This is a genomic window from Lentzea sp. NPDC042327 (assembly GCF_040647275.1).
Lineage (GTDB): Bacteria > Actinomycetota > Actinomycetes > Mycobacteriales > Pseudonocardiaceae > Lentzea.
Genome location: NZ_JBEZBX010000010.1, coordinates 56,319 through 113,989 on the forward strand (window position 1 = coordinate 56,319; position 57,671 = coordinate 113,989).

The following is a 57,671-nucleotide window of genomic DNA, read 5'->3' on the forward strand; positions in this document are numbered from 1 at the left end:
TGAACAGCGCGCGATGTGCTGTTCCTATTTGGTGACCCTGAATCACTGAGGAGAAACCAGCAATGATTCGTCGCTTCGTTCAGCTGGCTGCGATCACCGGTGCGGCCCTGGCGCTCACGACCTCGACCGCCGGTGCCACGCCGGTTGCGGTGCCGACCGCACCGGGGGTCCTGGCCTGCCACAACGCCGACAACCCCACCAAGACGACGGGCTGGGTGCACGGCAGGGGCTCCGGCAGCTGTGCCCAGGGTGTCGACGTCTTCCTCCAGCGGCTCCGCGCGTGGGGCTGGGTCATCGAGGCCAGCGCCCACTACCAGGGTCCCGGCAGCGCGATCGCGTCCTGGAACTGCTCGGGCTCCGGCCACTACACCTACCGCACGCTCGTCCAGTGGCGCGACGGCGCCGGTGTCCCGCAGAGCTCGATCTCGGGTGAGAGCCGCTTCGAGTGCTGATCAGGCCCGGCACGACCGCGCCCCCGAACGGATCACCGTTCGGGGGCGCGGTTCGTCGGGTCCTCAGTCGCCGCGGCGGACCGCTCCGAGGATCTGCTGCTCGGTGGGCGTGGTGTACAGGCGCAGGTGCGCCCACATGTCCTGGCCCATCGCGATGACCTGGTCGTCCTTCAGCTGGGTCAGCTGCTGGAACATCTGCGGGCGCAGGCGCCACATCTGCCCGGCGAGCTGCGCCTGGCCCATCGGGAGGCGCTGCAGCAGCACCAGGTCCGCGTTGTTCGCCGTCGACGAGGCCTGCGGGTGCAGGTACGGCAGCACGTACATCGTGGTCTGCCACGCCGCCCGCGGCGGGAACAGCTCCTGCGGGACGTGGCCGCCGTCGTGGATGACGAGCAGCGGCATGTCCTCGGTCGGGCGGGGCAGGTCGGCCGGCGACAACCGGCGCAGCTGCACCAGCTGGGACGGGCGGCCGTCCGGGCCCTGGCCCGCCGCGCGCACCACCGGCTGCCAGGCCTGCGGGCGGCCGGTCGCGATGATGATCCACGCACCGGTCGCCATGGCCCGCAGCGCGATCTGGCGGGCCAGGTACAGGCCGCCGACGACCACCATGCGGGTCGGGGTCGGGCGCAGCACGGACACCGTGAGCGGCTCGCCCTTGGTGCCCTGGCCGAGCATCATGCCGCCGCGGTCACCGCTCGGGCTGACCAGGTCGAGCATGGACGGCGACACCAGGAACTCCGGTGCCACCGCGCCGCGGCCGCGGGCGTCCAGCAGACGGGTCGACGTGCTCATGCCACACCTCCCAGCGGCAGCGTCGCGGCGAGACCCGCGAGCTGCATGCCCCGCAACGGGGTCAGCGTGATGTCCAGCTTGTCGCTCAGCTTCGTCAGCTGGTCGTCGGCGCGGTCGAGCTCGCTCGGCGTCCTGGCGCTCACCCGCACCAGGCCGCGCAGCGACACCTGACCGTCCTCGCGCGACGGCGAGATGGACATCGCCAGCGTCGACGAGAGAGCGCGCACACCGGTCAGCGCGTTCAGGTTGCCCTTGAGGCCCTTCGCCGGCCAGCCGGTGATCGCGTAGCTCGCGTGGCCGACGCCGCCGGCCGTGACGCCGGACCACTTCTCCCGCAACGACACGGGGGTGGTGCCGCCGACCGCGGCGGTCAGCTCGGCCGAGGAGATCGCCGCGCGCAGCAGCTCGTCGGAGTCGAGCGGGCGGATCGCCACACCGGCGGACTCCAGCGCGTTGCGGACGCGCGACAGGGCGCCGATCAACGCGCGGTGCGCGCCGACGACGCCGCCGCCGCGTTCGCGGATGGCCTCGCCGCAGCGGCGCGGGTCGAGCCGGACCGTGATCCACGTGGTGCGCCTGGCCGCCGCGGGCAGCGGGCCGAGCACCTCCATGTACGAGCTGAGCGCGGGCGACGACGGCGGGAGCGCCGCGCTGCCGGGGTAGCAGTGCCAGAGCACGGTGATCGCGTCCAGCACCACGCCGCGGTCCTCCAGGCACGGCACCAGCGCGCCGAGGGGCAGCGACGGGGCGGAGCCGACGGCGGAGATCAGCGGCGGCGTCGGGTCGACGAGCAGCACCGCCGTCCACACGCCGTCGTGCCACGACAGCGCGAGCGGGCGGCGTTCGTGGTCGACGCCCTTGGCGATCACCAGGTCCGGGATCGCCAGGCGCAGCAGCGCGACGCGCGGGTCCTCGGCGCCGAGCACCTGCATCTCGTCGTCACCGGGCTTGGACTCCTGCTGCGCCTCGCGGTTCGCGGTGCGGCTGTGCGAGCGGAAGCTGTAGCGCAGCCGGACGCCGATCCACTGGGTCAGCCAGCGCCCCCGCGACCGGGTGAAGGCCACTACCAGCGCGATCAGCAGCACGCCGCCCGCGATCGACAGCGAGACGACGTTCAGGTTGCCCGCAGCGTCCTTCACGCCGACGAGGGTCAGCACGAGGAGTGCGATGGCGAGACCGACCTCGATCGTGACTACGTTCGACACGGGCAAGGAGCCCAGGCTGACGCCGGCCGCCCTGCGCCGGACGCGCCCGACGGGACGGGGAGGCGCCGGTGCCTGCTGGCCAGGAGTCCCCGGACCCTGCGGCCGTGCCATCCCGGGGTTCGGCCGGGGCGGATGTGGAGTGGTCACGGACATCCGTTGTGGTCTCTTTCCCCTCGATGGTCGGTGGGCTTGGCGAACCGGCCCACGGAGCAACCTGCGTCCGGCTATCCTGCCGAACCGTACCGCGACTGGGAGAGCAGCGAGCCGAGAATGGCATCAACACCCACCACCAAGTCACAGGTCCAGGCCTACCAATTCGTCCTGCGGCGGATGCAGTCCGCGCTCGTCCGCAGAGACGCCGTGATGCTGCATGACCCCATGCGCAACCACTCCCGCGCGACATCGGTCGGTGTGATCCTCGGCATCGTCGGTCTGCTCGGCTTCCTGGTGTACGGGTTCTTCAAGCCGGCACCGCGCCTGGACAAGGAAACGCAGATCGCCATCAGCAAGGAGACCGGGCAGGTCTACGTCGTCGACAACGCGACGTCGACCCCCGTGCTGGTGCCGATGACGAACCTCGCCTCGGCACGCCTGCTCTGGTACTCGCGGTCGAACCCGGACCAGGCGCAGAGCGGTGGCGGTGACGCCCCTGGCGGCTCGGTCGGCGGCGCCTCCGGTGGTGCCGCGGGCGGGGAGCCCAAGCTCGTCAGCGAGGCCGCGCTGTCCAAGTACCCGCGCGGGCGCCTCACCGGCCTGCCGGACGCGCCGGACGTGCTGCCCAAGCCCGAGACCCGCATCGACGCGCAGTGGTCGGTCTGCGACACCCTCGACCTCGACGCGTTCCGCAGCAACCAGGCGGCGGCCAACCAGATCAAGACCTCCGTCATCGCGGGCGTCAGCGAGGGCAACCCGAAGCTCGGCGACAACGCCGTGCTCGTGCAGCAGCGGACGGGCGCCAAGAAGGCCTACCTGATCTACAAGAAGCCCGAGGGCTTCGACATCTCGTCGTCTACCGTCCGCGCCGAGGTGGACCTCAGGGACGACAAGGTGATGAACGCGCTGAACCTGCGGGGCAAGCAGCCGCGCGCGGTCAGCACGGCGCTGCTCAACTCGATCTCCGAGGCCAAGCCGCTGAAGGCGCCGGTCATCCCGAGGCAGGGCGAGCAGGCCGCCTACGTCACCGAGACCAGGGTCAACATCGGCGACGTCATCTCGGTCAGCCTGACCGGCACCCAGCGGTTCATGGTGGCGCTGGAGGACGGCTTCCAGGAGGTCGGCCAGACGGTCGGCGACCTGCTGCGCTGGGCGTACGCGAACAACAAGAAGGCGACCGAGCTCTCCCCGAGCGCGGTCACGAACAACCTCGAACCGAAGAACAAGCTCGACCTCACGCAGTACCCGGAGAAGACGCCGACCACGATCGAGCCGAACGCGAACAACGCGGTGCTGTGCCTGGGCTGGAAGGGCAAGGACTACGAGTCGCAGAACCGGACCCAGCACGCCATCGACACCTCGGTCACCATTGGTTCCGCGCTGCCGGGCCCGAAGGACATGAGCCCGGTGCAGCTGGGCGCTCCCGGTGCGGCCGGCGAGATCATCGACCAGTTCCTGATGCTGCCCGGCAAGGCGGCGGTCGTGCGGGCGAGCCAGGGCACCGGTGACTTCGGCGCCGGTCCGGTCCACATCGTGACCGGTCGCGGTGTGCGGTACGGCGTTCCGGACGGGGGCACCGCCGCGGCGCTCGGGCTGGAGGGGACGTTCCCACCGGCACCGAACGACATCCTGAACCTGCTGCCGCAGGGCCCGCAGCTCAACCGCGGCGACGCGAACCGCAGCTACGACGCGATCCCCGCGGTCAAGGGCCAGATCAAGGACCCGGCGCAGCAGCAGAAGTGACGGGAACCGTTCCGGGTGCACCGCAGTCGTAGGGGTGCACCCGAGGTGGCACCGTCGTGAAGGGACAGTCCGTGGCCGGTCGAATCGCCGTCAACCCCGAGTGGCTTGAGAGGTACGCCGACCGGATCGACGGCACGACCGACGACCTGCGGCGCGTGCGGGACGCCATGAGGGTGTCACCGCTGCGGCCGGAGTCGTTCGGCGAGGTCGGCAGGGCACTGGGCAGTGCCCGGGGCTACGCGCGGGCGGCCGAGCTGCTCAACTCCCAGCTCGCCCGCGCCTGCGACACCCTGGACGCGGCGGCCAAGGGGCTGCACGCCGTGGCGGAGCACCACGGGTACAGCGAGGAAGAGGCCGTCCACGGTCTCAAGAAGGCCGATCGCAGGTAGTGGGGAGCTCGAAGGTGGCCGAGGACGGCAGGCAGATCGCGGCCGAGGTGGGTCCCGAGCTCGACTTCCTCTCGCGGGTGAGCCGCAGGCTGGGCGTGGTCGACCTCGTCCACGAGTTCTTCGACCCGCTCGTCGGCGACTGGAACGACCTGCGCGAGGAAGCGGAGCGCTGGCGCAAGGCCGCCAGGGTCACCGAGGCGGTCACCAAGCACGTCGCTGGCCCGCTCGGCGGTGTCGACGCGGCGTGGCAGGGCAGGGACGCCGACGCGTTCCTGGAGCACATGCGCAAGGTCGGGCTCGCCGGCGGCGACATGTCCGACGCGATGACCGCGATGGCCGACGCGCTGGAGGAGACCGCCGACGCGGTGCGCGACATCGTGCGGGACATGGCCCACGTGCTGGCCGACGCCGCGGACTCGGTGTCCGGCGTGGCGGCGCTGCCGCTGGAGGGCGACAACCGGGCGCGCGTGCACATCGAGGACCTCAGGGACCCGGTGCGCGAGCTGTTCGAGTCCGGCCGGCAGGTGCTGGAGGCGTTCCTCGCGCTGTGCGACGGGGTCGCCGGCGTGGAGGGCGGCTTCGGCGCCGTGCGGATGGAGCACCGGTACCCCGAGCAGAACTGGACGTACGCCCCGCCCGCCAAGCCGGCCGTGACGGCACCGGAACCGGCAGGGGCCTCCGCGACGGCGGCCGCGGCGACCGGTGGCGGCGCTCCCGGCTCCGGAGGCGGTGTCGGTGCGAGCGGTGTCGGCGGCAGCGGTGTCGGCGCGGGTGGTGTGGGTGGCACGGGCGCTCCGGCCGCGGCGCAGCAGATGCAGTTCGGCGGGGCCACGGGCGTCAGTGAGAGCCTGCCGCCCGCCGAGCAGGGTGCCGCGGGCGGAACGACGGCCGCGGCCGCCGGTGGCCGTTCCGGGGCCGCTCCCGGCGGTGGCGCGATGATGGGCGGCATGGCGCCGATGATGGGCGCGATGGGCGGTGGCGGGCAGCAGGGCGGCGACAAGGAGCACAAGTCGAAGCACCGGCTCACCGGTTCCGTCGAGGACGTGCTCGGCAAGCCGAAGAAGGCCGCTCCCAAGGTCATCGGCGAGGACTGACCCCCGGCGGAACGACAACGGCCCCGCTCGACGTCCGAGCGGGGCCGTTGTCGTTCCGCGGCTAGGCCGTGCCGCCGCGCTTGCGGTTCGAGTTGCGGACGAACAGCGTCAGCGCCAGCAGCACCGCACCGATGCCGATCCCGGACAACGCCACGATGATCGGCGGCCAGTCCAGGCTCTTCGGCGGCGTGGGCGCGGTGACCATCACCTTCGGCTCCGGCGCCGTGAAGCCCGCGGCCTCCGCCGGGAGCACGGCGGTGAGCGCCGCGACCGGGTTCACCATGCCGTGGCCGGACTTGTGGTCCTTGCCGGTCACGTTGCCCGGCTGCAGCGCCGTCGCCTTCAACCGCGCCATCACCTGGCGCGCCTTCAGCTCCGGGAACCGCTCGCGCACCAGCGCGGCGATGCCCGCGACGTAGGGCGAGGCGAAGCTGGTGCCCTTGATGTCGCTGGTGCCCTGCGCGGTGACGTTCGCGTTGGTGAGGCCGTCACCCTTGGGGTCGACCGAGATGATGCCCTCGCCGGGGGCGGCGATGCTGACCCACGGGCCCCAGATGCTGAACTCGGAGACCTCGCCGGACCGCGCGATCGACGCCACCGAGAGCACGTCGTCGGCGAACCACGCCGGGGACGAGATCACCTTGACGTTGTTCGGGTCCATGTTGTCGTTCTGGGCCGGGCAGCCGTTGCCCTGATCGTCCTTGTTGCCCGCGGCCGTGACCACCACGACGTCCTGCACGTCCACCGCGTACCGGATGGCGGCTTGCAGGTTCCGGTCGTCCTGGCTGAACCCCTTGGGGGTGCCGCAGTTCGTCAGCGAGATGTTGATGACGCCCGCGCCCTTGTCGGCCGCGCGCACGATCGCCTCGGCCAGCGTCTTGACCTTGCCCGCGCCCTTGCGGGCCTCGTTCGTCGCGTCGCCCTTGAACTCGTAGCGGTCGCTGGTCTGGCGGATGGCCAGGATTCGCGCGTCCGGTGCGGCGCCGACGAAGTCGCCCTCGGTCTTCTTCGCGGCGGCGACGCCGGCCACCTCGGTGCCGTGGCCGTCGCAGTCGTCAGTGCCGTTCTTGGTCTTGTCGACGTAGTCGCCGCCGGGGTCGACGCGGCCGGCGAGCCGCGGGTTGCGGGGGTCGACACCGGTGTCGATGATCGCGATCACGACGTTCTTGCCGGTCGCGAACCGGTGCGCCTCTTCGAGGTTGAGGCTCAGCTGGCCCCACGGCATCTCTTCGATGAGCTCGTTCTTGGTGTCGGACGCCACGCACTCCTTGTTGGTGCGCTTGTACTCCACATCCGGCTGACCGGTGTCCTTCGGCGGCGCGGTACCGGGCGGCAGCGGTGGCGGCTCCGAGTTCACCTTGGGCGCCGAACCCGTCGCCGACGTCGGCGCCGCTGCGGACGTCGAGGACGGCGGTTGCGCTGACGACGGTTGTGCGGCGGAGGCGGCGGCGGGCACCGCTCCCGTCAGCAGCAGCAGTCCGGCGGTCGCAGCCGCCGTGGTGCGCCTGATACCGGTCCTCATGGCGTGATCAGGCTCCGGAAGACGGAGTACATGTCCATGACCGCGAGCGCCAGCGGCACCACGGCGGCGATGAGGATCGCCTCCAGGATGTCCACCGTGCGGCGCAGCGGCGGCGAGAACTTCTGGCCGGGGAAGATCACGCCGAGCACCAGCGCGGCCGCGCCCAGCACGAGCAGCGTGCCGAAGACGAATACGATCAGGTTGAACTCGGAGGCCTTGGCGATCCAGGCGACCAGGATGCCCGCCGCGGCGAACATGCCGGTCGAGAGCAGCGCCACGGCCTGCGCACCGTTCGCGTACGCACGACCGCGCATCATCAGCACGATCGAGACGACGACGCCGTAGATCGGGCCCCAGACCGTGCCGTCGCCGGACGCGACGATCGCGGCCAGCGCGGCGATCACGCCGGTGCCGATGATCATGCCGGTGAGGTACTCGTGGGCGACGGCCGTGCGGCGCTCGATGACCGCGAACTCCGGGAAGCCGCTGTCCTCCTTGAGGTCCTCCGCGTTCGTCGGCACGACGGGCGGCGGGATCTTGGCGAGCTGCAGCGTGAGCCGGGGCAGCATCGACATCGCGCCCAGCGCCACCGCGCCGGCCGCCGCGGCCACACCGGCCAGCGGGTGCTCGACGAACGTGGCGACGAGGAACGCGAGCGCGGCGATCGTGCCGGCCGTGGCCGCGGCGATGAACACCGTGACGCCCTGGCCGATCAGCAGGATGCCGCCCCACGCGAAGATCATCATGAGCGCGGACGCGAGCAGCATCTTCGGCTCGAAGTTGACGCCCGGCACCGCGTGGAAGCCCGCGACGAACGCCATCGGCAGCGAACCGCACGCGGCGATCAGCACACCGGTCGACACCGCCTTGTAGGCGCGCGCGATGGTCGCGCCCGTGGCGAGCGCGGCGACGGCGGCCACACCGGCGGCGATGGCGGCCGCGAGGGCGCTCCCCTTGCCGGCGGTCACGACCGGGCCGGACAGGAACAGCGCCACCGCGGAGGCGATCAGCGCGAGCGCGCCCGCGAGGTGACCGAACTTCTGCGCGGTCTCCTTCGTCCACGGCCGGAACGAGTCGGGGTCGGACTCGGCGATCGCGTCGACCACGTCGTCGTACAGCGGCGGCGGCGGGTTCTCGTTGCGGCGCCGCAACTGCAGCAGCTCGCCGTCGACCACGCCGAGCGACGCGAGCGTGCGCGCCGGGTCGAGCGGGCTGTCGCCGAGCTTCGCGAGGCACCAGCCGCCGTGCCGGACACCACCGTCCGGAGTGGCCTCCCTCGCCATGTCGAGCAGCATCGGCAGGAGATCGGCCACCGCCACGTCGGCAGGCAGCGCGACGTCGATACGCGTTCGAGGTGCCACCACCGTGACACGGCTGAACACCGTCGTACCGGTCGCCACCAGGGCCCCCTAAGTCAGATCAGCACTTACGAATCAACGGCCCGACCCTATTCGTCCAGCTGGCCGCTCGTCGGGCGGCCCTAGTATGGCCGGACCGACGCCTGTTGCACGTGTGGTTCGCCGGAACCCGTCAGACTGGGTTTTTTCCCGACCCAGCTTCGTCGCGCGCGCGGATGCGCAATAGTGTCGGTTGCTACTGGTGGCGTAACGAGTCGAAGAGGTGCCTGTCAGTTGAGCACGCTGCAGTTCAAGCGAACGGCACGCCTTGCTGCTCCCCGGCCTCCTGGCGGCGAGGTGCACCTCGAGCCGCCACCCGAGGTCCCCAGGATCATCCCCGGCAACATCATGATGAAGGCGATGCCCGTCGTCATGATCGTCGCCTCCGTGGGCATGATGGGCATGATGTTCGTGTACTCGAACAGGCAGCCCATGGCGATGCTCATGCCGGGCATGATGCTCATCTCGACCGTCGGCATGATGGCCAGCGGCATGGGCTCCGGCAAGGGCCAGAAGAAAGCCGAGATGAACGAGGACCGCAAGGACTACCTGCGGTACCTCGGCCAGATGCGCGACCGCGCCCGCGAAGCCGCCGACGAGCAGCGCGCCGAGCGCGAGTGGGTGCACCCGGACCCGCAGCAGCTGTGGTCGCTCGCCACCACCCGGCGCATGTGGGAACGCCGCCAGAACGACCCCGACTTCTGCCACCTGCGCGCGGGACGGGGCTCGCAGCGCCTCGCCACCCGCCTGGTGCCGCCGCAGACCGGTCCCGTCGAGGAGCTGGAGCCGATCGCGACGCTGGCGCTGCGCCGGTTCGTGCGCGCCCACTCGCTCGTCCCCGACCTGCCGATCTCCATCGCTCTGCGCGGGTTCGCCGCCGTCGGCCTGCTCGGCGACATCGAGGACCGCCGCAACCTCGCCCGCGCCCTGCTCGCCCAGCTCGTCACCTTCCACGCCCCTGACGACCTGCTGATCGCGGTCGTCAGCGCGGGCCGCACCAAGCAGCAGTGGGAGTGGGCGAAGTGGCTGCCGCACGTGCAGCACCCCACCGACATCGACGGCATCGGCCAGCGCCGCATGATGGCGAACTCGCTCGCCGAGGTCGAGGCGATGCTCGACGAGTACCTGCGCGACCGGCAGCGGTTCACCCGCAACGCCCCGCCGCCGCCCGACCAGCCGCACATCGTGATCGTGATCGACGACGGCGACATCAGCCGCGAAGAGATGATCATCCTGGAGGAGGGGCTGGTCGGCGTCACGCTGCTCGACCTCTCCGAGTGCCTGGGCAACCTGACCGCCCGCCGCGGTCTGCGCCTGGTCATCGAGAACAACCAGCTGGGCGCCCGTTCCGCGAGCGGCGTCGAGTGGTTCGGCGCACCGGACGGCCTGTCCGTCGTCGAGGCCGAGGCACTGGCCCGCAGGCTCGCCCCGTACCGCATGGGTGCGGCGGGCGACGTCGGCGGCGACGGTGGCGAGGACCCGTTGGCGATGAACAACAACCCGCCGCTGCTCGAGTTCATGGGCATCCCCGGCGACCCGATCACGTTCGACGTGCAGCAGGCGTGGCGGCCCCGGCCCAAGCGCGACCGCTACCGCATCCCGTTCGGCATCGGCGAGCACGGCCAGCAGGTCGAGCTCGACATCAAGGAGGCCGCGGAGGACGGCATGGGCCCGCACGGCCTGTGCATCGGCGCGACCGGTTCCGGCAAGTCGGAGTTCCTCCGCACGCTGGTGCTCGGCCTGCTGGCGTCGCACTCGTCGACCGCGCTCAACATGATCCTCGTCGACTTCAAGGGTGGTGCGACGTTCCTCGGTCTGGACAAGGCACCGCACGTCGCCGCGACGATCACCAACCTGGCCGGCGACCTCAGCCTCGTCGACCGCATGAAGGACGCCATCGCCGGTGAGGTCTCGCGCCGGCAGGAGGTCCTCGCGAAGGGCAACTACAAGAACGTCTGGGACTACGAGAAGGCCCGCGAGAACGGCGCCCAGCTCGACCCGCTGCCCGCGCTCTTCATCTGCATCGACGAGTTCTCCGAGATGCTGACGGCGAAGCCGGACTTCATCGACATCTTCCTCCAGATCGGTCGTGTCGGCCGGTCGCTGCAGATGCACATGCTCCTCGCGTCGCAGCGGCTGGAGGAGGGCAAGCTGCGCGGCCTGGACACGTTCCTCTCGTACCGGATCGGTCTGAAGACGTTCAACGCGGCCGAGTCGCGTGCGGCGATCGGCGTGCCCGACGCCTACGAGCTGCCGCCGATCCCGGGCTCCGGCTACCTCAGCGTGCAGGGCATGCCGCTGACCAGGTTCAAGGCGCTCTACGTCTCGGGCACCTACCGGCCGTCCGGCATGCAGTCCGCCGGTGAGTCGGTGGCCGTGCGCAGCGACAAGCGCCCGCGGTTCTTCGTCCCGGACTTCATCGAGATGCCGAAGGAGCCGGAGCGCCCCGTCGAGCCGGTCGCGGTCGCGGCCGCACCGGTCAAGGAGGACGCGAACGAGCCGACGCAGCTCGAGCTGATCGTCGACCGCCTCGTCGGCCAGGGCCCGCCCGCGCACGAGGTGTGGCTGCCGCCGCTCAACGAGCCGCCGACGATGGACACGATGCTGCCGCCGCTCGACGTGACGCCGGACCGGGGCCTCACGCCGCCGCAGTACCCGGCCAACGGCATGCTGCAGATCTCGGTCGGCGTGGTCGACAAGCCGTTCGAGCAGCGCCGCGACCTGCTGTGGGCCGACTTCTCCGGTGCCGCGGGCCACGGTGCGGTCGTCGGTGGCCCGCAGTCGGGCAAGTCGACGCTGCTGCGGTCGATCATCGCCTCGATGGCGCTCACGCACACCCCGCAGGAGGCGCAGTTCTACTGCATCGACCTCGGTGGTGGCACGCTCGCCGCGATGGAGAACCTGCCGCACGTCGGTGGCTTCGCCGGCCGTCTCGACGTCGACAAGGTCCGCCGCATGGTGGCCGAGCTGCAGACCCTGATCACCGAGCGCGAGCTGCGGTGGCGCGAGCAGCGGATCGACTCGATGGTCGAGTTCCGCAACCGCAAGCGCCGCGGTGAGATCAAGGACGACCACTTCGGCGACGCGTTCCTGGTCGTCGACGGCTGGATGAACTTCCGCCAGGAGTTCGAGATGGTCGAGCCGCAGATCCAGGCGCTCGCCGCCCAGGGTCTGTCCTACGGCGTCCACGTGATCGTCGCCGCGAACCGGTGGGCGGAGATCCGGCCCGCGATGAAGGACCTCCTCGGCACCCGCTTCGAGCTGCGCCTCGGTGACCCGAGCGAGTCCGAGATCGACCGCAAGGTCGCGGCCAACGTGCCCCCCGGCCGTCCCGGTCGCGGTCTGACCGGCGACAAGCTGCACTTCCTCACGGCACTGCCGCGCATCGACACCTCGCAGGACCCGACCACGATCTCCGCGGGTGTCCAGGACCTCGACGCCAAGCTCAACCAGGCCTGGCAGGGCCCGCGCGCGCCGCAGGTGCGGATGCTGCCCGACGTGCTGGAGCACGCGCAGCTCATGGCGCAGGTCCAGCAGGTCAACCCCAATCGCGGCCACCTGGTCCCGGTCGGCGTCAACGAGGACGAGCTCGCGCCGGTCTACTTCGACTTCGACGCGGACCCGCACTTCATGGCGCTGGCCGACGGCGAGTCGGGCAAGACGAACATCCTGCGCACGATCGTCCGCGGCATCATGCAGAGCTACACCTCCTCGGAGGCGCTGATCGTCCTCGCGGACTACCGCCGCACGATGCTCGGCTTCATCGACACCGACCACCTCCTGACCTACGCCGTGTCGTCGACCCAGTTCGCTGACACGATCAAGGAGGTGCGCGGTTCCCTCGGCCGCCGCATGCCCGGCCCGGACGTCACCCAGGAACAGCTCAAGAACCGCTCCTGGTGGACCGGCCCCGAGGTCTTCGTCGTCGTGGACGACTACGACCTCGTCGCCCCGCAGGGCGCCGCGAACCCGCTGCAGCCGATCGCCGAGTTCATCCCGCAGGCCAAGGACGTCGGTCTGCACGTGGTCGTCGTCCGCCGCATGGGTGGCGCCTCCCGCGCCATGTACGACCCGGTGATGGGCAAGCTGAAGGAGATCGCGGCCCCGATCTTCGTCGGCTCCGGCTCGAAGGAGGAGGGCGCGATCATCGGCACGCTGAAGCCGTCGCCCCAGCCTCCCGGCCGCGGCACCCTGGTGACCCGCAAGCACGGTCAGCAGCGCATCCAGTTCGCCTGGATCGCTCCGGACTAGCCGTTCCGCCCGGTGGCCCCCGTCGTTCCGCGGCGGGGGCCGCTCCGGTTTCCGGCACGGAGAAAGGCCCTCGTGGACCGGTGCACGTGAAAAGGGCCCGCAGCCGAAGCTGCGGGCCCACCGAACAGCAGGGGACTGTCCGGTTCCCCCCAAGAACCGACGCCCTTCCGGTCCGACCCACTGGGGAGGGCCGATCCGGCAGGACCACGACGGTCGCGACACCCCCCAGGGCTTGCGTTGCCGCTCTCGTCGTCCGGCTGAGGAGAACTCTGCCCGACGGCGCTCACACTCCGGTCACACCGCGAGCACGCGTCGCCGGGGCTGCTGGAGAGGCCGGTCCGGCCACGGTGAAGAGGGAGGTAACCGCGGTCGAACCGGCCACGCACATGGTCTCCGCGGACGCTCACAATCCGGTCACACAGGGGGAACGTGGTAGGGCCTGTGTCGAGGTCCATGTTCGCGACAGCCGGGCCTGAGGCGGCCCCCGGGGGCACGGGCGACCAGCCCACATACAACACCGGTATGCGGGCTGGTCGCCCGCACCGCCAGGAACCACCTCAGGCGCGACTCTCATCGAACGGGACCTCGACACAGGCCCTAGCCGAGTACCGGGTGCTCGGTCCGCTGGAGGTGCTGCTCGACGGGGTCGTCGTGCCGCTGCCGGCCGGCCGGAGCCGAGTGCTGCTCGCCACGTTGTTGTTGCGCCCCAACCAGGTCGTCTCGATCGACGCGCTGGTCGACCGGCTCTGGGACGGTGAGCCGCCGACACCGGACCGGGCGCACAAGACGCTGCACACGGTGGTCATGCGGCTGCGCCGGGCGCTGGGCGAGGCGGACTGCGTGCGCACCTCGACCGGTGGTTACCTCGCCGAGGTGGCCGTGGACGCGCTCGACCTGACCCGGTTCCGCCGGTTGGTCGCGGCGGGGGAGCTGGCCGCCGCCGTCCGGTTGTGGCGCGGGCCGATGCTCGTCGACGTGCGGTCCGGTGCCCTGCACCAGCACGACGTCCCGCTGGTGACCGAGGAGTGGCTGCACGCGCTGGAACGGCGGATCAGCGCCGACCTCGACGCCGGCCGGGCCGCAGAGGTGGTGCCCGAGCTGCGCGGCCTCACCGCCCAGCACCCGTTCCGCGAGGCGTTCTGGGCGCAGCTGGTGCTGGCGCTCGCGATGTCGGGGCAGCAGGAACGCGCGCTGGCCGCCTACCGGGAGGTCCGGGCGCTGCTGGCCGACGAGCTCGGCGTCGACCCCGGTGACGAGCTGCGGGCGGTGCACCAGCGCGTGCTCGCCGGTCCCGTTCCGGCGCGCAGGACGGCGGCCGTGCTCCGGCCGGTCCCGCGCCAGCTGCCGACGACGACACCCCGGTTCGTCGGGCGGTCCGCCGAGCTGCGCGACCTGACCGGACTGGCAGCCGGCGACGGGCTGGTGGTCGCGGCGATCACCGGAACCGCGGGCGTCGGCAAGACGACACTGGCCGTGCACTGGGCGCGGGGTGCGGCGGACCGGTTCCCGGACGGCCAGCTCTACGTGAACCTGCGCGGGTTCGACCGCCACCGCGAACCGGTGGCGCCCGGCGACGCGCTCAGCCGGTTCCTCGAAGCGCTCGGCGTGCCGCCGGACCGCATCCCGGCCGCGCTCGACGCCCAGTCGGCGCTGTACCGCAGCCTGGTCGCTGAGCGCCGGGTGCTCGTGCTGCTCGACAACGCCCGCGACCCCGACCACGTGCGGCCGCTGCTGCCCGGTCCGTCGTCGTCGTTCGTGCTGGTCACGAGCCGCGACCGGCTCACCGGCCTGGTCGTGAACGAGGGTGCGCGCGAGCTGGCGCTGGACGTGCTCACGCCCGCGGAGGCACGCGCGTTGATCGTGAGCAGGCTCGGTGCGCGGCGCGCGGGTGACGCCGACGAGCTGATCCGGTGGTGCGGTGGCCTGCCGCTGGCGCTCGCGATCGTGGCGGCCCGCGTCGCCCAGTCGCCGGAGCTCCCGCTGGCCGGGCTGGTCGCGGAGCTGTCCGACGCCCGCACCCGCCTCGACACGCTGGACACCGGTGACGCGGCGACCACCGTGCGCACCGTCTTCCAGTGGTCCTACCGGCAGCTCGGCCCGGCGACCGCGCGGGTGTTCCGGCTGCTCGGCGTGCACCCAGGGCCGGACATCACCGTCGCGGCCACCGCGAGCCTCGCCGGCCTCACCGAGGACGAGGCGCTGCGGCACGTGCGGGAGCTGGTCGAGGCGAACCTGCTCGCCGAGCCCGTGCCCGGCCGGTTCACGAGCCACGACCTGCTGCGCGTGTACGCGGCGGACCGGGCGGAGGCCGAGGAGCCCGCCGAGTCCAGGGCGGCAGCCGTCGAGCGGATGTACGACCACTACCTGCACACGCTGGTCGCGATCGACGCCTCCTGCTTCGCCGGGCGCAGGCAGGCGCAGGCGGTGATCGAGCTGCGGCCGGCACCGGGCACGCGGCCGGAGCTGCCGGCCGGGCGCGAGGAGGCCGACGACTGGTTCCGCGCCGAACGCGCCGTGCTGCGCGCGATCATGGTCCAGGCCGCGGAACGGGACCTGCACCGCTACGCCTGGCAGCTGCCGTGGTTCACCTTCGACCTGGTCGACCGGGTCGGCCCGTGGCAGGAGTGGGTCTGGTCGATGGAGGGCGCCGTGGCAGCGGTCACGCACACCGGTGAACGCCTCTGGGACGCCCGGATGCAGTTCACCCTCGCCGTGGCCCACTGCCGGGCCGGCCGCTTCGACGACGGCAGCGACCTCTTCGCGCGCAGCGCCGACGTGTACCGCGAGGTCGGTCGCGTGACCGGTCAGGCGCGCGCGTTGAGCGGGCTCGCGTGGTCGCTGGGTGAGGCGGGCCGGCTGCGGGAGGCGCTGGAGGTGTCCAAGGAGGCGCTCACGACGTTGCGCGCGTCGCCGACGCCGTACCCGTTGCAGACCGGGATGGCGCTGCACCAGGTCGCGGCGGACCACCTCAAGCTGGGCGAGTACGCGGAGGCGCTCGTGTGCTGCGCGGAGTGGGAGGCCGAGTTCGCGGTCGACATGACCGCGGAGTGGAAGGGGCTCCTCGCCGCGATGAAGGCCAGCGTCCAGGTGGGGCTGGGCGACCACGCGGTCGCGGTCGAGAACGCCCACCTCGCGCTGGGGCACTTCGAGACCGAGGGTTCCTGGCACCACATCGCCGACGTGCACAACACCCTCGGCGACGCGCACCTCGGCCTGGGCGAGCCCGACGCGGCGCGGAGCTGGTGGACGAAGGCACTGGAGGCCTACGAGTACAACGACCACGCCGACGCCGAGCAGGTGCGCGCCAAGCTCGCCGAGCTCCGCTGAGAACTGGTGAGCGGTGCTGGTGACCCCCCAGGAACTGTGCCACCAGCACCGCTGAGGAGAACTCTGCCAGGGGCCGCTCACACTTCGCTCACACCGGGACCACAGGGCCCCTAGACTGGGTTTTCGAGCCGGTGGAGGGGTGTGCGAGCCGAGTACCGGGTGAATCCGTCACCGTCGCGACAGGACGGTCGCAGGCACTGCTCGCCGGACTGGGAGGGCGCCGTCTCCGCGGCGAGCACCGGGCGGCAGCGACGAGCCCCCAGGTGCTTTCCCGTCGCTGCCGTTCCCGGCCGAGCACCACGTTGCCGCACGGCGCTCACACATCGGTCACACCGGGTCCGAAGAGGACGGGAGCAGGGAGTCATGAACGTCGAGTACCGCGTCCTCGGACGGGTCGAGGTGCTGCGTGACGGCGTGCCGGTGCCGTTGCCGGCCGGGCGCGGACGGGTGCTGCTCGCCACGCTGTTGTTGCGGCCCAACCGGTTCGTGCCGGTGGACGAGCTGGTGGACCGGTTGTGGGACGGGGAGCCGCCGACGGTCGACCGGGCGCACAAGACGTTGCAGATGGTGGTGCGGCGGCTGCGGGTGGCGTTGGGGGACGCGGACTGCGTGCGCACGGCGACCGGCGGGTACCTGGCCGAGGTCGACCCCGAGCGGCTGGACCTGACCCGGTTCCGGCGGCTCGCGGCCGACGGGGAGTTCACGGCGGCGCTGGCGCACTGGCGGGGACCGGTGGCAGCGGACGTCGACTCGGTGCTCCTGCACCACGAAGACGTGCCGCCGCTGATCGAGGAACGGCTGGTGGTGCTGGGCCGCAGGATCGACGCCGACCTCGCGCGGAGCCGGGGTGCCGAGCTGGTGGACGAGCTGCGCGAGCTGACCGGCGAGCACCCGTTGCGCGAGGGGTTCTGGGCGCAGCTGGTGCAGGCGCTGCACCAGGCGGGCCGGCCGCGGGACGCGCTCGCGGCCTACGAGCAGATCCGCGCGCACCTGGCCGACGAGCTCGGCGTCGAACCCGGCCAGCAGCTGCGGGAGCTGCACGAACGGTTGCAGGACCCGGAGGCCCGCAGCGACGTGCCGCGGCAGCTGCCCGCACCGTCGGCGCACTTCACCGGGCGGGACGCGGAGCTCGCGAAGCTCACCGCGCTCCTGGACGCGGGAACGGCGGTGGTGATCGCCACGATCGACGGCACGGCCGGCGTCGGCAAGACCGCGCTCGCCGTCCGCTGGGCGCACTCGGTGGCCGACCGCTTCCCCGACGGCCAGCTCCACGTCGACCTGCGCGGCTTCGACCCGTCCGCGCAGCCGCTCGACCCGTCCGCCGTGCTGGCCTCGTTCCTGGCCGCGTTCGGCGTGCCCGGCGGCAAGGTGCCGGCGGACCTGCCGGAACGGGCCGCGCTCTTCCGCAGCGTCAGCGCCGACCGCCGCGTGCTCGTGCTGCTCGACAACGCCCGCGACGTCGAGCAGGTCCGGCCGCTGCTGCCGGCCGGGCGCGGGTGCCTGGTCGTGCTCACCAGCCGCAACCGGTTCACCGGGCTGGTCGTGCGGGAGGGCGCGTTCCCGGTGACGCTGGACGTGCTCGCCGAGCCCGAGGCCGTCGCGCTGCTCACCGCGCGGCTCGGCGCCGACCGGGTGCGGGCCGAACCGGACGCGGTCGCGGACCTCGTGGCGTTCTGCGGCGGCCTCCCGCTCGCACTCGCCGTCCTCGCGTCCCGGGCGGCCGGGGCGCCCGAGCTGTCCCTGCGCGCGCTCGCCGATGAACTGTCCGACGCGAGCGGCGGGCTGCTCACCGGCGTGGAGACGGTCTTCGCCACCTCCTACCGCTGCCTCGACCCCGACTCGGCCCGCCTATTCCGGCTGCTCGGGCTCGCCACCGGCCCGGACGTCTCGCTGGACGCGGCGGCCGCGCTCGACGGCAGGCCCCGTTCCGCGGTGCGCCGGTCGTTGCACGTCCTCACCCGCATGAACCTGGCCGTCGAACGCGCACCGGGCCGCTACACGTGCCACGACCTGCTGCGGGCGTACTCGCAGACGCGGTCGGTGGCCGAGGACACCGACACCGGGCGGCACGAGGCGGTGCGCCGGCTGCTGGACTTCTACCTGCACACGGCGGAGAGCGCCGACCGGCTGCTGCGCCGCACCCGCGTCGCGCTGACGCTGCCGCCGCTCGCCGAGGGCGTGCACCCGGCGCTGCTCGCCGACCGGGCCGCCGCGCTCGCGTGGTGCGAGACCGAGCACCGCAACCTGATGGCCGCCGCGCGCCTGGCCGGTGAGCACGGGTACCACCAGCACGCGTGGCAGCTGCCCACCACGATGTTCGGCTACCTCAACTTCCGCCAGCTCCCCTCCGAGCGCATCGAGCTGTGCAAGGTCGCGCTCGCGGCGGCACGGGCCGCCGAGGACCCGTTCGCCGTCGGCAACACCCTGCACTCGCTGGGCAACGCGCTCGGCGCGCTCGGGGCGTTCGAGGAGGCCGACACCGCCTACGCCGAGGCGCTGGAGGTGCGGGAGGGCATCGGCCACCTGCACGGCATCGCCGTCACGCTCGACCAGTGGGCGGTCAACCAGGCCAGGCAGGGCCGCTTGGAGTCCGCGCGCTCCCTGCACGAACGGGCCGTGCGGCGCCGCCGCGAGCAGGGCGACCCGGCCGGGCTCGCCATGGCGTTGAACAACCAGGCCATGACCCTCGTGGCGCTGGAGGACCTGGAGGCCGCGCTGGCCGCGAGCGACGAGGCGTACGCCACGATCACCGGCGGCGGCATCGACCACCTGCTTCCGTCCACACTGGACACGCGCGGCCTGCTCCAGCTCCGCCTCGGCCGGGTCGACGCGGCGATGGACACGTTCCACCAGGTGCTGGCGCTGCCCGACGACGAGGTGCCCAACGCCGTCCGCGCCGTCACGCACGAGAACATCGCCGACGCACACCTGCGCCGCGGTCGCGCCGCGGAAGCCGTTGCGGCACTGGAGGAAGCGCTGCTCATGCGGGAGGCGCAGGGCAACGCGCGCGCGGTCATCCGGCTGCGGGCGCGCCTCGCCGGGCTGGTACCGGAACGCCGCTGACGCTCACGCCTCCAGCTCGCGGACGAGCTCGCGGATCTCGCCCGTCCTGCGCAGTGCGCTGCGTTCGGAGATGACCAGGGCCTGGCGCGCGCAGGACAGCGCGGCGGTCACGTCACCGGCCGCGCGGAACACCTCGGCGCCGCTGAGGAGGGTCATGGTGCGCGTGAAGCTGCTCTCCTGGTCGAGCAGCGGGCCGGCGAACAGGTCGCGGTAGATCCGCACCGCGCCGTCGAGGTCGCCCATCCGGAACTTGGCCTGCGCCCTGGTGTCCTCCAGCGCGCCGTCCACGACGCCCAGCGAGGCGTACACCTCCGCGGCCCGGTCGGCGGTCTCGACGGCCTCCGCGAACTCGCCCAGCTCCACGAGGGTCATGGCGACGGCGTTCAGCGACCTGGCCCAGCCGCGCGGGTTGCCCGCCGCCCGCCAGTGCTCGCCGGCCGCGCGGTCGTGCCGCAGCGACTCCCGGTGATCGCCCTGTTCGAAGTGGACGTTGGCGAGCTCGGTCTCGGTGGTGGCGAGCGTCCACGGGTCGCCGTGCTCCCGCCGCAGGGCCAGGGCGAGGGTGAGCGACCGCAGCGCCTCCGCGAAGTCGCCGGACCTGCGGTGCGCCACGCCCAGGCTGTGCAGCGCGACCGACTGGCCGTACCGGTTCCCCGACCGCTCGGCGGCTTCGAGCGCGATCGCGTAGAGCCGGAAGAAGTCGTCGGCAGACCCGTTCACCTGCAGGTAGCTCCACAGGCAGCCGGGCAGCATCCACGCGTGGTCGAGGTGTCCCTCCGCCAGTGCGAACTCGCAGAGCTCGACGAGCAGGCCGTGTTCGTTCCGGCACCACGCGAGCGCGCCCTCGCGGTCGGTGAACGCGGCCGCCTCGACGACCGGGTCGCGTTCGGTGAGCGGTTTGTCGCGGCGGTCGACGCGGAGGGCGCGTTCGGCGTTGTCGACCGAGTGCAGGTGGTGGTCGAGGAACCGCACCACGGCGGCCCTGCGCTGCTCGGCGGTCTCCTCGGCGTCGGCGCGCTCGCGGGCGTGCAGGAAGAGCAGGTCGTGCAACGAGAACCGCTGCGGCGCGTGCTCCTCCGCGAGGTGGAAGCGGGTCAGCGTGCGCAGCAGCGCCAGCGCCCGCTCGCTGCTCACGCCGAGCAGGGCCGCCGCGGAGCGCGGGGTGAAGTCGGCGCGCGGGGCCAGGCCGAGCACCCGGAACATGCGGTGTTCGTCGGGCGCGAGCGCGGTGCAGGAGAGGTCGAACGCGGCCCGCACGGCCGCCTCACGGTCGTCGCCGATCTCCAGCGCCGCCAGGCGGTTCCCCGACCGCAGCTGGTCGACGAGGCTGCGCACGGACCGCTCCGGTTCGACGGCGAGCATCGACGCGGCGATCCGCAACGCGAGCGGCAGGCACACGCACAACCGCGCCAGCTCCGCGGTGGCCTCCTGCTCGGCGCGCACGCGCGCGGCGCCGATCATCTTCTCCAGCAACGCCAGCGCGTCGTCGAGCGGCAGCACGCCGAGCTGCAGCAGCGTGGCGTCGTTCAACGCCACCAGGCCGCGCAGGTCGGAGCGGCTGGTGATCACCGCGACGGACCGGCCGCCGGTGGGCAGCAACGGCCGCACCTGCTCGGCCGTGCGCGCGTTGTCCAGCAGCACCAGCACGCGGCGGTCGGCGACCAGCGAGCGGTACGTCCCGATGCGCTGACCGGTGTCGAGCGGGATGTCCTTCGACGACAGGCCGAGCCCGCGCAGCAGCTGGTCGAGCGCGTCGTGCGGGCTCAGCGGTTCCTCGCGGTCGTACCCGCGCAGGTTGACGGCGAGCTGGCCGTCCGGGAACCGGTCCTGCACGCGGTGCGCCCAGTGCACGGCGAGCGCGGTCTTGCCGACACCGGCGCTGCCCGCGATCGCCGAGATCACCACCGGGTGCCCTCCCGACAGCGACCGGTCGAGCCGGGCGAGGTCCTCGGTCCGCCCGGTGAACCGCGGCAGGTCCGGTGGCAGCTGGCGGGGACCGGTGGCGGCCCGCCGGGGTCCGGGGCCGGGCTCCGAGCGCAGGATCGACCCGTGCAGCTCCCGCAGCACCGTGCCGGGGTCGATGCCGAGCTCGTCGGCGAGCATCCGGCTGACCCGGCTGAACGCCTCCAGCGCCTCCGCCTGGCGGTCCGAGCGGTACAGGGCGGTCATCAGCTGGGCCCAGAACCGCTCCCGCAACGGGTGCTCCGCGGTCAGCGCCCGCAGCTCGGGCACCAGCTCGCCGGCCCTGCCGTCGTCGAGGTCGGCCTCGATGCGCTTCTCCAGCACCAGCAGCCGTTCCTCGACGAGCCGAGGCACGTCCTCGCGGTGCAGGGCGTCGGACGTCACGTTGGTGAGCAGCGGACCGCGCCACAGCGCCAGCGCGGCGTGCGGGTCGGTGCGCGCCAACGCACGGAACCGCAGCAGGTCCAGGTCCTCGACCTCGGCGAGGTAGCCGTTCGTGGTGGTGACCACGCAGTTGGCCGGCCCGAGCGCCCGCCGCAGCCGTGCGACCGTCATGTGCAACGTCTTGACCGCGCGGTCGATCGAGGGCGGTGAACCGTCCCAGAGGCGCTCGACCAGCTCGTCGACCGACACGAACCGGTTGGGGCGCAGGAGCAGCGTCGCGAGCAGCACGCGGCCCTTGCCCGCCGGCACCACGACCCGTTCACCGGCGAAGAGGACGTCCAGCGGTCCCAGCACGCGGTACTCGGCCCCCAGCACGCGCACGAGCTTAGGGCCGCCCCTCCGTCCCGGTGCGACCCACGCCCGTCCCGAAGCCCCACAGCGTGACCGGTGTGTCGCAATCCGTGATCCGCGGTGAACTCCCGGTGGCCACCTGGACCATCCGTGTCGTCCGGCTGTGCCGCATCCGGTAAGCATGTGCGCGGAAGAGGGGATGGTGCATGAGCCTCCAGGTCGCGGTGGACTTCGGCACGTCGAGCACCTGCGTCGCGATCTCGGTGCACGGCAGGGAGCCGCAGGTCGTCGTTTTCGACGGCCAGCCGCTGGTGCCGTCCGCCGTGTTCGCGGCCGCGGACGGGACGTTGTTCGTCGGGCAGGAGGCCGAGCGGCAGGCCGCGGTCGACCCGGCCCGCTACGAGCCGCACCCGAAGCGCCGCGTGGACGAGGGGGAGCTGCTGCTGGGCAGCACCGTGCTGCCCGTCGTGGACGTCGTGCGCGCGGTGCTGACCCGTGCGGTCGGGGAGGCGCGGCGCGTGGGCGGCGGTGCGCCCGTCGACCTGCTCGTGCTCACCCACCCCGCCGACTGGGGCACGGTCCGCACCCGCGTGCTGGTCCAGGCCGCGCGCGGGCTGGGGCGGGAGCTGGCGCTCGTGCCGGAACCCGTGGCGGCCGCCGTCTTTCACTCCGCGAGCCACTCCGTTCCCGACGGTGCGGCGCTGGCCGTGCTCGACCTCGGCGGCGGCACCGTCGACGCGAGCGTGGTCGCGCGCACCGGCAGGAGCTTCCGGGTGCTCGCGACGAAGGGCGACCCCGGCTTCGGCGGCGCGGACGTCGACCAGGCGTTGCTGGAGCACGTCGGCGCGCTCGTGTCGACGGAGGACCCGGACGCGTGGCGGCAGCTCGTCGAGGGCCGTGAGATGACCGACCGGCGCAAGCGGCGGGTGCTGCGGCAGGACGTCCGCGGCGCCAAGGAGACGCTGTCGCGGCACGCCTACACCGACGTGCCGATGCCGCCGCCGTTCCCCGACGCGCACGTCACCCGGTCCGACCTGGAGCAGCTGGTGGCGGTCCCGCTCGGCGGTGCGGCCGCGCTGGTGGGCTCGGCCGTGCGGGAGGCCGGTCTGGCGCCGCAGCAGCTGGCCGCGGTGTTCCTGGTGGGCGGCTCGTCCCGGATCCCGCTCGTCGCGCGGCTCGTGCACGAGCACACCGGTGTGGTGCCGACGAGCATCGACCAGCCGGAGACCGTCGTGGCCCGCGGTGCGCTGCGCGCGGTGAGCCTCGACCCGGAGCGCACCGGCGGCATGGCGCAGGGTGCGCCGGCCAAGCCACCTCAGAACCGGGCGCACCCACCGTCCAGGGGCCCCTCGGGGGAGGTGACCCACAACCTGCGCGTGTCCGGCGACACCACCCGCAAGATCACCCGCCGCATCACGCCGCCGCCGGTCGCGCAGTTCCCCGCGTCGTTCCCGTCGATGACGCCGCCGATGACGCCGCCGGAGAAGAAGAGCAAGGCGCCGTTGTTCATCGCGCTCGGCGTGGTCGTCGTGCTCGTGGCGGCCGGCGTCGGCGGGTTCCTCTGGTGGCAGCACCGGGAGGGGACGGGAACCGCCACCCCGCCGCCCGCGGACCAGATCGCGCAGTACGACTACAGCTTCACCCGGCCCGACGGCTGGGAGCAGACCGGCGGCGCACCCGCGGCCAGGCAGGTGCTCCTGCAACCGGTCGACCGGGAAAAGAACACCGGTGATTCCCCGGCGGACCGCATCGCTGTGCAAGAGCAAAAGCTGGAGTACAACAGCGACCAGGACCGCGGGCGGGCATTCGCGGAATTGCAGAAGCAATATGGCGAGCGCGAGGAGAGGGGCGACAAGGTCGCCGCGTTCAGCGACCGCTACACATTCGCGGGCAAGTCCGTTGTTCACTATCGCGAAGAGATCGGCGGGGCCGGGGTCGACTGGTACATCCAGTTCGTCGGTACGGCTCAGGTGAGCGTGGGCTGCCAGGCGACCGAGGCCGGCCGTGACCGCGTCCGCACCGCCTGCGAGCAGATCGTCCGCTCGCTGACCATCAAGCCGTGAACAGCACCAGGGGAGTCGCCTGATGTCCGCCAACGAGGTCCTCGCCCGGTTCCGCGCCGAGGTCGGCCACGCGGTCACCCGCGCACGCCGCGCCGCCGGTGAGGCTGGCGCGCGCAACGCCGAGCTGCGGGAACGCACCCGCGAGCTGGCCCGGCAGGCCCGTGACCGCCGGGCGGAACCGGCGGCCGGTGCCACGCCGGGCGACGTCCGCGAGGCCGCCACGGGGTTCCGCACCGAGCGCGGACTGCCCGTCGAACGGACTCCGGAGGCCGCCGAGCTCGCCGCCGCGGCGTCTCAACCGGTTCCGGGGCCTGAGGTTCCCGCCTTCCCCGGTTCGACCGCGGTCGCCGGTCCGAGTGGCCAGCTTCCCCGCGCGGGTGACGATGACGAGGACTTTTCGCAGTCGCGAATCCTCTACTGACACCGTGCGTTCACCTGGCGTCGTTTACTAGCGCAACTACTTCGAAAGAAGTCGCGACAGGGCGGAACCGACATGGCAGGGTCCTCGTCGGAAGAGGCGTACGAACCAAGAAGTACGACCTGAAGTTCTCTGAAGGGGGCATCTCCCAATGGCTGGTTTCGGTACCACGACCGAAGAGCTCGACACTCTGGCGAAGCGCATCATCGAGGCCGACGAGACCGCGCAGGCGAAGATCCGTCAGGTCCGCGACGCCGCCGAGACCGTCTCCGCCGCGTGGAAGGGCTCGGCCCACACCGCGTTCCAGAGCCTGATCTCCCGCTTCGACGCGGACGCCGCGAAGGTCCAGGAGGCGCTCCGCGCGATCGCCGAGCAGATCTCCGACACCTCGAAGGTCTACGCGCAGAACGAAGCGGCCCAGGAGGCCGAGATGAGCAACGTCACCGCGCGCCTCGGCTGATCCTCCTGCCCCGCAGGTCCTCGTTCCGCAGTCCAGTACTTCACAGACTTTTCTAGGGGAGATCCACAATGGGTGAAATCAAGGTTGAGTTCGGTCAGATCGCGCAGGCGGCCTCGACCATCACCACGCAGTCCAAGGAGATCGACGGCGTCCTGGACGAGATCCGCGCCGAGGTCGTGCGCGTGCTCGGCACCTGGGAGGGTGAGGGCTCGGACACCTACAAGCAGTCCCAGGAGAAGTGGGACAACGCCGCGGCCGACCTGAACTCGGTCCTCGCCGCCATCGGTACCGCCGTGCAGCAGGCCGGCGAGGCGTACCAGCAGGCTGAGAAGCAGAACGTCTCGCGCTGGTAAGACCGCGCGTGGTGGCAAGACCCCTCGTGAGCCCCGGAACCACGTGGTCCGGGGCTCACGTACGTCCGGAGCGGGGTCGGTAGGAGGGGCCGTTTTGGTCCCCGCGCCACCCATCCGGTATCTTCTTACGTTGTTGTGCGGTAGCTGGCGCCTGTGTGTGCCGCGCCTGTCTCGGAACCACCGCTTGGTTCGTCCAAGATCGGTCTGGGGCAACCGCCGCAGTGACCCCAGACGCAAGTGACGACGAGGTAATTCCGTGCGCACGTACAGCCCGAAGCCCGGTGAGGTGACCCGCACCTGGCACGTGATCGACGCCCAGGACGTGGTGCTCGGCCGGCTCGCCACCCAGGCCGCGACGCTGCTGCGCGGCAAGCACAAGCCGACCTACGCGCCTCACGTTGACACCGGTGACTTCGTGGTCATCGTCAACGCTGACAAGGTCGCTCTGACCGGCTCGAAGCGCGACCAGGCGTTCCAGTACCGCCACTCCGGCTTCCCCGGTGGTCTGCGCAAGCAGTCCTTCGGCGAGGTCCTGGACACGCGCCCGGACCGCCTGGTGGAGAAGGCGATCAAGGGCATGCTGCCCAAGAACCGCCTTGGCCGTCAGATCGCGAACAAGCTGAAGGTCTACAGCGGACCGAACCACCCGCACGCGGCGCAGCAGCCGCAGGCCTTCGAGATCAAGAAGATCGCCCAGTGAGCGACGAGTACACCGAGGAAGTTCCTGTGACCACCCCTGAGAACGAGACCCCCGAAGCCGTCGAGGCGGAGGTTGTCGAGGCCGAGGTCGTCGAGGCTGCTCCCGAGGCCGACGCCGAGGCCGCTGAGGCTGAGGTCGAGGTCGCCGAGGACGAAGCCTCCGCGCCGGTGGTCGTCGCTCCCTCGCTGAACGGTGCGCCGCACCTGGCCCAGACCGTCGGCCGCCGCAAGGAGGCCGTCGTCCGCGTCCGCCTCGTGCCCGGCACCGGCAAGTTCACGCTGAACGGCAAGGCCCTCGAGGACTACTTCCCGAACAAGGTGCACCAGCAGCTCATCAAGGAGCCGCTCGTCACCACGGAGAAGCCCGAGACCTTCGACGTCATCGCCAACCTGCGTGGCGGCGGCATCACCGGCCAGGCCGGTGCGCTGCGCCTCGCCATCGCGCGTGCGCTGATCGCCGTCGACTCCGAGGACCGCCCGGTCCTGAAGAAGGCCGGCTTCCTCACCCGTGACCCGCGGGTCAAGGAGCGCAAGAAGTACGGTCTGAAGAAGGCCCGCAAGGCGCCTCAGTACTCCAAGCGCTGAGCGAGTTCCACAGCTGTACCTGCGGGAGCAGCAGTTCACCTCGAACTGCTGCTCCCGCAGTGTTTTCCGGGTCCTTCCCGTCGCCTCGCAGTGTCCATTTCGGAGGATTCATGGCCCGCCTGTTCGGCACCGACGGTGTGCGCGGTCTCGCCAACGCCGACCTCACCCCCGAACTCGCGATGTCCGTCGCCGCCGCGGCGGCGCGCGTGCTCGCCGAACACGACCGTTCCCACCGCCCGGTCGCCGTCGTCGGCCGCGACCCCAGGGCGAGCAGCGAGATGCTGGACGCCGCCGTCACCGCGGGCCTCACCTCGGCCGGTGCCGACGTGCTGCGCGTGGGCGCACTGCCCACCCCCGCCGTCGCGCACCTGGTCTCCTCGCTGGGCGCCGACATCGGCGTGATGATCTCCGCCTCGCACAACGCCATGCCGGACAACGGGATCAAGCTCTTCGCCGCGGGCGGCCACAAGCTGCCCGACTCGGTCGAGGACGAGATCGAGCAGCGCATGGGCTCCGGTTTCGAGCGCCCGACCGGTGCCGCGATCGGCCGCGTCCGCGACATCGCCGACGCCGAGACCCAGTACGTCGAGCACCTGCTCAAGGTCACGCCGCACCGCCTCGACGGCCTCAAGGTCGTGGTGGACTGCGCGAACGGCGCCGCGTCGGTGGCCGCGCCGGACGCCTACCGCCGCGCGGGCGCCGAGGTGGTCGCGATCAACGCGGACCCGGACGGCCTCAACATCAACGACGGCTGCGGCTCCACGCACCTCGATGTGATCTCCGCCGCAGTCCGCGAGCACGGCGCCGACCTCGGCATCGCCCACGACGGTGACGCCGACCGCTGCCTGGCCGTGAACGCCGAGGGCAACGAGGTCGACGGCGACCAGATCATGGCGGTCCTCGCGGTCGCGATGCGCGACGCGGGCGAGCTGTACGAGGACACGCTCGTCGCCACCGTGATGAGCAACCTGGGCCTGCACATCGCCATGCGCGAGGCCGGCATCCGGCTGCGCACCACCGCCGTCGGCGACCGCTACGTGCTGCAGGACCTCAAGGCCGGCGGCTACTCGCTCGGCGGCGAGCAGTCCGGCCACGTGGTGCTGCCCGCGCACGCCACCACCGGCGACGGCCTGCTCACCGCGCTGCGCCTGATGGCCCGCATGGCTGAGACCGGCAAGTCGCTCGCCGACCTCGCCGGCGTGATGCGCCGCCTGCCGCAGGTCCTGATCAACGTCAAGGTCGGCGACAAGGCCGCCGTGGCGAAGGCCACCTCCGTCAGCGAGGCCGTCGCGGCCGTGGAGGCCGAGCTGGGCGACACCGGCCGCGTGCTCCTGCGGCCGTCGGGCACCGAGCAGCTCGTGCGGGTGATGGTCGAGGCCACGAGCCACGACCAGGCCGAGTCGGCGGCGCAGCGCCTCGCGGATGTGGTTTCCTCGGTGCACTGAGGACGTGCGACGGGGGCTGGCCGGTCATGAGCGTGATGATGCTGTTGATCCTCCTGGTGCTGCTGGGAGGAGTGGCCGCGGTGGTGGTCGCCGTGGTCTCGGCGTCGAAGAAGAAGACACCGCCCCCGTACCCGCCTCAGGGCTTCCCGCAGCAGCACCACGGGCAGTACCCGCCTCAGGGGTATCCGCAGCCTGGCCACCAGCACCCCCAGCCCGGCCAGTACCCCCAGCCCGGCCAGCACCCTTACCCGCAGCAGGGCCAGTACCCGCAGCAGGGACCGCCACCCGGCCAGCAGCCGCCCACCCAGTGGTGATCGTCGGCGAAATGCGCCGAATGGCTGTTTACTAAGGCAACCGACATCGCGGAGCTCCGGTCGGCGTGTGAGCGGAGCTGGCACTGTATGGCGGAACCCGATGAGGCCGAACTGCGTCAGATCGGGGACTAGGGGAGGCGAGGAATGGCTGGTTTCGGCGTACAGTCCGGCGATCTCACGAAGACCGCGGGGACCTACGAGGCCGAGGGATCACAACTGATCTCGATGAAGCCGACGATCGTCCCGGTCGTGGGGGCCGGCCAGGTCGGGCGCAAGTTCCAGGCCGTCCACGCCACCTACAAGGGCTTCTTCGACCGGCTGGGTGTCAGCTGCGACACCTTCGGCAAGGAGGCCAACAACATCGCCACCCGGCTGAAGGACGTGGCGAAGTCGTACGAGTCGAACGAGTCCCAGACTTCGCAGCAGTTCAAGGGGTAGTGCGTCGTGGCCGACCAGAACGAGATCAAGAAGCTCCTCGACGACCCCAACGTCACGCCGGAGACCAAGAAGGCACTCGTCCCCGCGCTCGCCGGTGCCGGCGCGCCGGAGGAGGAGGTCGAGCGGTACGCCAAGGCGAACGGCGTCGACGTCCCCAGCGACCCCGGCCTCGGCAGCCACATCCTCGGTGCCGCGCTCGCCGCGCCCACGGCCGGTCTCAGCACCGTCTTCGTCGGTGCCAAGGAGATCAACCGCTCCCAGTGGGAGAAGAAGGGCGGCGAGGCCGACGAGCTCGTCGCCAAGGCCAAGGAGGAGCGCGAGCTCGGCGCCACCCAGAAGGTCCTGAACGAGCAGGGTGACGTCCCGAGCAGCAACACGCTGCTCGACGCCGGCGCACCCGGTCTGCGGTTCTTCGAGAAGTTCATCCCGGTCTACCAGAAGGCCGCTCCCGCGTGCGGTCACCAGGGCGCAGCGCCGAACCTCGAAGGTGACATCTACCGCAGGTACGACGAGGTTCGCGACATCGAGTTCGCCAAGTTCCGCGAGGACTCGGTGAAGCTCCAGGAAGCCGTCGGGAAGCTCCAGACCCACGACAACGCGCTCGGCAGCGCGTGGAACGGGCTGGGCTCGTGGGAGGGCCAGGCCGCCGAGGCGGCGCGCGGCTACCACGACAAGTTCGCCGGCTCCTCCAAGACGCTCGTCCAGCAGACCGGTCAGGCCCCCGGTGCGATCACCGCCGGCGTGACGAACATGCAGAAGCACGTCAAGGAGTTCGCGCAGCAGATCCACGACCAGTACTCGGAGAAGTGCGGCGGTCTGACGGTCGAGGAGGCCGAGACCGCGATCCGGCACGCGAACGGCGACCTCTTCGAGAACGACGGCGGTGTCCTCGACTGGCTGCACGGCGTGCCCGGCCCGCTCTTCGGCGCCGTCACCGGCGCGATCTGCGGCGGACCGCTCGGCATGCTCGCCGGTCTGGGCTGGGGCAGCTGGATCAGCAACACCCGCGAGGGCATCATCAACGCGGCCAAGGACAAGCTGCGGGCGCTCTGCCAGGAGTTCGACGCCAAGAAGAAGGCGTTCGACGGCTACTGCCAGACGGTGCAGGCCGGTGTGCAGAGCGACTACGACACGATGTTCACCGCGCTCAACGCGGCGATCCCCGCGGAGAGCCCGTTCGCGAAGATCGGTGACCCGCCCGCGTTCAGCGAGGACGGCGGCGGCCGCAAGCAGGTGCCCGGCACCGACGGCGGTGGTGGCGGCGGCACGCCCGGTGGTTCGACCGGTGGCGGCGGCGGTGGCACGCCCGGCGGTGGTGGCGGCGGTACGCCCGAGATCCCCAAGCCGGAGAACCCGCTCGACAAGGACGGCGACGGCAAGCCCGACGTCCCCGGCGACACCGACGGCGACGGCAAGCCCGACGACCTCGACGGCGACGGCAAGCCGGACGACCAGCCGAAGCCCGAGGAAGAGCTCGAGAGCGTCACGGTCAAGGCGGGCGACAACACGATCAAGATCACGGAGCCCGACTCGAACGGGCACGTGAAGATGACGATCGACACGCCGAAGGGCGAGCCGAAGACCTACGACCTGGACTTCAGCAAGAACCCGGAGGCCGCCAAGGCGCTCATGGGCCAGAACGGCGCCCAGGCCGTGACGGCGCTGGCGAACCAGGTCACCGGCGGCCAGGTCACGGGTGGCCAGGCCACCGGCACGCCCACGACCGGTGCGACGCCCGCACCCGGCGGCGGTGGCGCGCCCGGCACGGGTCCCCTCGGTTCGGAGTCGAACCCGATCCCGGTCGAGGTGGGCGCCGACGGCAAGATCCACATCGAGCAGGACGGCGTGAGCTTCACCGCCGAGGTGAACCCGGACACCGGCGAGATCAACCTGACCGCGGACAACGGCGACGGCACGCCCGACCAGATCGGCGTGGCGTTCGGCGAGGACGAGAACCCGGCAGCGGCCGGTGGCTCCGGTGGCGGTGCGGTGGACGACCTGCGCCTCGACGATCCGGTGCAGATCCCTGAGCAGGACTTCCCGCGTCCGGTCGAGGGCGAGTTCCAGACGATGCCGGCCCAGGCGGACTTCCAGCCGATGCCCGCCCCCGCGGCCGAGCAGGTGTGGAGCCCGCCCGGTCAGGACGCCCCGGGCTTCCAGGAGGCGGTGGGCCGCAACTACGTCCAGGACAACGGTTTCATGCCGGGCCTGGGCGAGCCGAGGATGCCGGCGGACGGCCCGCAGTTCGCCACCGCGCAGGCCTCCGACAGCACCTCGACCTCGGGCGTCTCGTTCACAGGCGGCGGCTCCAGCGGCAGCGAGTCCGTTCTCGGCGGCTCCTCCATGGACAGCGCCTGGAACACCCCGTCCACCGGCGACAACGGCACCGGCTTCACCACGAACACCTCCGAGGCCGGCCAGCCCGGTTCCGCGAACCTCCCGTCCATGCAGGACGGTGCCCAGGCCCCCTCGGGCGCCGCGGCCGGCGGGATGATGGGCGGCGGGATGATGGGCGGCGGCATGGCAGGCGGAGGCGCGGGCGGCCAGCAGGGCGGCGACACCGAACGGGGCGCCAGCCAGTGGCGCACCACCGGCACCCTGTTCGACGACGACCGGGACAACAACAACCCGCTGAGCGCCGTGCACACCGTCCTGGGTGACGACCGAGGAGGCCGCTGACCCATGTCGACCGGGCAAGTGGACCCCAAGATCCAGGCGCTGTTCGACGAGAACATCGCCCGCTCCCGCCGCGCCAACACCGAGATCACGGCGGACCTCAAGGCCGACCAGGCCCGCCTGGCCGCCGAGGCGAAGGCCCGCGAGGACAAGCACCAGCGCGACCTCGCCGCGGCCAACGAGGCCGCGGAGAACATCGCCAAGCAGGGCGACAAACCCCAGCGCAAACCCCAGTGGGAACAGCGCGACCGCTCCGCGGGCGAACTGGCCTTCGGCCCCGAGGACGACGACGGCAGCTACGCCCCACCCCCGCAACAACCCCAGTTCACGCCGCCACCGCCACCGCCTCCGCCGCCGGTTCCGCCGGCGCGCAGCCGTCGGCCGGCTCCGGTGGCGGATGACGACGACGATTTGAGCGGTCAGACCTGGCTCAGCTGAGTCACCGGCTTGCACCCCGGTTCGTTCCGCGCTGCGGAGCGGGCCGGGGTGTTCGCGTTGACGGCCCCCGCGCGTCAGGCCGGCTTGCGCAGCCCTTCTCGCTGCAACACCAGCTCCGCGCCCTTCGAGTCCTCGTCCAGCAACGAGTCGTACGCCCGCTCACCCAGCAGCACCCGCAGCAGGAACGCCGCCACGAACGCCCGCCCGATCTTCTGGGCGCCGCGCTCACCGCGTCCGTCGAGCATGAGCTCGCTCCAGTGCCGCCCCTCGGTGAACCCGAGGTGCGAGGCCTTGGGCAGCAGTCGCAGCTGCACCGGGCCGCCCCAGGCGGACGCGATGGCCTCGGAGTGGCCGACGGGCGGGGCGATGCGGTCCTCGCCCGCGGCGAGGTGCAGGCCGGGGGCCGACACCGAGCGGGCCGCGTCCAGTGCCGAGGGGCGGGTCTCCGTTGCGGCCAAAGTCACAACGGCTCGCACCTTCGGGGACGAGGAGGCCGCCAGCACGGCCGCGCCGCCGCCCATCGAGTGGCCGGCGAGGGCCAGGCGGGTGGGGTCGACGCTGATGTCGCCGGTGCCCAGGCGGACGCCGGTGCAGATGTCCAAAGTGGTCAGCAGGTTCGCCGACAGCACGCGTGCGGAGAGCAGCGGGCCGCGTTCCACGGCCGGTGCCGCGGCGACCACGCCCCACGAGGCGAGGTGGCGCAAAAGGCCGTGGTAGCGGCGAACCGGCTGCATCCAGCCGTGCCCGAAGGCGACCGCGGGCAGGCCGAGACCGGTGGCCGGGGTGAACACGACGCCGGGCAGGCCGACGAGGGCCAGGTCGCCGCGCAGCACCGGGTGGGGACCGGGGCGGCTGAGCTGCTCGAGAGCCTGTTTCGCGGTCAGCGTGATCACGCGGCGAGCCATGGCTGAACCGTAGTCGATGGTGTCGCCGGCGCCACATCCAAGATTGGTCTACACCAAAGCTGGCCCTGACCTGCGCTGATTCACCGCCCTCGCCCTTTAGGGTTGACGCCGTGGTCTAGCTACCCTGTCTTCCGTGTGCGGAATCGTGGGATACGTGGGTCACCAGTCGGCGCTCGACGTGGTGCTGGACGGGCTGAGGCGGCTCGAGTACCGGGGTTACGACTCGGCCGGTGTCGCGGTCGTCGCGGACGGTGAGCTCGCCGTCGAGCGCAAGGCCGGGCGGCTGCAGAACCTGGAGGCGAGGCTCGACGAGGTGGGTCGCGACGGGTTCGCGGGCACCGTCGGCATGGGACACACGCGGTGGGCGACGCACGGCGCGCCGATCGACCGCAACTCGCACCCGCACCGCGACTCGGCGAACCGGGTCGCCGTGGTGCACAACGGCATCATCGAGAACTTCCTCGCGCTGCGCGGCGAGCTCGAAGGGCTCGGCATCGAGATGGCGTCCGACACCGACACCGAGACGGTCGCGCACCTCGTGGCCATCGCGTACGGCGACGGTGACACGAAGGGCGACCTGCCCGCCAGCGTGCGCAAGGTCGTGAGCCGCCTGGAGGGCGCGTTCACGCTCGTCTTCACGCACGCCGACGAGCCCGACACGGTCGTCGCCGCGCGCCGCAACTCGCCGCTGGTCGTCGGCGTCGGCGAGAACGAGTACTTCGTCGCGAGCGACGTCGCAGCGTTCATCGCGCACACCAAGGAGGCCGTCGAGCTGGGGCAGGACCAGATGGTCGTGCTCACCCGCGACGGCTACGAGGTCACCGACTTCGACGGCGCGCCGGCCGAGGCCAAGCCGTTCACGGTCAACTGGGACCTCAGCGCCGCCGAGAAGGGCGGCCACGAGTACTTCATGCTCAAGGAGATCGAGGAGCAGCCGGAGGCGCTGGCGAACACGCTGCGCGGCCACTTCGCGAACGGCCGGATCGTGCTCGACGAGCAGCGGCTGTCCGACCAGGACCTGCGCGACGTCGACAAGGTCTTCGTCGTCGCCTGTGGCAGCGCCTACCACTCCGGTCTGGTCGCGAAGTACGCGATCGAGCACTGGACCCGGCTGCCCGTCGAGGTCGAGCTGGCCTCCGAGTTCCGCTACCGCGACCCGGTGCTCGACCGCGACACGCTCGTCGTCGCCGTGTCGCAGTCCGGTGAGACCGCGGACACCCTCGAAGCCGTCCGCCACGCCCGCGCGCAGAAGGCCCGCGTCCTCGCGGTCTGCAACACCAACGGCGCGCAGATCCCGCGCGAGTCCGACGCCGTGCTCTACACGCACGCCGGCCCCGAGATCGGTGTCGCGTCGACCAAGGCGTTCCTCGCCCAGATCGCGGCGAACTACCTGGTCGGCCTGGCCCTCGCGCAGGCCCGCGGCACCAAGTACCCGGACGAGGTCGCCCGCGAGTTCCACGAGCTGGAGGCCATGCCCCAGGCCGTGCAGCGGGTGCTCGGCACCATCGACCAGGTCAAGGCGCTGGGCCGGGAGCTCGCCGACTCGAAGGCGGTGCTGTTCCTCGGCCGCCACGTCGGCTACCCGGTGGCGCTGGAGGGCGCGCTCAAGCTCAAGGAGCTCGCCTACATGCACGCCGAGGGCTTCGCGGCCGGTGAGCTCAAGCACGGCCCGATCGCGCTGATCGAGGAGGACCTCCCGGTCGTCGTGGTCATGCCGTCGCCGAAGGGCCGTGCCGTCCTGCACTCGAAGCTGGTGTCCAACATCAGCGAGATCCAGGCCCGCGGCGCCCGCACGATCGTGATCGCCGAGGAGGGTGACGAGACGGTGCGCCCGTTCGCGGACCACCTGATCGAGATCCCGGCCGTCCCGACGCTGCTGCAGCCGCTCATCTCGACCATCCCGCTGCAGGTGCTCGCGGCCGAGATCGCGACCGCCCGCGGCTACGACGTCGACAAGCCTCGCAACCTCGCGAAGTCCGTTACCGTCGAATAGGTGAGAGGCGTCTGGCACACCGAACGCGTCAAGTCCGCTGAAGAGGAGCTCATGGCGGTCGTCCCGCCGGGCTCGCTGATGCGCAAGGCCGCGTTCGGTGTGGCCACCCACGCCCTCCGGCTCCTGCGTGGCCGCCGCCGCGTCACGCTGCTCGTGGGCGCTGGCAACAACGGCGGCGACGCCCTGTGGGCCGGGTACTTCCTGCGTCGCCGGGGGGTCGCGGTGTCCGCGGTCCTGCTCACCCCCGGCAAGGCGCACGCGGAAGGCCTCGCCGCGTTCCGCGGGGCAGGCGGCCGGGTCGTCGACGAGGTCGGCACCCCCGACCTGGTGATCGACGGCATCGTCGGCCTGTCCGCCCGCGGCCCGTTGCGCCCGGAAGCCGCCAAGCTCGTCGAGGGCGTCACGGCCCCGGTCCTCGCCGTGGACCTGCCCAGCGGCATCGACCCGGACACCGGTGAGATCTCCGGTCCGCATGTAAAGGCCCACACCACGGTCACGTTCGGCTGCCTCAAGCCGGTCCACGCGCTGGCCGACTGCGGCGAGGTGCACCTGGTCGACATCGGCCTGCGCCCGCGGGACCCGGACTTCGTGCTGCTGGACCGCGCGGACATCGCCTGGCCGCTGCCGGGCCCGTCCGACGACAAGTACACCCAGGGCGTCACGGGCGTCGCCGCCGGCAGCTCGACCTACCCCGGTGCCGCGGTGCTCGCCACCGGTGCCGCCGTGCTCGCGACGTCGGGCATGGTCCGCTACGCCGGTCCCGCCGCCGACGCGATCCGCGCCCGCTGGCCGGAGACCATCTGCACCGGCTCGATCACCGACGCGGGCCGCGTGCAGGCCTGGGTCGTCGGCCCCGGCATGGGCACGGGCAGCTCGTCCGCCGAGGTGCTGAGGTTCGTGCTGGACGCGAACGTCCCGGTGGTCGCCGACGCCGACGCCATCACGTTGCTCGCGCAGCAGCCGCAGCTGTGGGACGCCCGCGACCCGGACTCGGCACTGGTGCTGACCCCGCACGACCGCGAGTTCGAACGCCTGGCGGGCCCGGTCGGCGGCGACCGGGTGGCCGCCGCGCGCAAGGCCGCCCAGCGGTTCAACGCCGTGGTGCTGCTGAAGGGCCACCGGACCGTCGTGGCCGCCCCGGACGGCCGGGCGCTGGTCAACTCGGCCACCTCGTCGTGGCCGGCGACCGCCGGATCGGGTGACGTGCTGTCCGGGATCATCGGGGCGTTGCTGGCCGCCGGTCTCGACCCGTTCCTGGCCGCGGGGTACGCCGCCCACGTGCACGTTCTGGCGGCGGAGCTGGCCGCGGACGGCGCCCCGGTGCCCGCGTCCGGGCTGATGACCGGGATCACGGCGGCGATCAGGAGCCTCTGAGCGCTCGCTCACACCTGATGAGCTGCGCTCTTGTGGAACGATGACCGGGTTATGGCCCGTTCAGAAGTAGTCGTCGACCTCGGCGCGCTGCGGCACAACGTCGCGCTGCTCGCCGGCCTCGCCCCTGCCGCCCAGACCATGGCCGTCGTGAAGGCCGACGGGTACGGGCACGGCGCGGTGGAGGTCGCCAGGGCCGCGCTCGAAGCGGGTGCGACCTGGCTCGGTTCGTGCTCCACGCAGGAAGCCCTCGCGTTGCGCAGCGCCGGCATCCAGGCACCCATCCTCGCCTGGCTGGACGCACCGGACGAGGACCTGGCCGCCGGTATCGCCGCCGACGTCGACCTGTCCGTCGCCTCCCTGTCCGACCTGCGCCGGGTCGAGCAGGCCGCCGAGGAGGCCGACGCCCGGCCACGGCTCCACCTCAAGATCGACACCGGCCTGAGCCGCAACGGCTGCCAGCCGCGCGACTGGCCGGAGCTGGTCCAGGCCGCCCGCCACCACGACGTGGTCGCCGTCTGGTCGCACCTCGCCTCCGCCGACGAGATCGGCGACCCCTCCATCGACCTGCAGGCCAAGCGGTTCGACGACGCCTACGAGGTGGCGCGGGCGCACGGCCTCGACCCGCTGCGGCACATCGCGAACTCCGCGGCCCTGCTGACCCGGCCCGACCTGCACTTCGACCTGGTCCGGCCCGGCATCGCGATCTACGGCCTGAACCCGGTGCCGACCGACCACGACCTGCGGCCGGTCATGAGCTACCGCTCGCACGTGGCGCTCACGAAACGCATCCCCGCCGGTGAGTCGGTCTCCTACGGGATGACGTGGACCGCGCGGGAGGACACGACGCTGGCACTGGTGCCCGCGGGGTACGCGGACGGTGTCCCGAGGGCGCTCTCCGGCCGGATGGAGGTGCTCCTGGACGGGAAGCGCCGCCCGGTGGTCGGCCGGGTCTGCATGGACCAGGTCGTGGTGAGCTGCGGGGACGACGAGGTGCGCGAGGGTGCCGAGGTCGTCCTGTTCGGCGACGGGAGCCGGGGCGAGCCGACGGCGAGGGAGTGGGCGGAGCTGACCGGGACGATCGACTACGAGATCGTCTGCGGGATGTACCGGCCGCGGGTGCGGAGGATCTACACGTGAGACCGGTGTGGAAGGTCGTCGGCTGGGTCGGTGGCGCGCTCGGTGCCGCCGTCGCCGGTGCCGCCGTCGCGCAGACCGCGAAGGTGTCGCACGAGCGCAAGACCGCGTCCGACGGCCTCGCCGACGAACAGCTGGGCCTGCTGCGGCCCGACCGCGAGTCGACGGTCGCCGCCGACGACGGCGTGCCGCTCTCCGTCGAGGAGGTCGACCCCGCAGACGGGGGCGAACCGGACATCGCCGTCGTGCTCGTGCACGGTTTCGCGCTCGACCGCCGCTGCTTCCACTTCCAGCGCCGCGACCTCGCCGAACTGCTGGACCCGCGCGTGCACCAGGTGCTCTACGACCAGCGCAGCCACGGCCGGTCCGGCCGGTCGTCGGCGGAGGGCAGCACGATCGACCAGCTCGCGCTCGACCTCGACGCGGTGGTCCGCGCGGTCGTGCCGGACGGGCCGCTGGTGCTCGTCGGCCACTCCATGGGCGGCATGACGATCATGGCGCTGGCCGAGAAGCACCCTGAGCTCTTCGAGGAACGGGTCCGCGGCGTCGCGTTGATCGGCACGGCCGCCGGTGCCGTCGGCGGCGCGGGCCTGCCGAAGTCCGTGCTGTCGCGCTACAACCCGGTGACGCTCGGCGTCGGCCGGCTCGCGGGCGTGCAGCCGGGCCTCGTCGAGTGGGTGCGCAAGAGCGCGAAGAGCCTGACCTGGAGCGGCATCCGCACGCTGGCGTTCGGCGACCGCAAGGTGGCGCCGTCGCTCGTGGACCTGATGGACCAGATGATCGGCGGGACCACGGTGAAGGTGCTCACCGAGTTCCTGGAGACCCTCGGCACGCACGACCGCTACAAGGCGCTGGCCGGTCTGCGGCACTGCGAGGTGCTGATCCTGAGCGGGGACGCGGACAAGCTCACGCCGTTCTCGCACGCAGAGCGGATGGCCGAGGAGATGCCGCACGCCACGCTCGTCCGTGCCCCCGGTGCCGGGCACATGGTGATGATGGAGCAGGCTGACCTGGTCAACGACCACCTGGTCGCGCTGATCGAGCGGTGCGCGGCCGACCGCGGAGGAAATCAGGAGAAGTGGTGGCGTCGAGCGTGAAGACCGTCGAACTGCCCCTGGTGACCGACACCGAGGAGTTCGGCCGCAGGCTGGGCGAGCTCGTCCGCGCGGGCGACCTGCTGCTGCTGGCCGGCCCGCTGGGAGCGGGGAAGACGGCGCTCGTGCGCGGTCTGGCCCGCGGTCTCGGCGTGCAGGGCCGGGTGTCGTCGCCGACGTTCGTCGTGGCCCGCGTCCACGAGCCCGCCGAGGGCGGCAGGGGCGTGCGGCTGGTGCACGTCGACGCGTACCGGCTCGGTGGCCACCTGGACGAGCTGGACGACCTCGACCTGGACACCGACCTGGTCGACGCCGTGGTCGCCGTCGAGTGGGGCGAGGGCCTCGCGGAACGGCTGAGCGAGGACCACCTGCTGATCCGCCTCGAACGCGGAACCGACGACGTTCGCACGGCGCAGCTCGTCCCGCACGGCGGGTGGACGGGTCGTCCCCTCCCGGTGTGACGCCGTCCAGCGGATGGGGTGACACCCGTCAAGGGCGGAACGGCCGGCGCCGATGGACCTACCATGATCAACAAGTCGCTCCTCGCGACCGCCGTCGTCGGCGGTGCCCTCCTCGCCGCGGGAGCGCCCGCCTCCGCCGGTGAGCACAGCCGCGCCGGCGGCATCCGCGTCGCGGACAACTTCTGCGCAGCCCCGTGGCTGTGGAACGGCCCGGCCGCGCTGCTGCACGAGGGCCACGCACCCGGCTACGCCACGTGCACCGACGTCCGCACCGCCGGTGACGACGCCGTCAGCGTCCTGGACGACGCCTGCGCCGCGCCGTGGCGGTGGAACGGCCCGCTGGAGATCTTCACGATCGACCACTCGTCGGCCTGCTCCACCGGCTGAGCGCCACCAGCTCGGCGGGATGGCCGGACCGAGCCCGCCGGCCATCCCGCCGTCCGTCCCCTCAGGACAGCTCGCCGTCTTGTTGCTCGGCGTACTAGAGGGCGCTGCCGGCACCTTGAGGACGCATGGGAACTGTGGGCGGCCACACGTGTTCGATTGCCGCTGCTCCGCAGACGGCGACGAGGTCGTCGAGAAGTCGGCCACCCGGCCGCCGCTTCCGGCCGAATCGCCTCCGGCGGTTGACCGGAAGAGGCAACCGGATGACCGACACGACCTCGTACTACCCTGGACAATCGTGCTAGTGCTCGCCGTCGACACGGCCACCCCCGCAGTCACCGCCGGTGTGGTCGAGCTCGCGCCCGACTCCCCGCCACGCCTGCTCGCGAAGCGGGTGACGCTCAACGCCAAGGCGCACGGCGAGCTGCTCACCCCCCACATCTCCGCCGCGCTCGACGAGGCCGGCAAGGCGTACTCCGACCTGGACGCGATCGTCGTCGGCGCGGGTCCCGGCCCGTTCACCGGGCTGCGGGTCGGTCTCGCCACCGCCGCGGCGCTCGGGCAGGCGCTCAACCGCCCGGTCTACCCGGTGGCCACCACGGACGCGATCGCCAAGGACGCCGCGAGCGGGCACCCGCTGCTGGTCGCCACGGACGCGCGCCGCAGGGAGGTCTACTGGGCCGCCTACGACGCCGCCGGTCGCCGCACCGACGGGCCGCACGTGGAGCGCCCGCAGGACCTCGCGGAGAAGCTGCCCGCGCTGGGCGTGCACCAGGCGACCGGTGAGGGTGCGGAGCTCTACGCCGACGTCCTCGGCCTGGAGCTGCTCCAGGCGAAGCACCCGTCGCCGGAGGGGCTGGTCGCCGCCGCGGCCGCCGAGGTGCTCGCGAAGGCCCGGCCCGCCGCACTCACCCCGCTCTACCTGCGCCGCCCGGACGCGGTCGAGCCCACCGGCCGCAAGCGGGTGACCAGGGCATGACCACCGGCACCGTCACACTCGGGCCGTTGCAGCACGCCGACGTGCCGCGGTGCCACGAGATCGAGCTGGACCTGTTCCCCGGCGAGGACCCGTGGAGCGAGACCGCGTTCCACAGCGAGCTCGACCGCGGCAACTACTACCGGGGCGCGTACTGCGACGGCGAGCTGATCGGGTACGCGGGGCTCGCCGCGTCGGCGTACGAGGCGAGCGTGCACACCATCGCCGTCGCCCGGCCCTGGCAGGGCAGGGGCGTCGGCAAGATGCTGCTGCGCGACCTCCTCGCCCGCGTCGACGAGATCGACGTGCCGGTGTTCCTCGAGGTCCGCACGGACAACGAGCCCGCGATCGCCCTCTACCTCGCGCACGGCTTCGAGCACCTCGGCTTGCGCCGCCGCTACTACCAGCCGTCGGGTGCCGACGCGTACACGATGGGAAGGCCCGCGAAAAGTGTCTGACCGACTCATTCTCGGCATCGAGAGCTCCTGCGACGAGACGGGCTTCGGCATCGTCCGGCTCGGCCAGGACGGCTCGCTCGAGCTGCTCGCCGACGAGGTCGCCTCCAGCGTCGAGGAGCACGCCCGCTTCGGCGGCGTCGTGCCGGAGGTCGCCTCGCGCGCCCACCTCGAAGCGCTGGTGCCGACCCTGCGCCGGGCGCTCGACACCGCGCGGGTCGAGCTCTCCCAGCTCCACTCGATCGCCGTCACCGCGGGTCCCGGTCTCGCCGGGGCGCTGCTGGTCGGCGTGTCCGCCGCGAAGGCCTACGCCGCCGCGCTCGGCAAGCCGCTCTACGGGGTGAACCACCTCGCCGGCCACGTCGCCGCGGACACGCTGCAGCACGGCCCGTTGCCACAGCGCTGCCTCGCGCTGCTGGTCTCCGGCGGCCACTCGCAGCTGCTGCTCGTCGAGGGCGGCCTGGCCGGCTCGATCACCGAGATCGGCTCCACCGTGGACGACGCCGCGGGCGAGGCCTACGACAAGGTCGCGCGGCTGCTCGACCTGCCCTACCCCGGCGGCCCGCCCATCGACAAGCTCGCCAAGCAGGGCAACGGCTGCGCGATCGCGTTCCCGCGCGGTCTCACCGGCCCGCGCGACACGAAGTACGACTTCTCGTTCTCCGGTCTGAAGACCGCGGTCGCCCGCTGGGTCGAACGCGCCGAGAGCGCCGGCGAGGAGATCCCGCTGGCCGACGTCGCCGCGTCGTTCCAGGAGGCCGTCGCGGACGTGCTGACCGCCAAGGCCATCCGCGCCGCCAAGGACCTCGGCGTCGACACGCTGGTCATCTCCGGCGGTGTCGCGGCGAACTCGCGGCTGAGCGGCCTGGCCGCCGAGCGCTGCGCGGAGGCGGGCATCGAGCTGCGCGTGCCGAGGCCGCGGCTGTGCACCGACAACGGCGCGATGATCGCCGCTCTCGGCGCGCACCTGGTGGCGGCGGGCGCCAAGCCGTCGTCGATGGACCTCTCGACCAACCCCGGCCTGCCGGTCAACTCGGTCCAGATCCTCTGATCACAGCCGGTGCAGGCCCGGCCTGCGGTCCTCCACGGCGAACGACGCCCTGGTGGTGACCGGGGAGCCGGGCCTCGTCACGTGGTCGAGGCCGCGGAAGTCCGCGCGCAGCTCCTCGGGCGTGAACCTGGCGATCGTGTAGCCGCGGCGGTTGTTGAAGTACTTCACGTGCGGGTTCTCGCGCAGCCACGACGGCGTCTCGGCGTACTCCTCCGACCCGTCGCCGCCGGCCGTGATCGACGTGGTCACCAGCTCGGTCGCGAGGGTCCGCGACGACGGGTCGTCCCAGCGCTGTTTGACCTCCGCGGCCCACGCCGCGTGCACGTCCCCGGTCAGCACGACCGGGTTCCGCACGTCCGCGAACCGCGCCACCACCCGGTCCCGGTCGGCCACGTAGCCGTCCCAGGCGTCCAGCAGGAACTCGTCGACCTCGCCGGGGACGTAGTCGTACTGCGAGAAGAACACCTGCTGGCCGAGCACGTCCCACCGCGCCCGAGACCCCCGCAGCCCGGCGAACAGCCAGTCCTCCTGCTCGGCGCCGAGCATGGTGCGCTCGGGCGCCAGCCGCTCCGGGCAGAGCTGCAGGCCGTCCCCGCAGGCCTGGTCGGTCCGGTACTGGCGGGTGTCGAGCAGGTGGAACGTGGCGAGCGCACCCCAGCCGATCCGCCGGTACAGCCGCGGCGACCTGCGCAGGGGCATGTTCTCGTAGTAGGCCTGGAAGGCCGCGGCCCTGCGCGCGGGGAAGTCCGGCTGCGGCCGGTCCGGCACCAGGCCCGCCCAGTCGTTGTCGATCTCGTGGTCGTCCCAGACGACGCTCCACGGCGCCGCGGCGTGCGCTGCCTGGAGGTCCGGGTCGGCCTTGTACTGCGCCTGCCGCCGCCGGTAGTCCGCGAGCGTGGTGGTCGTCGGGCCCTCGACGTGCCGGACGTTGCCGCTCGGGGCGACGTGGACGCCCGCCTCGTACTCGTAGGTGTAGTCGCCGAGGTGCAGGACCAGGTCGGGTTCGTCCTCGGCCAGCCGCCGGTACGCCGTGAAGTAGCCGTGCTCGTACTGCGCGCACGAGGCGAAGGTCATCGTCAGCGGCACCCGCAGCGAACCGGGCGCGGGCGCCGTGCGGGTGCGGCCGGTACGGGAGAGGTGGTTGAGGGCCTTGAAGCGGTAGAAGTACTCGCGGCCGGGCTCCAGCCCGGCGAGCTCCACGTGGACGCTGTGCGCCCGCTCCGGTCGAGCCGTGGTGGAGCCGTGCCGCACGGTTCGGGTGAACCGCTCGTCCTCGGCGACCTGCCACCGGACCTCCACCGGACGCGCCGGCATGCCTCCCAGGCCGTCCTCCGCGAGCGGTTCGACGGCCAACCGGGTCCACAGCACCACCCCGTCGGGTGTCGGGTCCCCCGAGGCCACGCCCAGTGTGAAAGGGTCGGAGCGGCGGGCGGACCCCGCGACCGAGAACGCTGTGACGCCGGCCACTCCGGAGAGCAGCAGCGTGCGGCGCGAGAACGTGACCATGGCCTGAACACGGCTCCCACCGGGTGAGCGGTTCGGGACCCTCGTTGAAGCGTTGGCACTCTCATGGGTAGAGTGCCAACTGCACGGCACCAGCACCGCCCCGACCCCCGCGACGGCGGGGTGGCAGGAGCCGTTTATTCGAACCTGCCAACGACCCGTGGAGGTCATCCCGGTGAGCGTGAACATCAAGCCGCTCGAGGACAAGATCGTCGTTCAGGCCTCCGAGGCCGAGACGACCACTGCCTCCGGCCTCGTGATCCCGGACACCGCGAAGGAGAAGCCCCAGGAGGGCAAGGTCCTCGCGGTGGGCCCCGGCCGCATCGACGACAAGGGCAACCGCGTCCCGCTGGACGTCGCTGTCGGCGACGTCGTCATCTACTCGAAGTACGGCGGCACCGAGGTCAAGTACAACGGCGAGGAGTACCTGATCCTCTCCGCCCGCGACGTGCTGGCCGTCGTCAACTAAGACGCTCGGCTGTCATGCCTGACGCCCCGGCGCCCCACTCCGGGGCTTCCGGGGCGTTTCGCTACCAGAGAGGCTTTAGGCAATGCCCAAGCAGATCAGCTTCGACGAGGACGCTCGTCGGGCGCTCGAGCGCGGCGTCAACAAGCTCGCGGACACCGTCAAGGTCACCCTTGGCCCGCGCGGGCGCCACGTCGTGCTCGACAAGAAGTTCGGTGGCCCGACGGTCACCAACGACGGTGTGACCATCGCCCGTGAGATCGAGCTGGACGACGCGTTCGAGAACCTCGGCGCGCAGCTCGCCAAGTCGGTCGCCACCAAGACCAACGACGTCGCGGGTGACGGCACCACCACCGCCACCGTGCTGGCGCAGGCGCTGGTCAAGGAAGGCCTGCGCAACATCGCCGCGGGTGCGAACCCGACCGCGCTCGGCCGTGGCATCCAGGCCGCCGCCGACGCCGTCGTGGACGCGCTCAAGGGCAAGGCCACCCCGGTCAAGGGCCGCGACAACATCGCCCAGGTCGGCACCGTCTCCTCGCGGGACACCTCGATCGGCGCGCTGCTCGGCGAGGCCATCGAGCGGGTCGGCGAGGACGGCGTCATCACCGTCGAGGAGTCCTCGACGCTGGCGACCGAGCTCGCGATCACCGAGGGCGTGCAGTTCGACAAGGGTTACGTGTCGACGCACTTCTCGACCGACCTCGAAGCGCAGGAGGCCGTCTACGAGGACGTCCGCATCCTGCTGCACCGCGAGAAGATCTCGGCGCTGGCCGACGTCCTCCCGATCCTCGAGAAGGTCGCGGAGTCCGGCAAGCCGCTGCTGATCATCGCCGAGGACGTCGAGGGCGAGGCCCTGTCCACCCTGGTGGTCAACGCCGTCCGCAAGACCCTGAAGGTCGTCGCCGTGAAGGCGCCGTTCTTCGGTGACCGCCGCAAGGCGTTCCTGGACGACCTCGCGGTCGTCACCGGCGGCGAGGTGATCTCCTCGGAGATCGGCCTGAAGCTGTCCGAGACCACGCTCGACCAGCTGGGTTCCGCCCGCCGCGTCGTCGTGACCAAGGACGACACCACGATCGTGGACGGCGGCGGCACCAAGGCCGACATCGCCGGCCGCGCGGAGCAGCTGCGCCGCGAGATCGAGGCCACGGACTCCGACTGGGACCGCGAGAAGCTCCAGGAGCGCCTCGCGAAGCTCTCCGGCGGCATCGCCGTGATCAAGGTCGGCGCCGCCACCGAGACCGAGCTGAAGGAGCGCAAGCACCGCATCGAGGACGCGGTCGCCGCTACCAAGGCCGCGGTCGAGGAGGGCATCGTCCCCGGCGGTGGCTCCGCTCTCGTGCACGGCGCCAAGGTGCTCGACGGCGGTCTCGGCCTGACCGGTGACGAGGCCACGGGTGTCGCGCTCGTCGCGAAGGCCCTGTCCGCGCCGCTGTTCTGGATCGCCTCGAACGCCGGCCTCGAAGGTGCCGTCGTGGTGAACAAGGTCCGCGAGGGCGAGTGGGGCTTCGGCATCAACGCCGCCTCGCTGGAGTACGGCGACCTGCTGGAGCAGGGCATCATCGACCCGGTCAAGGTCACCCGCTCCGCCGTGGCGAACGCCGCCTCCATCGCCCGCATGGTGCTCACGACCGAGAGCGCCATCGTGGAGAAGAAGGCGGAGGAGCCGGCCGCTGCCGGTCACGGCCACGGCCACGGGCACGGCCACTGAGTCGCCGCTCCCGCTTTCGTCGGGACCGCGATCTCTGAGCTGGAACGAGAACCGGGGCGGCACCACTCACGTGGTGCCGCCCCGGTTCTTCTCGTCCACCACCCCGCGCCCCCTTGATGCCAGCAGAGCGACGGGGAGAGGGCGACCCGGTCAGACGATCGCCAGCTGGCGTTTTCTCGCCTTGATGATGTGGTCGCGTTCCGACTCCGAGAGCCCGCCCCAGATTCCGTAGGGTTCCTGGACCGCGAGCGCGTGCCTGCGGCACATCTCCAGCACCGGGCAGGCGAGGCAGACGGCCTTGGCCCGGGCCTCCCGGCGAGATCTCGCCGGACCCCGTTCACCGTCGGGGTGGAAGAAGAACGCGCTGTCCATGCCCCGGCACGAACCGCGCATCTGCCAGTCCCACAGGTCTGCGTTGGGACCGGGGAGCCTTCGGGTGTCCGCCATCGAGACCGCCTCCGTGACGACTGCTCCATTCGGCTTAACGAAGATCCACCGTAGAACCGCGTCAAAACTTGTTCAAGAGGCAGAAGACCCTTATCAACTGATGGGTGACAGCACGCGTGTTCGATCACTCACCGCCCGGAGTTGCCACCCGGAAGAGGTGAACGGAACATGTTTGCCGTGATGATCCAGCCGGAGCACAGATCTGCCGGTGGTCACACGGGTGAACCCCTCCTGTCCGTGGCCGCGGTGGCCAGGCGGCTCGGGGTGGCACCCGCGACGCTGCGCACCTGGGACCGGCGCTACGGACTCGGGCCGAGCGGCCACACGGTCGGACGGCACCGCAAGTACGGACCGCGTGACGTGGCCCGCCTCGAGCTGATGCAGCGCGCGCTCCTGCGTGGCGCCTCGTCGGCCGAAGCCGCCCGGTTCGCGCTCGACTCGAAGGCGTCGATGACGCACGGTGAGGTGCCCGCCGCACCCACCGGTGGCCGCGGTCTGAAGTTGCCGGGTGCCTCCCGGCTCGCCCGCGGGCTCGGTCGTGCGGCGCTCGCCATGGACTCGATCGCCGTGCAGGAGGTGCTGGCCGACTCGCTCGCCTCCGAGGGCGTGGTCGCGACGTGGAACGAGGTCGTGCGGCCGGTGCTGGCCGCCGTCTCCGCGCGGTGGGAGCTGTCGGGTGCCGGCGTGGAGGTCGAGCACCTGCTGAACGAGTGCGTGCTCGCCTCGTTCGTCCGCGCGACACCGCTCGTCACCCTCGGGCGCAACCACCGGCCCGTGCTGCTCGCGTGCATGCCGGAGGAACGGCACAACCTGCCGCTCTACCCGTTGGCGGCCGAGCTGGCGCAGCGCGGGATCGTCGTCCGGCTGCTCGGGGCGGCGTTGCCGGCGGACGCGCTGGCCGCGGCGGTGCGGCGGACCGCGCCGTCGGCGGTGGTGCTGTGGGCGCAGCTGCCCAGGTACGCCGATCCGGGAGTGCTGGCGGCGGTCCCGCGGACCCGGCAGCAGGTGCGGGTGTTCGTCGGCGGGCCGGGCTGGCGGCGGGGGATGGTGCCGACGCCGGCCGAGCGGGTCGACGACCTGGGTGACGCGGCAGCCGCGGTCGAGGCCGCCGTCACCTGACGGCACACTGCCTGTTCGTGAACTCCGGAGAAGACGCGCTGCGCCGGGCCGCTTTCGGTGCCGCGCCGGGCGACGACGTCTGGGCCGCGCTGGGTGCGCCGAGCGCTCGGGTGCGCTGGCTCGCCGCCGTCGTGCTCGGCGGGCAGGGGCACTACGCCGCCGCGGCGACCGCCCTCGACGTGCTGCGGCACGACCCCGACCCGGTCGTCGCCTCGCTCGCCCTGTCGACCCGCGCCTCGCACCACCGCCAGCTCGGCGCGCACCACCTCGCCCGCGGGCTGGACGGCCAGGCGCTCGCCCGCGTGCGGGGTGACGGCGCCAGCGACCCGGACGGGGTGGACGCCGCCGGGGCCCGCACCGACGCACTGCTGGGGCTTGCCGCCGACGCGATCGGTGCCGGGCGGACGCACGAGTCGCGCCGGCTGCTCGCCCGCGTCGGGCGGACCCCGTCCTGGCGGAGCGCGGTGCGGTTCGGCTGGGTGAGGGCGGAGGTCGAGCTGGCCTCCGGGAACGCCGGGGCCGCGGTGGCGCCGGCCGAGGAGGCGCACGGCGTGGCGACGAAGGCAGGAGCCGTCCGCCACACCGTGAAGTCGGCCCTCGTGCTGGGCACCTCGTTGATCGTGTCGGGGACGCCCGAGGGCACGGCCAGAGGGGTTGAACTGGTCGAGTGTGATCTAAATCACAGCGTCGTGGACGGGCTCCAACCGTTGATCTGGCCGAGCGCTCTGGTGCTGGCAGACCATGCCCCCACGGTGGGCGCAACCGCCATCGACCGGGCGACGGAGGCTCTGAGCTGCGTGTTACGCAGAGCTGATCCAGTCAGCCGTCGGGTCGCCCTCGAGTCCCCCTGGGTGCCGACCGGGCTGCTCCGTTCCGGGGAACCCCCGAATGCAGACCCTCAGACGAACTTCTTGACGGATTAAGCACCGGATCGTGTCAAGGTCGGGCCATCAGCGTCCGATAGGGGATATGGAACGTCACTCGGCTGCAGGAAAGGAGTCCCCGTGACCACGGTCCTTATTTGCGACGACCGGCGCAGTGTGCGTGAGGGTCTCACCCGCGTGATGTCGGCTGTCCCCGGGGTCAGCCGCATCGACTGCGTAGCGCACGGTGACGAGTTGTTGGCTCGCTTTTCCAGGCAGCCGGTCGACGTCGTACTGGTGGGAACCCAGCGCGCCGTCCCGACCGGGGTGGAAGCAACCCGTCGGCTCGTCTCCGCGAACCCGCAGGCAAACGTCATCGTGTTCGGAGCCCCCGACGACGCGGGCAGCATCGCCGCCGCGATTGCCGGTGGCGCCCGCGGCTACCTGAGGTGGGACGCGTCGCGCCCCGAGCTTGTGGCAGCCCTCGCGCACACGCTCGCCAGCACCTCCGTACCGGCACCGCGCCAGCCCTCCGACCCCGGCGTGCAGCTCACGGAGCGCGAGCTCCAGGTGCTGCGCGGCATGAGCCAGGGCAAGAGCAACGGTCAGATCGGCCGCGAGCTCTACCTGTCGGAGGACACGGTCAAGACGCACGCCCGCCGCTTGTTCCGCAAGCTGGGCGTCCGCGACCGCGCGCAGGCGGTGGCGCACGGCTTCCGGCGCGGTCTGGTGCAGTAGTCCAGGCCACAGCGTTGGGCTGAGTTCGCACGATCAGCCGCAATCCCCCAGCCCGGTGACGATGTCGCCGGGCTGCGGCCGTTCGGCGTGCCGGTTGTTCACTCGGTGTGTCCATGCCCCGTTGATGAACGGACGGCCCGCTGACCGGTACGGTGAGGGTTGCTGCTTCGAGTCGCCGTGAGTGACTCGTGTTGTTCCCTGCCGGTACGCCAACGAGTAACACCAGGGCTGTTGTCTGCGATGACCAACTTGGGGGACGGACTGGACGCCGAAGTGGGCGCGGCCGTCGACGGTGACCGCCGGGCGATCGAACGCCTGCTGGCCTCCATTCGTCCTCTGGTGGTGCGGTACTGCCGCGCCAGAGTTGGCAGGCAGGAGCGGAGCTTCGCTTCGGCGGACGATGTGGCCCAGGAGGTGTGTCTCGCGGTGCTCACGGCATTGCCCAGCTACCGCGACCAGGGTCGGCCCTTCCTCGCGTTCGTCTACGGGATCGCGGCGCACAAGGTCGCCGACGCACATCGGTCTGCCGCCAGGAACCGCTCGGAGCCCGTTCCCGAAGTTCCCGACGCGCCGGAGACCGGAGCTGGTCCTGAGCAACGGGCCCTTCAGGGCGAGCTCTCCGGCCGGATGGCGGTCCTGTTGCGCGTCCTGCCGGAGAAGCAGCGGGAGATCCTGCTGTTGAGGGTGGTGGTCGGACTCTCCGCCGAGGAAACTGCCGAGGCGGTCGGTTCGACGCCGGGTGCGGTCCGGGTGGCGCAACACCGTGCGCTGGCTCGGCTCCGCAAGTCGCTGGCAGCGGAGGAGGTGGTCTGAGTGGCCGACGAACACGGGAAGGACGACGAGGAAGTGCGCGGACAGGACGACAGAGCCCCGCACGAGCCCGTCGCAGACGATCTTTCGGCTGTACAGGCCGATGACCGGCTGCTGGACGCGCTGGGGTCCGCGACTCCGGGTGCGGCCGGCGCGCTGGTCGACGACGAGCTGAACGCGTTGCTGCTCGCGTGGCGGCACGAGGTGGAGACCGAGCCCTTCGGGGAGCTCGTCGACACCGAGACCGCCATCGCCACGATCCAGGCTGCCCGTCCGCAGCCGGTGAGCAGGCACCGCTTCCTGATCCCGCTGGCGAGCGCCGCGGCCGTGCTGGCCATCGCGTTCACCGGCGTGAGCCTCGTGGCCCGCGACGCCCAGCCGGGCGACGCGCTCTGGGGTCTCACCCGCGTGCTCTACTCCGAGCACGCGAAGTCGATCGAGGCCGCGGCCATCATCAACACCGACCTGGAGTCGGCCCGCCTCGCGCTGCGCGAGGGCAAGGTGACCGAGGCCCGCGAGAAGCTGAACAAGATCGAGGCCAGTCTGGGCTCCGTCAACACCGACGACGGCAAGGCCCAGCTGGAGGAGAAGCACAAGGAGCTCGAGAAGCAGCTGGGCACGAACACGTCGGTGACGTCACCCACGACGCCACCGCCCGTTGTGACCAAGCCGACCGAGACCAGCGCCAAGCCGACGACGCCGTCCTCGACGCCGACGACAGCGCCCTCGACCACCACGCCGCCCACGTCCCCGTCGTCGGAGACCCCTCCGCCGCCGGACCCGACGTCGAACGGCGAGGAACCCCCGCCGCCTCCGCCCGCACCGGGGGAGACCCAGGGTTCCAACGGGGTCACCAGCGTGAACGAGGGAACCGGAACCAACTGAGACGTGCTGTGAACGCCCCTGACTTCGCCGAGGTCAGGGGCGTTCACACGTCAGGTGGAATGGATTTCGGGTGACCCGGATGGGCCGTTCGGCGGCAGCCGGTCACCGGGAACCGCCGGAGGCGGACTGACCGGGCGCGACCAACGTCACCCCGCGACCTCGGTCACCTCGTCCGGGTGAAAAACCGGATATTCCGGGCAGAGGTCAGCGGGCCGACTCCGTCGCCGTCACCCCGTCCGCGTACCCGCGGCAGTACTCCCAGCTCACGTACGCACCCGGATCCGGGTCGAACGCCGGCTCGTGCGGCCGCATCCGGCCGTCGGCGAGGAGCTGTTCGAGCGAGGCGCGCAGCAACGCCCAGTCGTGGAAGTGCGGTTCCTGGCACTCGCCGCAGTCCACGACGATGCCGCGAACGCCCCTGTGTTCGAGGAGGGCCTGGTAGACGGCCAGGTCGCTGAGGTCGCTGACCAGCTCGGCGCGTTCCTCGTCGTCCATCGGGTCGTGGTCGTGGTGGTCGGGCTCACCGAGAGCGCGCGCGGGGTCCTCGGGGTCGCCCGCGAAGGGGTCTGGTGGCAACGCGTCGTGCGGCACGACCCCGCACGGTACCCGCCGTACCCCGGGATACGTCCAGATACCATGGGCAGCACCGCCTCCGCCTGCGGAAACCGGACGCAGGGACGGGAGGTGCCGCACGACGGAAGGCAAGCCACCCGCCATGACCAGCGAGCTCAACGCTGACGGAGTCCCGAGCAAGTTCGCGATGCTGGGATTGACCTTCGACGACGTGCTCCTGCTGCCTGCCGAGTCGGACGTCGTCCCGAGCGGCGTCGACACGAGCACCAGGATCTCGCGCAACATCAGCCTCAAGGTTCCGCTGGCCAGTGCCGCCATGGACACCGTCACCGAGGGCCGGATGGCGATCTCGATGGCGCGGCAGGGCGGCATCGGCGTGCTGCACCGCAACCTCAGCATCGAGGACCAGGCCCGGCAGGCGGAGACCGTGAAGCGGTCCGAGGCCGGCATGGTCACCGACCCGGTCACGTGCTCGCCGGACGCCACGCTCGCCGAGGTCGACGCGCTGTGCGCGCGTTACCGGATCTCCGGCGTGCCGGTGACCGACTCGAACAACAAGCTGGTGGGCATCATCACGAACCGCGACATGCGGTTCGAGCTCGACCACTCCAAGAAGGTCAGCGAGGTCATGACCAACGGCCCGCTGGTCACGGCGCAGGTCGGCGTGTCGGCCGAGGCCGCGCTGGGGCTGCTGCGCCGGCACAAGGTCGAGAAGCTGCCGATCGTCGACGGTGACGGCAAGCTCAAGGGCCTGATCACGGTCAAGGACTTCGTGAAGACCGAGCAGTACCCGAACGCCACCAAGGACCCGGACGGCCGCCTGCTGTGCGCCGCCGCCGTGGGCGTGGGAGAGGACTCGTTCGTGCGCGCGATGACGCTCGCGGACGCCGGCGTGGACGTGCTGATGGTCGACACGGCGCACGGCCACTCGCGCGGCGTGCTGGAGATGGTCGCGCGCATCAAGAAGGAGCTCGGCGACTCGACGGACGTCGTCGGCGGCAACATCGCGACGCGGGCCGGCGCCCAAGCGCTGATCGACGCGGGCGCGGACGGCGTCAAGGTCGGTGTCGGGCCGGGCTCGATCTGCACCACGCGCGTCGTCGCGGGTGTCGGCGTGCCGCAGATCTCCGCGATCTACGAGGCGTCCCTCGCGTGCCGCCCGGCCGGTGTGCCGGTGATCGGCGACGGCGGCATCCAGTACTCCGGCGACATCGCGAAGGCCATCGCGGCCGGCGCGTCCGCCGTGATGCTCGGCTCGCTGCTCGCGGGCACCCAGGAGGCGCCCGGCGACCTGATCCTGGTCAACGGCAAGCAGTTCAAGACCTACCGCGGCATGGGCTCGCTGGCGGCGATGCAGTCGCGCGGCGAGAACAAGTCGTTCTCGAAGGACCGCTACTTCCAGGACGACGTGCTCAACGAGGACAAGCTGGTCCCGGAGGGCATCGAGGGCCGCACGCCGTTCCGCGGCCCGCTGTCGCAGGTCGTGCACCAGCTCAACGGCGGTCTGCGCGCGGCGATGGGCTACACGGGCTCCCGCACGATCGCGGAGCTGCAGGACGCGCAGCTCGTGCGCATCACCGCGGCGGGGCTCAAGGAGTCGCACCCGCACGACATCACCATGACCGTCGAGGCCCCGAACTACACGACCCGTTAAGGTCTGTCGGCTGTTCGCTCAGGGGTGAGGTGCGTCCGCGGAAAGCGCGGACCGCGCTCGCCCGCCGTGTTTTCTCTGGGGGCGGCCCCCAGACCCCCGGACGAAGGAGAACAACAGGTGCGCGATCTGGTCGAGATCGGCATGGGCCGGACCGCGAGGCGGGCCTACGAGCTGGACGACATCGAGATCATCCCGTCGCGTCGGACGAGGTCGTCGAAGGACGTCTCCACGACGTGGCAGATCGATGCCTACCGCTTCGACATCCCGCTGATCACCCACCCGACGGACGCGATCGTGTCGCCGGGCACGGCGGTCGCGATCGGCGAGCTGGGCGGACTCGGCGTGCTCAACGCCGAGGGCCTCTGGGCCCGCCACGGTGACGTGGACGAGGCGTTGTTCCGCCTCGTGCAGGCCACCGAGGACAGCGACGACCCGGCAGCGGCGGTCAAGGTGCTGCAGGAGCTGCACGCCGCCCCGCTGCGGATGGACCTCATCGCCGAGGCGATCAAGCAGATCCGCGAGTCGGGCGTCACGGTGGCGGCGCGGGTCAGCCCGCAGCGCGCCGCCGAGCTCACCCCGGACCTGCTGGCCGCGGGCGTCGAGATCCTGGTCGTGCAGGGCACGATCATCTCGGCCGAGCACGTGTCGCGCGACGGTGAGCCGCTGAACCTGAAGTCGTTCATCGCGGACCTCGACGTCCCGGTGATCGCCGGCGGTGTCGGCGACTACCGCACGGCCATGCACCTCATGCGCACCGGCGCGGCGGGCGTGATCGTCGGCTACGGCTACTCGCCCGGCGTCACGACCACGGACTCGGTGCTGGGCATCGGCGTGCCGATGGCCACGGCCATCTCGGACGCGGCGGCTGCCCGCCGCGACTACCTCGACGAGACCGGTGGCCGGTACGTGCACGTCATCGCCGACGGCGGCATGCAGACCTCCGGCGAGGTCGCGAAGGCCATCGCCTGCGGTGCGGACGCCGTGATGCTCGGCGAGCCGCTCGCCGCCGCGACCGAGGCACCCGGTCAGGGCCTGTACTGGACCGCGTCGTCGGCGCACCCGTCGGTGCCGCGCAGCCTCGTCGCCGAGGCCGTGGACCAGGAGCTCGACCTGCGCACCCTGCTGTTCGGGCCGTCGTCGGACCCGCGCGGCGTGACGAACCTGTTCGGCGCGCTCAAGAGGGCCATGGCGAAGACCGGTTACTCGGACCTCAAGGAGTTCCAGAAGGTCGGCTTGACCATCCGGGGCTAGTCGTCTGCTGCGGAAGGGCGCGTTCCGGTTGGGACGCGCCCTTCTGCTTTGCTGGGTCCCGTGCCGCTCGTCGAGATCACGTACGCCCCCCACATCCCCCACGCCCTGCTCAAGGACCTCGCCGCGACGCTCCCGCACGCCGTCTCGGTGGCGGTCGAATGCCCGGAGGAGCCCTACGACGGCAACCTCCAGCCCGGTGACGTCGAGCTGCGCTTCCGGCCGCGCGGACCGTTCGACTCGACCGGCATGGACATCGTCGTCGAGGTCAGGTCGAAGTGGTTCGAGAGCCGCGCGGCCAACCGGCAGGACCGGGTCGACGGTCTGTGCACGGCCGTCGTGAACGCCACCGGCCTGCTCGACGTGGGCGTCTACCTCAGCCTCCCGGTCGCGGCCTGGGCGCAGAGCTGATCTTGCAACCGAACCGGTGTCCCGTGCGTCCTGTAGTGCGTGGAACTGGATGCCCTGTTCGGCAAGGACAACAGCAGCGTCGACACGGTCGAGGAGCCCGAGGTCGACGAGGTGCAGGAGGAGACCGCTGACGAGAACAGCATCGGCTGGAAGGCCCTCGCGCTGTTCATCTGCGGTGGACTGGTGATCATGGCGTTGGTCGTGGCGTTCTCGGTGTGGGTCATCGAGGGCCTGGTCCTCTGACTCTGAATCGATGGGGGACTAGGCGTTACCCGAAGTAACGCCTACTCTCCGGTACATGGGTGAACTCGCCGGTAACTTCGACGTCGTCATCGTCGGCTCCGGGTTCGGCGGGAGCGTGGCCGCGCTCCGGCTGACCGAGAAGGGCTATCGCGTCGCCGTGCTCGAAGCCGGCCGTCGCTTCGCCGACGACGAGTTCGCCAAGACCAGCTGGGACCTGAAGAGGTACCTGTGGGCGCCGCAGCTCAGGTGCTTCGGAATCCAGCGCATCCACCTGCTGCGCAACGTGATGGTGCTGGCCGGGGCGGGCGTCGGCGGCGGCAGCCTGGTGTACGCGAACACGCTGTACCGGCCGCTCAAGCCGTTCTACGAGGACCGGCAGTGGGCGCACATCACCGACTGGCAGGCCGAGCTCGACCCGTTCTACGACCAGGCGAGCCGGATGCTGGGCGTGGTCACGAACCCGACCACGACACCGAGCGACGTCGTCATGCGGAAGGTCGCGAAGGACATGGGCGTCGAGGACAGCTACCACCCCACGCCCGTCGGCGTCTTCTTCGGCGAACCCGGCAAGCCGGCGGAGGACCCCTACTTCGGTGGTGCGGGACCGGCCAGGACCGGCTGCACCGAGTGCGGCAGCTGCATGTCCGGCTGCCGGGTCGGCGCCAAGAACACGCTGGTCAAGAACTACCTCTACCTCGCGGAACAGCTCGGGGCGAAGGTCTTCCCGCTGACCACGGTGACCGGGCTGAGCGAGTCCGGTGGCCGGTGGACGGTCCAGGCCAAGCAGACCGGTGGCCGCGCCAGGGCCACGTTCACCGCCGACCAGGTCGTGGTCGCGGCCGGCACCTGGGGCACGCAGCAGCTGCTCCACCGGGCCAGGGCCACCACGCTGCCGAAGATCTCGGCCAAGCTCGGCGAGCTCACCCGCACCAACTCCGAGGCGATCATCGGGGCCGGGCGGTACACCGTGGACCCGCAGAACGACTTCACCAGGGGTGTCGCGATCACGAGCTCGATCCACCCCGACGAGATCACGCACATCGAGCCCGTCCGGTACGGCAAGGGCAGCAACGCCATGGGCCTGCTGCAGACGCTCGCCACCGACGGCTCGGCGAGCGTGCCGAGGTGGCTGCAGTTCCTGCGCGAAGCGGTCAAGCACCCGCTCAAGCTGCTGCGGCTGCTCAGCGTGCACCGGTGGAGCGAGCGCACGGTGATCCTGCTGGTGATGCAGAGCCTCGACAACTCCATCACCACGTTCCTCAAGCGCGGCAAGCTCACCAGCGAGCAGGGCCACGGCGAGCCCAACCCGGCGTTCATCCCGGCCGGCCACCGGGCCAACCTGCTCGCGGCCGAGCACATCGACGGCATCGCCGGCGGCACCTGGGGCGAGCTGTTCAACATCCCGCTGACCGCGCACTTCATCGGCGGCTGCGCCATCTCCAGCACCCCGGCCGAGGGCGTGATCGACCCGTACCACCGGGTCCACGGCTACCCCGGTCTGTCCGTTGTGGACGGTGCGGCGATCAGCGCCAACCTCGGCGTGAACCCGTCGCTCACCATCACCGCGCAGGCGGAGCGGGCGTTCTCGCTCTGGCCGAACAAGGGTGAGCGGGACCAGCGGCCGGCGCAGGGCGAGCCGTACCGGCGGATCAACCCGGCGAAGCCGCGCACCCCGGCGGTCCCCGAGCAGGCCCCGGCCGCGCTGCGGTTGCCGATCGTGGAGGTGTCCTGACCTCGATCACTTTGGCTACCGTGGAGGCATGGCCAAGAAGCCGTTCGCTTCCAGCGCGGACCTCGCCGACAAGGACGAGGTCTTCGTCGAGCTCGCCGAGGGCGTCTACACCCTGACCGCCGAAGGCGACCCCAACGTCGGTGCGATCGAGGCCGACGACTTCCTGATCTGCTTCGAGGCGCGCGCCACCCCCGCGGCCGCGCGCCGCTGGCTCGCGACCCTGCGCAAGCACACGAAGAAGCCGGTCCGCTACCTCGTGCTGAGCCACTACCACGCCGTCCGCACACTGGGCGCCAGCGCGTTCGACGCGCAGGAGGTCGTGGCGCACGAGATGACGCGGGTCCTGATCGCCGAACGCGGCCGGCAGGACTGGGAGAGCGAGTACGGCCGCATGCCGCGGCTGTTCGAGCAGCCGGCCGAGATCCCCGGCCTGACCTGGCCGACGCTCACGTTCTCCGACCGCATGACCATCCCGCTCGGCGGCGAACGCGGCGACCTCGTGCTGCAGCACCTGGGCCGCGGCCACACCGCGGGCGACGTCGTGGCGTGGCTGCCGCAGCAGCGCATCCTCTTCGCGGGCGACCTGGTCGAGTCGCAGGCCGCGCTCTACACCGGTGACGCGTTCCACGACGAGTGGGCGACGTCCACTTTGGACAACGTGGAGGACCTCGGCGCCGAGGTCCTGGTGGGTGGCCGCGGCAAGGTGGCCCGCGACCGGATCGAGGTCGAGGCCGCGATCGCGCAGAGCAGGCACTTCCTGGACGAGCTGCGCCGCACGGTCGGCGGGGTGCACGCCGAGGGCGGCACGCTCAAGCAGGCCTTCGAGCTGGCCCGCGAGACCCTGGCGCCCCGGTACGGCCGCTGGCCGATCTTCGAGCACTGCCTGCCGTTCGACGTGCAGCGCTACTGGGACGAGTGCGACGGCAAGGACTGGCCGGAGATCTGGACCGCGCGCCGCGACCGCGCCGTCTGGGACGCCCTGCAATGACCGTGCTGGTCGTCGGTGCGGGCCCGGTCGGGCTCACGGCGGCGCTGCTGCTGGCCCGCGCCGGTGTGCCCAGCGTGGTGCTGGAGAAGGCCACCGAGCGGTCCCGCGTGGGCAGCCGGTCGATCTGCGTGCAGCGCGACGTGCTGGAGGTCCTCGAACGGGTCGGCGCCGGGCAGGCCGTGGCCGACGCCGGCGTCACCTGGTACACCGGCCGGACCTACCACCGCGACCGCGAGGTGGCGACCCTGACCTTCCCGGCGGCAGCGGGCTTCCCGCCGTTCGTGAACACCCCGCAGACCGTCGTCGAGCGCATCCTGGAGGAGCGGGTCCGCGCCGAGCCGTTGGTCGAGCTGCGCTACGGCCACGAGGTCACCGGCCTGACCTGGGACGCCGACGGTGTGTCCACATCGGACGGAATCGCCGGCACCCACTGCATCGCCGCGGACGGCGCGCACTCGACCGTGCGGCGGCTGCTCGGCGTG

At 71.7% G+C, this 57,671-nt stretch carries 50 protein-coding genes (1 of these 50 only partly in view); 41 read left to right on the forward strand and 9 right to left on the reverse strand.

The window, feature by feature from the left end; genetic code table 11:
• Nucleotides 1-62: 62 nt before the first annotated feature.
• Nucleotides 63-452, forward strand: a complete 390-nt coding sequence (locus tag AB0A63_RS25345) for a hypothetical protein (protein ID WP_360395749.1) — start codon at nt 63-65, stop codon at nt 450-452.
• 63 nt (nt 453-515) lie between these two features.
• On the opposite strand, the gene AB0A63_RS25350 is transcribed toward AB0A63_RS25345, so the two are convergent.
• Both AB0A63_RS25350 and eccE read right to left on the reverse strand, forming a co-directional pair.
• Nucleotides 516-1,244 (reverse strand): hypothetical protein, encoded by a 729-nt coding sequence (locus tag AB0A63_RS25350; protein ID WP_360395751.1) that lies wholly within the window; start codon nt 1,242-1,244, stop codon nt 516-518.
• The gene (gene eccE / locus AB0A63_RS25355) at nt 1,241-2,449 is read right to left on the reverse strand and encodes a type VII secretion protein EccE (RefSeq protein ID WP_360395753.1); all 1,209 of its coding nucleotides are present in this window, start codon (nt 2,447-2,449) and stop codon (nt 1,241-1,243) included. Before eccE ends, AB0A63_RS25350 begins: the two co-directional genes overlap by 4 nt.
• A 270-nt stretch (nt 2,450-2,719) precedes the next feature.
• Between eccE and eccB the strand changes: the two genes are divergently transcribed.
• The 3 genes from eccB to AB0A63_RS25370 are packed head-to-tail and all read left to right on the forward strand — an operon-like array spanning nt 2,720 to nt 5,828.
• Nucleotides 2,720-4,345 carry a type VII secretion protein EccB gene (eccB, locus tag AB0A63_RS25360; protein WP_360395754.1) on the forward strand — a complete coding sequence of 542 codons (1,626 nt, stop codon included), beginning with the start codon at nt 2,720-2,722 and terminating at the stop codon, nt 4,343-4,345.
• Nucleotides 4,346-4,401: 56 nt separating this feature from the next.
• Nucleotides 4,402-4,734, forward strand: a complete 333-nt coding sequence (locus tag AB0A63_RS25365; protein WP_360395756.1) for a hypothetical protein — start codon at nt 4,402-4,404, stop codon at nt 4,732-4,734.
• Nucleotides 4,735-4,748: 14 nt separating this feature from the next.
• Nucleotides 4,749-5,828 (forward strand): hypothetical protein, encoded by a 1,080-nt coding sequence (locus tag AB0A63_RS25370; protein ID WP_360395757.1) that lies wholly within the window; start codon nt 4,749-4,751, stop codon nt 5,826-5,828.
• Between the two features lie 61 nt (nt 5,829-5,889).
• On the opposite strand, the gene mycP is transcribed toward AB0A63_RS25370, so the two are convergent.
• The gene (gene mycP / locus AB0A63_RS25375) at nt 5,890-7,350 is read right to left on the reverse strand and encodes a type VII secretion-associated serine protease mycosin (protein WP_360395759.1); all 1,461 of its coding nucleotides are present in this window, start codon (nt 7,348-7,350) and stop codon (nt 5,890-5,892) included.
• Nucleotides 7,347-8,750: a type VII secretion integral membrane protein EccD gene (eccD, locus tag AB0A63_RS25380; RefSeq protein WP_360395760.1), complete on the reverse strand. Its 1,404-nt coding sequence runs from the start codon at nt 8,748-8,750 to the stop codon at nt 7,347-7,349. Before eccD ends, mycP begins: the two co-directional genes overlap by 4 nt.
• 231 nt (nt 8,751-8,981) lie before the next feature.
• On the opposite strand from eccD, the gene eccCa reads away from it, so the two are divergent.
• The 3 genes from eccCa to AB0A63_RS25395 all read left to right on the forward strand — a co-directional run bounded on the left by eccCa (nt 8,982) and on the right by AB0A63_RS25395 (nt 19,388).
• Complete coding sequence (gene eccCa, locus AB0A63_RS25385; RefSeq protein ID WP_360395762.1) at nt 8,982-12,998, forward strand: type VII secretion protein EccCa; 4,017 nt, start codon at nt 8,982-8,984, stop codon at nt 12,996-12,998.
• Between the two features lie 612 nt (nt 12,999-13,610).
• Complete coding sequence (locus AB0A63_RS25390) at nt 13,611-16,325, forward strand: BTAD domain-containing putative transcriptional regulator (RefSeq protein WP_360395764.1); 2,715 nt, start codon at nt 13,611-13,613, stop codon at nt 16,323-16,325.
• Between the two features lie 363 nt (nt 16,326-16,688).
• Complete coding sequence (locus AB0A63_RS25395) at nt 16,689-19,388, forward strand: BTAD domain-containing putative transcriptional regulator (RefSeq protein ID WP_360395766.1); 2,700 nt, start codon at nt 16,689-16,691, stop codon at nt 19,386-19,388.
• A gap of 3 nt (nt 19,389-19,391) precedes the next feature.
• Here AB0A63_RS25395 and AB0A63_RS25400 read toward each other — a convergent pair whose 3' ends face one another.
• Nucleotides 19,392-22,109 (reverse strand): BTAD domain-containing putative transcriptional regulator, encoded by a 2,718-nt coding sequence (locus AB0A63_RS25400; protein ID WP_360395768.1) that lies wholly within the window; start codon nt 22,107-22,109, stop codon nt 19,392-19,394.
• Nucleotides 22,110-22,291: 182 nt separating this feature from the next.
• Between AB0A63_RS25400 and AB0A63_RS25405 the strand changes: the two genes are divergently transcribed.
• The 11 genes from AB0A63_RS25405 to AB0A63_RS25455 all read left to right on the forward strand — a co-directional run bounded on the left by AB0A63_RS25405 (nt 22,292) and on the right by AB0A63_RS25455 (nt 31,974).
• The gene (locus AB0A63_RS25405) at nt 22,292-24,148 is read left to right on the forward strand and encodes a type VII secretion-associated protein (RefSeq protein ID WP_360395769.1); all 1,857 of its coding nucleotides are present in this window, start codon (nt 22,292-22,294) and stop codon (nt 24,146-24,148) included.
• A 22-nt stretch (nt 24,149-24,170) separates the two neighbouring features.
• Entirely contained in the window at nt 24,171-24,569 is a 399-nt protein-coding gene (locus tag AB0A63_RS25410) for a hypothetical protein (protein WP_360395771.1), read from the forward strand.
• A 148-nt stretch (nt 24,570-24,717) separates the two neighbouring features.
• Nucleotides 24,718-25,026 carry a WXG100 family type VII secretion target gene (locus AB0A63_RS25415; protein ID WP_360395773.1) on the forward strand — a complete coding sequence of 103 codons (309 nt, stop codon included), beginning with the start codon at nt 24,718-24,720 and terminating at the stop codon, nt 25,024-25,026.
• Nucleotides 25,027-25,094: 68 nt separating this feature from the next.
• Nucleotides 25,095-25,379, forward strand: a complete 285-nt coding sequence (locus AB0A63_RS25420) for a WXG100 family type VII secretion target (protein ID WP_360395775.1) — start codon at nt 25,095-25,097, stop codon at nt 25,377-25,379.
• Nucleotides 25,380-25,635: 256 nt separating this feature from the next.
• A complete protein-coding gene (gene rplM, locus AB0A63_RS25425; protein WP_360395776.1) occupies nt 25,636-26,079 on the forward strand; it encodes a 50S ribosomal protein L13 in 444 nt (147 codons plus the stop codon).
• Nucleotides 26,080-26,105: 26 nt separating this feature from the next.
• Nucleotides 26,106-26,663 carry a 30S ribosomal protein S9 gene (gene rpsI, locus AB0A63_RS25430; protein WP_360395777.1) on the forward strand — a complete coding sequence of 186 codons (558 nt, stop codon included), beginning with the start codon at nt 26,106-26,108 and terminating at the stop codon, nt 26,661-26,663.
• Nucleotides 26,664-26,773: 110 nt separating this feature from the next.
• Nucleotides 26,774-28,108 carry a phosphoglucosamine mutase gene (gene glmM / locus AB0A63_RS25435; RefSeq protein ID WP_360395779.1) on the forward strand — a complete coding sequence of 445 codons (1,335 nt, stop codon included), beginning with the start codon at nt 26,774-26,776 and terminating at the stop codon, nt 28,106-28,108.
• Nucleotides 28,109-28,134: 26 nt separating this feature from the next.
• The gene (locus tag AB0A63_RS25440; RefSeq protein ID WP_360395781.1) at nt 28,135-28,422 is read left to right on the forward strand and encodes a hypothetical protein; all 288 of its coding nucleotides are present in this window, start codon (nt 28,135-28,137) and stop codon (nt 28,420-28,422) included.
• A 144-nt stretch (nt 28,423-28,566) separates the two neighbouring features.
• Entirely contained in the window at nt 28,567-28,860 is a 294-nt protein-coding gene (locus AB0A63_RS25445; protein WP_360395782.1) for a hypothetical protein, read from the forward strand.
• Nucleotides 28,861-28,866: 6 nt separating this feature from the next.
• Nucleotides 28,867-31,539: a hypothetical protein gene (locus tag AB0A63_RS25450; protein ID WP_360395783.1), complete on the forward strand. Its 2,673-nt coding sequence runs from the start codon at nt 28,867-28,869 to the stop codon at nt 31,537-31,539.
• A gap of 3 nt (nt 31,540-31,542) precedes the next feature.
• Complete coding sequence (locus tag AB0A63_RS25455) at nt 31,543-31,974, forward strand: hypothetical protein (RefSeq protein ID WP_360395784.1); 432 nt, start codon at nt 31,543-31,545, stop codon at nt 31,972-31,974.
• 74 nt (nt 31,975-32,048) lie between these two features.
• On the opposite strand, the gene AB0A63_RS25460 is transcribed toward AB0A63_RS25455, so the two are convergent.
• The gene (locus tag AB0A63_RS25460) at nt 32,049-32,879 is read right to left on the reverse strand and encodes an alpha/beta hydrolase (protein WP_360395785.1); all 831 of its coding nucleotides are present in this window, start codon (nt 32,877-32,879) and stop codon (nt 32,049-32,051) included.
• A gap of 133 nt (nt 32,880-33,012) precedes the next feature.
• On the opposite strand from AB0A63_RS25460, the gene glmS reads away from it, so the two are divergent.
• The 9 genes from glmS (at nt 33,013) to tsaD (ending at nt 41,801) form a co-directional block, all read left to right on the forward strand.
• Nucleotides 33,013-34,872, forward strand: coding sequence for a glutamine--fructose-6-phosphate transaminase (isomerizing) (glmS, locus tag AB0A63_RS25465; protein ID WP_360395787.1), 1,860 nt, complete (start codon nt 33,013-33,015; stop codon nt 34,870-34,872).
• Nucleotides 34,873-36,246, forward strand: a complete 1,374-nt coding sequence (locus tag AB0A63_RS25470) for an NAD(P)H-hydrate dehydratase (protein ID WP_360395789.1) — start codon at nt 34,873-34,875, stop codon at nt 36,244-36,246.
• Between the two features lie 51 nt (nt 36,247-36,297).
• On the forward strand, nt 36,298-37,383 hold the full coding sequence (gene alr / locus AB0A63_RS25475) for an alanine racemase (protein WP_360395791.1): 1,086 nt from the start codon (nt 36,298-36,300) through the stop codon (nt 37,381-37,383).
• Nucleotides 37,380-38,477: an alpha/beta hydrolase gene (locus tag AB0A63_RS25480; protein ID WP_360395793.1), complete on the forward strand. Its 1,098-nt coding sequence runs from the start codon at nt 37,380-37,382 to the stop codon at nt 38,475-38,477. Before alr ends, AB0A63_RS25480 begins: the two co-directional genes overlap by 4 nt.
• Nucleotides 38,474-38,935 carry a tRNA (adenosine(37)-N6)-threonylcarbamoyltransferase complex ATPase subunit type 1 TsaE gene (tsaE, locus tag AB0A63_RS25485; protein WP_360395795.1) on the forward strand — a complete coding sequence of 154 codons (462 nt, stop codon included), beginning with the start codon at nt 38,474-38,476 and terminating at the stop codon, nt 38,933-38,935. The genes AB0A63_RS25480 and tsaE overlap by 4 nt, the downstream gene beginning before the upstream one ends.
• Nucleotides 38,936-38,998: 63 nt before the next feature.
• Nucleotides 38,999-39,322: a hypothetical protein gene (locus AB0A63_RS25490; protein WP_360395796.1), complete on the forward strand. Its 324-nt coding sequence runs from the start codon at nt 38,999-39,001 to the stop codon at nt 39,320-39,322.
• Between the two features lie 295 nt (nt 39,323-39,617).
• Nucleotides 39,618-40,298, forward strand: a complete 681-nt coding sequence (tsaB, locus tag AB0A63_RS25495; protein WP_360395797.1) for a tRNA (adenosine(37)-N6)-threonylcarbamoyltransferase complex dimerization subunit type 1 TsaB — start codon at nt 39,618-39,620, stop codon at nt 40,296-40,298.
• Nucleotides 40,295-40,753 (forward strand): ribosomal protein S18-alanine N-acetyltransferase, encoded by a 459-nt coding sequence (gene rimI / locus AB0A63_RS25500; RefSeq protein ID WP_360395798.1) that lies wholly within the window; start codon nt 40,295-40,297, stop codon nt 40,751-40,753. Before tsaB ends, rimI begins: the two co-directional genes overlap by 4 nt.
• Entirely contained in the window at nt 40,746-41,801 is a 1,056-nt protein-coding gene (gene tsaD / locus AB0A63_RS25505) for a tRNA (adenosine(37)-N6)-threonylcarbamoyltransferase complex transferase subunit TsaD (RefSeq protein WP_360395800.1), read from the forward strand. Before rimI ends, tsaD begins: the two co-directional genes overlap by 8 nt.
• On the opposite strand, the gene AB0A63_RS25510 is transcribed toward tsaD, so the two are convergent.
• The gene (locus AB0A63_RS25510) at nt 41,802-43,307 is read right to left on the reverse strand and encodes an alkaline phosphatase D family protein (RefSeq protein WP_360395802.1); all 1,506 of its coding nucleotides are present in this window, start codon (nt 43,305-43,307) and stop codon (nt 41,802-41,804) included. It lies immediately after the preceding gene.
• A 172-nt stretch (nt 43,308-43,479) separates the two neighbouring features.
• On the opposite strand from AB0A63_RS25510, the gene groES reads away from it, so the two are divergent.
• Together groES and groL are read left to right on the forward strand one after the other, a co-directional pair.
• Complete coding sequence (gene groES / locus AB0A63_RS25515; protein WP_030478362.1) at nt 43,480-43,773, forward strand: co-chaperone GroES; 294 nt, start codon at nt 43,480-43,482, stop codon at nt 43,771-43,773.
• Between the two features lie 82 nt (nt 43,774-43,855).
• Nucleotides 43,856-45,478, forward strand: a complete 1,623-nt coding sequence (groL, locus tag AB0A63_RS25520) for a chaperonin GroEL (RefSeq protein ID WP_360395804.1) — start codon at nt 43,856-43,858, stop codon at nt 45,476-45,478.
• Nucleotides 45,479-45,628: 150 nt separating this feature from the next.
• Here the strand turns inward: groL and AB0A63_RS25525 are convergent, their stop codons facing one another.
• Complete coding sequence (locus AB0A63_RS25525; RefSeq protein ID WP_086663892.1) at nt 45,629-45,925, reverse strand: WhiB family transcriptional regulator; 297 nt, start codon at nt 45,923-45,925, stop codon at nt 45,629-45,631.
• A gap of 168 nt (nt 45,926-46,093) precedes the next feature.
• Here AB0A63_RS25525 and AB0A63_RS25530 point away from each other — a divergent pair, with 168 nt between their 5' ends.
• From AB0A63_RS25530 to AB0A63_RS25550, 5 genes are all read left to right on the forward strand, one after another.
• Nucleotides 46,094-47,044, forward strand: a complete 951-nt coding sequence (locus AB0A63_RS25530) for a MerR family transcriptional regulator (protein ID WP_360395806.1) — start codon at nt 46,094-46,096, stop codon at nt 47,042-47,044.
• A 17-nt stretch (nt 47,045-47,061) separates the two neighbouring features.
• Nucleotides 47,062-47,967, forward strand: coding sequence for a hypothetical protein (locus AB0A63_RS25535; RefSeq protein ID WP_360395808.1), 906 nt, complete (start codon nt 47,062-47,064; stop codon nt 47,965-47,967).
• Between the two features lie 81 nt (nt 47,968-48,048).
• Nucleotides 48,049-48,645: a response regulator transcription factor gene (locus tag AB0A63_RS25540; protein ID WP_030471988.1), complete on the forward strand. Its 597-nt coding sequence runs from the start codon at nt 48,049-48,051 to the stop codon at nt 48,643-48,645.
• A 240-nt stretch (nt 48,646-48,885) separates the two neighbouring features.
• Nucleotides 48,886-49,458, forward strand: a complete 573-nt coding sequence (locus AB0A63_RS25545) for a sigma-70 family RNA polymerase sigma factor (protein WP_360396063.1) — start codon at nt 48,886-48,888, stop codon at nt 49,456-49,458.
• Entirely contained in the window at nt 49,459-50,340 is an 882-nt protein-coding gene (locus AB0A63_RS25550) for an anti-sigma-D factor RsdA (protein WP_360395810.1), read from the forward strand.
• A 204-nt stretch (nt 50,341-50,544) separates the two neighbouring features.
• Here AB0A63_RS25550 and AB0A63_RS25555 read toward each other — a convergent pair whose 3' ends face one another.
• The gene (locus tag AB0A63_RS25555) at nt 50,545-50,931 is read right to left on the reverse strand and encodes a DUF5319 domain-containing protein (protein WP_360395812.1); all 387 of its coding nucleotides are present in this window, start codon (nt 50,929-50,931) and stop codon (nt 50,545-50,547) included.
• Nucleotides 50,932-51,055: 124 nt separating this feature from the next.
• On the opposite strand from AB0A63_RS25555, the gene guaB reads away from it, so the two are divergent.
• The 7 genes from guaB to AB0A63_RS25590 form a co-directional block, all read left to right on the forward strand.
• The gene (guaB, locus tag AB0A63_RS25560) at nt 51,056-52,567 is read left to right on the forward strand and encodes an IMP dehydrogenase (protein WP_360395814.1); all 1,512 of its coding nucleotides are present in this window, start codon (nt 51,056-51,058) and stop codon (nt 52,565-52,567) included.
• Between the two features lie 117 nt (nt 52,568-52,684).
• Nucleotides 52,685-53,818 (forward strand): GuaB3 family IMP dehydrogenase-related protein, encoded by a 1,134-nt coding sequence (locus AB0A63_RS25565; RefSeq protein ID WP_360395816.1) that lies wholly within the window; start codon nt 52,685-52,687, stop codon nt 53,816-53,818.
• A 60-nt stretch (nt 53,819-53,878) separates the two neighbouring features.
• Nucleotides 53,879-54,226 (forward strand): hypothetical protein, encoded by a 348-nt coding sequence (locus AB0A63_RS25570; protein WP_360395818.1) that lies wholly within the window; start codon nt 53,879-53,881, stop codon nt 54,224-54,226.
• Nucleotides 54,227-54,265: 39 nt separating this feature from the next.
• Nucleotides 54,266-54,469 carry a hypothetical protein gene (locus AB0A63_RS25575; protein ID WP_360395820.1) on the forward strand — a complete coding sequence of 68 codons (204 nt, stop codon included), beginning with the start codon at nt 54,266-54,268 and terminating at the stop codon, nt 54,467-54,469.
• A 55-nt stretch (nt 54,470-54,524) separates the two neighbouring features.
• Nucleotides 54,525-56,201, forward strand: a complete 1,677-nt coding sequence (locus AB0A63_RS25580; RefSeq protein WP_360395822.1) for a GMC family oxidoreductase — start codon at nt 54,525-54,527, stop codon at nt 56,199-56,201.
• A gap of 28 nt (nt 56,202-56,229) precedes the next feature.
• Nucleotides 56,230-57,189 carry an MBL fold metallo-hydrolase gene (locus AB0A63_RS25585; RefSeq protein ID WP_360395824.1) on the forward strand — a complete coding sequence of 320 codons (960 nt, stop codon included), beginning with the start codon at nt 56,230-56,232 and terminating at the stop codon, nt 57,187-57,189.
• Nucleotides 57,186-57,671 carry the 5' portion of an FAD-dependent monooxygenase gene (locus tag AB0A63_RS25590; RefSeq protein WP_360395826.1) on the forward strand. It continues 768 nt past the right edge of the window, so the window shows 486 of its 1,254 coding nt (coding positions 1-486); it begins with the start codon at nt 57,186-57,188; its stop codon lies beyond the right edge, outside the window. The genes AB0A63_RS25585 and AB0A63_RS25590 overlap by 4 nt, the downstream gene beginning before the upstream one ends.

What these genes read in the sequence shown, in the direction of transcription:
- AB0A63_RS25345 (WP_360395749.1), top strand. Translation starts at nt 63, where the DNA reads ATGATTCGTCGCTTCGTTCAGCTGGCTGCGATCACCGGTGCGGCCCTG.
- AB0A63_RS25350 (WP_360395751.1), bottom strand. Translation starts at nt 1,244, where the DNA reads ATGAGCACGTCGACCCGTCTGCTGGACGCCCGCGGCCGCGGCGCGGTG.
- eccB (WP_360395754.1), top strand. Translation starts at nt 2,720, where the DNA reads ATGGCATCAACACCCACCACCAAGTCACAGGTCCAGGCCTACCAATTC.
- mycP (WP_360395759.1), bottom strand. Translation starts at nt 7,350, where the DNA reads ATGAGGACCGGTATCAGGCGCACCACGGCGGCTGCGACCGCCGGACTG.
- AB0A63_RS25395 (WP_360395766.1), top strand. Translation starts at nt 16,689, where the DNA reads ATGAACGTCGAGTACCGCGTCCTCGGACGGGTCGAGGTGCTGCGTGAC.
- AB0A63_RS25405 (WP_360395769.1), top strand. Translation starts at nt 22,292, where the DNA reads ATGAGCCTCCAGGTCGCGGTGGACTTCGGCACGTCGAGCACCTGCGTC.
- AB0A63_RS25410 (WP_360395771.1), top strand. Translation starts at nt 24,171, where the DNA reads ATGTCCGCCAACGAGGTCCTCGCCCGGTTCCGCGCCGAGGTCGGCCAC.
- AB0A63_RS25415 (WP_360395773.1), top strand. Translation starts at nt 24,718, where the DNA reads ATGGCTGGTTTCGGTACCACGACCGAAGAGCTCGACACTCTGGCGAAG.
- AB0A63_RS25420 (WP_360395775.1), top strand. Translation starts at nt 25,095, where the DNA reads ATGGGTGAAATCAAGGTTGAGTTCGGTCAGATCGCGCAGGCGGCCTCG.
- glmM (WP_360395779.1), top strand. Translation starts at nt 26,774, where the DNA reads ATGGCCCGCCTGTTCGGCACCGACGGTGTGCGCGGTCTCGCCAACGCC.
- AB0A63_RS25440 (WP_360395781.1), top strand. Translation starts at nt 28,135, where the DNA reads ATGAGCGTGATGATGCTGTTGATCCTCCTGGTGCTGCTGGGAGGAGTG.
- AB0A63_RS25445 (WP_360395782.1), top strand. Translation starts at nt 28,567, where the DNA reads ATGGCTGGTTTCGGCGTACAGTCCGGCGATCTCACGAAGACCGCGGGG.
- AB0A63_RS25455 (WP_360395784.1), top strand. Translation starts at nt 31,543, where the DNA reads ATGTCGACCGGGCAAGTGGACCCCAAGATCCAGGCGCTGTTCGACGAG.
- AB0A63_RS25460 (WP_360395785.1), bottom strand. Translation starts at nt 32,879, where the DNA reads ATGGCTCGCCGCGTGATCACGCTGACCGCGAAACAGGCTCTCGAGCAG.
- alr (WP_360395791.1), top strand. Translation starts at nt 36,298, where the DNA reads ATGGCCCGTTCAGAAGTAGTCGTCGACCTCGGCGCGCTGCGGCACAAC.
- AB0A63_RS25490 (WP_360395796.1), top strand. Translation starts at nt 38,999, where the DNA reads ATGATCAACAAGTCGCTCCTCGCGACCGCCGTCGTCGGCGGTGCCCTC.
- rimI (WP_360395798.1), top strand. Translation starts at nt 40,295, where the DNA reads ATGACCACCGGCACCGTCACACTCGGGCCGTTGCAGCACGCCGACGTG.
- AB0A63_RS25510 (WP_360395802.1), bottom strand. Translation starts at nt 43,307, where the DNA reads ATGGTCACGTTCTCGCGCCGCACGCTGCTGCTCTCCGGAGTGGCCGGC.
- groL (WP_360395804.1), top strand. Translation starts at nt 43,856, where the DNA reads ATGCCCAAGCAGATCAGCTTCGACGAGGACGCTCGTCGGGCGCTCGAG.
- AB0A63_RS25525 (WP_086663892.1), bottom strand. Translation starts at nt 45,925, where the DNA reads ATGGCGGACACCCGAAGGCTCCCCGGTCCCAACGCAGACCTGTGGGAC.
- AB0A63_RS25530 (WP_360395806.1), top strand. Translation starts at nt 46,094, where the DNA reads ATGTTTGCCGTGATGATCCAGCCGGAGCACAGATCTGCCGGTGGTCAC.
- AB0A63_RS25545 (WP_360396063.1), top strand. Translation starts at nt 48,886, where the DNA reads ATGACCAACTTGGGGGACGGACTGGACGCCGAAGTGGGCGCGGCCGTC.
- guaB (WP_360395814.1), top strand. Translation starts at nt 51,056, where the DNA reads ATGACCAGCGAGCTCAACGCTGACGGAGTCCCGAGCAAGTTCGCGATG.
- AB0A63_RS25580 (WP_360395822.1), top strand. Translation starts at nt 54,525, where the DNA reads ATGGGTGAACTCGCCGGTAACTTCGACGTCGTCATCGTCGGCTCCGGG.
- AB0A63_RS25585 (WP_360395824.1), top strand. Translation starts at nt 56,230, where the DNA reads ATGGCCAAGAAGCCGTTCGCTTCCAGCGCGGACCTCGCCGACAAGGAC.